The following is a 57671-nucleotide window of genomic DNA, read 5'->3' as shown; positions in this document are numbered from 1 at the left end:
CAAAATACATGTTTTTCTCAGCGACAATTCCTGGTAACTTACTCGAAGATATTGAAACCCTCATTCGATCAACAGTTACCCTCGTTTCCAGTGATGAAAAATTAGAAACTGAAAAAGTAGAGCACGCATTTTTAAAGTGTGAGGATCGTGAACGTATTGATGTCGCAAGAAGGCTAGTACATAGTTTAAATATTAAACGAGGTATTATCTTTGTTAACCATTTAGATAAAGTGGCTGAAACAACAGAGAAATTTCAATTTAAGGGGATGAAGGTTGCTGCGTTATCAAGTGATAGCGATAAACACGAACGGGCAAAAGTATTACAGCAGCTACAAACAGGAGAAATAGAAATTGTTGTTGCTTCAGATGTCGCGGCAAGAGGACTTGATGTTGATGACGTCACACATATTATCAACATACACCCACCTGTCAACGAAGACGCCTATGTTCATCGTGCTGGAAGAACAGGAAGGATGGGGAAAAAAGGAGTAGTCATTACTCTCGTGACCCATAAAGAATTTTTCATCATTGATAAATTTCAAAAGAAATTGCGAATTAAAATGAATGAAAAAGAACTTGCATTTGGGAAGTTTACGGATAAGTAACGAACACAATATCAAAAAATGGTGCTAACCAAATGTTAGCACCATTTTTTTGATGAATGAAAAAATTCCTAAAGCATGTAAAAAAACAAAAATGATCGCAACGGGTGTTACATATCGAATTAAAAAATACCAAAGTTTAAACAATTGATAGGGAACCGACGATCCTTGGGAGATTTCTTTATAAAGTATTTCTTTTGGTATTTTATTTCCCACGAATAGCGCGATCAATAGTGCGCCTAGTGGTAGAAATATATTGCTTACTAAAAAATCCATAAGGGAAAAAAATGTTAGTCCAAATATCAGCGAGTTTTCTAATAAACCAAATGAAAGTGCTGAAGGAATTCCTAACGTAAAGATGATAATACCTGATGTCCAAGCCATTTTCCTACGGGTATCATTACTTCCCTTCGTAAGTGAGGCAACAATGATCTCTAATAATGAGATTGCTGATGTGATCGTGGCAAACAATAGTAAAGCTAAAAACAACACGAGAAAGAGAGTACCGAATGCCATTTCATTAAAAACTGCTGGTAATACTGTGAAGATCAAACTTGGGCCTTCAGTTGGTTCGAAGCCCAAAGCAAAAACGGCTGGGAAGATCGCGAGGCCGGCCAAAATTGAAATTAAAATGGTTAACCCAACGACTGAAAACATTGATCGCGGTAGACTTTCACCTTTTTGTAAATAGGAACTATATGTAACCATTGTTGATATACCTAGACTTAATGCAAAAAATGCTTGTCCTAAAGCAAATAATATCGTTTCAGAACTAACAGCAGAAAAATCTGGCTTCAAAAAGAAGCTAACACCTTCAAATGCTCCTTCTAATGTTAATGAGCGAGTAACTAAAATGATAAACAAGATAAAAAGCGAAGGCATCATGAAACGACTTACACGCTCAATGCCTTTTTGGACACCACCTTGAACAATAAGCACTGTCAGAATGATAAATAGTAAATGTGCACCGATTGCCTGAAATGGGTTGGAAATTATTGTTCCAAATAGCTGTTGATAATCTACCAATTCGAGTTTACTTAGACTACCGGTAAGACTCCGTAATAAATAATTAACAATCCAACCACCGACAACACTGTAAAACGAAAGTAATACTATCGATGTACCAACACCTAATATCCCTACAAAATGCCAGGATGAGTTAGGAGCTATGCTTTTGTAGGCAGAGATGGCCTCCTTTTGCGTACTTCTACCAATGATAAACTCTGAAATTAGTAGTGGTGCCCCTAAAAAAACTGTAAACAATAAATAAATGAGGAAAAATGCTCCGCCACCGCTAGTTCCAGCAACATATGGAAGCTTCCAGATTGCGCCTAATCCTATCGCAGACCCTGCTGCAGCTAAAATAAAACCAAGTTTTGATGACCACTGATTGTGTTTTGTCATGATTATATAACGCCCTTCATCTAAAAAGTAATGTAAGTTACTATAAGTGGATTGCATTACATTGTCAACTATAAAGTGAAAATAGTATGAAATTCGCCTAACTTATTTGAAATAGAAATAGTAGAAAATAAATAGCAGCTCTAATGAATGAGTTTAAATATTAAGTAAAAAATAACAAGGTATATTTAGAATTGAAAACGTATCTTTGTTTATTATTGTGATTTGTGCTATACTTAATAAGTTAAAAAATAGTTAGGAGTTGTTTTCATGTCAGATCATTTAGAAGTAGGAAGTGTAGTTGAAGGGAAAGTTACAGGAATTAAGCCTTTTGGAGCGTTTGTAGCTATTGATGGAGAAAAACAGGGCTTAGTTCATATTTCTCAAGTTGCTCACGGATTTGTTAAAGATATTAACGAACACCTTTCAGTAGGTGATGAAGTTAAAGTAAAGGTTATGTCTATTGATGGAGACACAGGGAAAATTTCACTTTCAATTCGTGAAACTGTAGCTGCGCCAGAAAAGCCAGCTAGACCAGCAAAGCCTCGCACTGAAAGACCGAGAAAAGTTGAAGTTGCTCAAGAAAAGAGCCAAGGTTTCAATACTCTTGAAGAAAAGTTAAAAGGTTGGTTAAAACAATCAAACGAAATTCAAGCAGACCTTAACAAGCGTACGAAAAAATAAATGTGAAATTGCAATCGATCTATATAGTCGGTTGCTTTTTTATATTATTTTTAAAGCGGGTGTTGTCGAAACAAATCACTATAAGGTTGATATCTCCCATAACTGACAAATTATTCCCTAGGAAATGAGAAAAGAGGCTGACTTTGTAAATGTCAGTCGTCCTTTAGATAACGATTACATCTACAAGCCAGCCTCAATAGAAAGAAGGCTTATCTTTCAGTTTGTGGGCTTCTTTCTAGTTCTGCATCAGGTTTGAAAAGGATGGAGATACAATATAACCCTGCAAGTCCGACTAAAGCATAAATAAATCTTGAAAATCCAGCAGCTTGACCACCAAAGATCGCAGCAACTAAATCGAAGCGAAAGAACCCAATTAAGCCCCAGTTAATCGCACCAATAATTGCAAGTACTAAAGCAAAGCGTTGAATTCCGCTCATTCCTCTCACCTCCTTAAACGGGGGATTCGTAAGTAACTAGAAGAGCCTGCTCGCCACCGCTAGTGACAAGTCAAGTTTTTCTTACACTACCTGAATCGATAATATAAGAAGCTAACCTTCTACTGTTAGAATGACAAAGTAACTACAATTTTATACATTTTGGGAATTGAAATCTAAAATTAAAATGTGTTTAAAAACAATTTTGTGATAACCGTCTGGCAATTTCTTTAAAAAGTTTACATTTTTAATAGTTATTCCTTTACGTAAAAAAGGACATTCGTACATAATAGTAATTGAATAGAAAGGTTGGTGTTAAAGATGGATAATTTCAGTTTTCACAATCCGACAAAACTAATTTTTGGTCAAAATCAACTCGAACAGCTACAAAAAGAGGTACCACAGTATGGGAATAAAGTGCTCCTAGTATATGGTGGCGGTAGTATTAAACGAAGTGGATTGTATGATGCCGTTTTAAATCAATTAAGTGAAATTGGTGCAGAGGTTTTTGAATTAGCAGGAGTCGAGCCAAACCCACGTCTTACGACAGTCCATAAAGGTGTAGAAATATGTAAAAAGGAAAAAATTGAATTTATTTTAGCAGTAGGTGGCGGTAGTGTTCTTGATTGTACAAAGGCAATAGCTGCTGGTGCACATTTCGAAGGCGATGTTTGGGATATTGTAACTAAAAAACATCTTCCAACTTCAGCGGTACCATTTGGTACGGTACTAACCCTTGCTGCAACTGGATCAGAAATGAACTCAGGGTCAGTTATTACGAATTGGGAAACGAAAGAAAAGTATGGTTGGGGTAGCCCGCATGTATACCCGAAGTTCTCAATTTTAGAACCCGTTAACACGTTTACAGTTCCAAAGGATCACACAGTTTATGGAATTGTTGATATGATGACTCATGTCTTCGAACAATACTTTCATCCAACATCGAATACCCCACTGCAGGAACGAATGTGTGAAGCTGTTTTATTAACTGTTATTGAAGCAGCTCCAAAGCTGTTAGACGACCTCGAAAATTACGAGCTAAGAGAGACGATTTTATATTCTGGTACAATCGCATTAAATGGTTTTTTACAGATGGGAGCTAGAGGAGATTGGGCCTCTCATAATATTGAGCACTCAATTTCAGCAATTTATGATATTCCTCATGCAGGGGGATTAGCGATTATCTATCCTCAGTGGTTGCGACATGTTAAGAAACTAGGTTTAAGAAAACTAAACCAACTGGCTGTTCGCGTATGGTCTGTAGATCCAAATAATAAGACAGAGGAAGAAATTGCCGAAGAAGGGATCCAAAAGCTTGAACAATTTTGGCAAAGCTTAGGTGCACCTAGTCGATTAAGCGATTACGATATTGATGATACTAATCTTGATTTAATGGCTGATAAAGCGATGGTTTATGGTCCTTTTGGAAACTTTAAAAAGTTAATGAAAGAGGATGTAGTGGAGATTTTAAGTAAATCACTATAATAATGAAGAGTGTTGGGCTTTTTTTGTCCCAATGTTCTTTTTTTTGTAATATATTTTAGAATGTTTGCGCTTACATAAAAAAGGGAACTTGATTTGTTTCGTTTCTTTTAATAAAGTGAATGTGAGAGTTTCTGTATCAAGATTCGACTTAATTTCACTATTTTTTTCGGCCTAGTTATGTCGATGTTGACATATACTATAGCTATGCCCAAAAAGAATAACAATGAGGAGTGTTTATTTATGAGTGAGAAATTACATTTTGACTACTCGAAAGCATTAGATTTTATTCAAGAGCACGAAGTTACTTATTTACAAGACGCAGTTACAGCTGCCCATACTGCCTTACATAACAAAACTGGTGCAGGAAACGAGTATGTTGGTTGGGTGGATTTACCAGAGAATTATGATCGCGAAGAGTTTTACCGCATTAAGAAAGCGGCTGAAAAAATTAAAAACGACTCTGATGTATTACTAGTAGTAGGAATTGGTGGTTCATATTTAGGAGCTCGCGCTGCTATTGAAGCATTAAACCACACATTCTATAACGTCCTTTCAAAAGAAGCTCGCAAAACGCCACAAGTGATTTTTGTAGGACATAACATTAGCTCTACATATGTTCGTGATCTATTTGATGTCCTAGAAGGAAGAGATGTATCTGTTAATGTTATTTCTAAATCAGGAACGACTACTGAGCCAGCCATTGCTTTCCGTATTTTCCGTGACTACTTAGAGAAAAAATATGGTGTTGAAGAGGCCCGTACACGTATTTTTGCAACAACGGACAAAGCACGTGGCGCGTTAAAAACATTAGCTACAGAAGAAGGATACGAGTCATTTGTTGTACCTGATGATGTAGGTGGACGTTTCTCTGTTCTAACTGCTGTAGGACTTTTACCGATTGCGGTTAGTGGTGTTGATATTGACGCAATGATGGAAGGTGCTCTTGATGCGCAAAAAGACCTTGATAACCCAGACTTGAATACAAACAATGCTTATCAATATGCTGCTGTTCGTAATGCTCTTTACAATAAAGGGAAAACAATTGAACTAATGGTCAATTATGAGCCTGCACTTCACTTTGTTGCAGAATGGTGGAAGCAGCTCTACGGGGAAAGCGAAGGAAAAGATCAAAAAGGAATTTTTCCAGCTTCAGTAGACTTCTCAACAGACCTTCACTCAATGGGCCAATATGTTCAAGACGGACGTCGTGACTTATTTGAAACAGTCTTACAAGTAGAAAAAGTTGAAAAAGAAATCGTTATCGAAGAAGCATCAAGTGATTTAGATGGCTTAAATTACTTAGCTGGAAAGACGATGGATTTCGTAAATAAAAAAGCTTTCCAAGGGACAATGCTTGCTCATACTGATGGTGGCGTTCCAAACTTAATCGTTTCTATTCCAGAACTTACACCATATCATTTTGGATACTTGGTATACTTCTTTGAGAAAGCATGTGCAATTAGTGGCTACTTACTTGGCGTTAACCCATTTGACCAACCGGGTGTAGAAGCATATAAGAAAAATATGTTTGCTCTACTTGGTAAGCCAGGATTTGAAGAAGAAAAAGCAAAATTAGAAGCACGTTTAAAATAAAGAAAACTAGCTCCTTAATTGAGAGTGTATTGAAAAAATAATTTCGATCAAGATGGTGGTGGAAAAGTTCCGTCACCATCTTTTTCGTATTTTTTCAACAATAATAGCCAGTCTTACATTTTATTTCTTCAATCGGACAATCTATAAGTAGGATTGTTGTCTTGAGGAGGAAAACCAATGATTGAAATGCCATCCGAAATTGAAAATAAGCAATACAAACTGATTGATCTAGAAAAAAAGTTAAAACCACTTGGCTATGATATTGGTGGTAACTGGGATTATGACCATGGATACTTCGATTACAAAATGGATGACGAGGTTAGTTACCTGTTTTTACGTGTTCCGTTTGTAGCAATTGATGGTGAATTAGATCAAAGGGGCGTTGTTGTTCAGCTCGGAAGACCGTTTTTATTAGCACATAAATACAATAAGGGTTTAGATGATCACGTTGCTGATCCAAATCCGTGGGTAAACCAATTCTCAGAACCCGTCGACAGTGACGCACAGTTCCCGCAAAATTGGGTGAAAACAGGCCAAGATTTGGTAAAAGAGTTAGAAGCAATATTGCTTTATAGCTAACCTAGACTGGTTAGCTTTTTCTTTTGAAAAAATAAATCAAAAAAAATTGATTAAACCCCTTGCTAAATTTTGGGATAGAAAGTATAATTTCCTTAGATCAAAAAAAGTTGATTTAATAAAGTTAATACATCAAAAATAATTGATTTATAATAGGAGGAAAATAAAAATGACAAACAATTATTATTTAGTAAAGACTGAAGTGGATTACCGTCAGCAGCAAGTGAAAAGTGAAATGACGAAAGTCGCTAAAATGAAAGGTGAATTCAGACTAAACCTTTTTAAAGGGCTCTTTGAAAGACAACCAAAGTCTTGCTGCCCAAGCGTTTGCTGCATTGTATAGGTGGTATAAGTGGAAGAATTAAAGATTTTAAACTCGAACCCCTCAATTTGTTTTAAAGAATACGAAATGAAATTCAAAGCATTAGCAGATGAAAAACGTCTACAAATTATGCATGAGCTATGTGTCCGGAAAAAAATCTGTGTTTGTGATTTATGCGAAATTATGGATATGAAACAATCAAAATTATCGTACCACTTAAAGATCCTATTAGATGCCGATTTCATAAGCAAGGAAACAGAAGGAACTTGGAGTTACTATCAGTTAAATGAAGTTGAAGTAAATAAAATTTTATCAAACCAGCTCTGTTGTATTTTTACCACTTAGCAAAAAAAGAGGTAATCAGGCATTTTGCCGATTACCTCTTTTTAATTTGATTTTAAAAAATTAGAGTTATGATCTTTCTTCTTGGCTTTATACATCGCAATATCAGCAAGGTTAATAATTTCGTCAATCGTTGTAGCGTCCGTAGGGTATTGGGCAATTCCAATACTGAAGCTAATCGCTAACTCACTTTGTAATATTCGAATCGGAAATGTTGCATACTGGTTAATGCGACTAATCGTATCTTCAATAGATGCCTGATCAATAGTTTCAATTGTAATAATAAACTCGTCACCAGATTGACGATAGACAGTACCTACGTCTTTAGTAGCTTCATTTAATAGGCGTGAGATAGTTTGTAACATTTTGTCGCCGTAGTGGTGCCCGAGTGTATCGTTAATTTCTTTGAATTTATTCACATCGATAAATATTAATGTAAACGGCTTAGTTTCCTCTATTAACCCTTTGAGTTTTTCATGAAGAGCACGACGATTAGGGAGTCCAGTTAAGTCATCATGCAACGCCATATAATTAATTTTATCAAGAGCTATTTTGAGATCTTCATTCTTTCTAGAGAGCTGATGTGTCCGATCAACTACTTTTTGCTCTAAGTCAGCTTTCATCTCAGACAATGAAGTTAGAAGTTTATGATTTTGATAACTAGATAGAATTTGCCTTAAAAGAACTAACAGGATCATTCCAAATAAAACATATTTATATACATCATGGTAATTCCTACTAACAACCAAGTAGAGCAATGTAAGGATGCAACCGCTTTGGGTGAACATTCGGCTTACACTCCATTTATAGCTTAGTTTAACAGGGACAATTTGTTTTGATTCCTCGGTTTTATTTTCAGCTAAACTAAATATAGCTAAACCAAACAATAAAATACTTATGCTCCAAATTGGTTCTAAGAAGCTGTCATTGTGAAACATACCAAGATAGACGGCAACTGTAAATACGGTATCACCAAGAAATTGAAGGGAAATAGCTGCCATAAATAGCAACATTGTTCTTCGTTCAAATACGATATGCTGATAGACAAAACAAATGACCATTGAGATTAATAATAATAAAACAAACGAGGGGTACAAAGTCGAAACAATAATTTCTAATAAAGTAAAACCGCTCGTCGCTTCAAACATCGGAACGAAAACTTCCATTGTTAATAGGACAACAATCGTACTGTAAATAATGATTAAATCTAGTAGAAAGTTAAAATTCCTGAGGCGTTGACTATTTGTTGAAACAAGGTAAAAGAACGCAACAATAAACAAAATCGAATTGGAAAAATAAAAAATGTCACTAATGCCAGGGTAGGGAAGCTCTTCATTCGAATAAAGAAAGATCATCTGATAATTCCAGATAAGTTCAGCGATCAAATAGGAAAGTGTTCCCATTATAAATAAAAAGATAAAATTACGTCTTGGACCAGTGATCGTATTGTAGATTTGAATTTGTAATAGTAGTGAAAAAAGTGGTGCTGCTATTGCAAATAGGCCTGAAACATTACTTGCATGAAGTTCAGGAGAGAAAGTTAACCATAAAAAATAGAAGATTCCATATGATAAAATTGCTAGCATAAGTATAGGTGTTTTTCTCATATGTCACTTCTCCTTGTAGTCGTATAGGTAAATTATACTATTACATAAGTGCTTTTATCAATGAGAATATGGTTGGACAATAAAGGGAATTAAGTAGCTAATTTAATGGTAGGGGGAAGGAGACTCATAATTAGCCCAACTATTTACTACTAATTATACGTAACTAGTTCTGCTTAGCTAGTGTGTCCCCCGCTTTGAATAACAATAAATTGATCACCGTCTTCAATAACAGTAGTAGGGAGAGGATGCAAAATTACTTCATCTTTTCGGTACAATCCAATAATCAGCTTACTTTTACCCTCATAGTGTAAAAGGCAATCGCAATAAGTCTTTGTGACAAACTGTTTTTCGACCTCATCGTACAGAAGCATATGATCATTTTGATGATCTAAAAGCTGGTAAATGATTTTTGTAATCCCATGATACAATGTGCTATTTACCATCGCTAAACTAGAAAGCAATGAAGTTTCTATAATTTCATCAGCACCAGCCCGTAGGCAATTATTTTTTTGTTCAGGTGTTAATAGTTCAACGATACTATATATATTTGTGTTTAAGCCCTTGATTGCTAGAAGTGTAATGATACTTTTTGCATCGGCCTCAGCCTCGTGACCATGTAGATTTGCTGTAATGACGACTGTGTGCGCTTTTTCAATATTAGCGCGTTCTAAAGTTTTATCTTCTAAAGGGTTACCACGTATAAAATGGATCATATTGTTATTGATTGGGCATTGCTTCATCGTTTGATCAATGAGGACAATGTCAAGACGGTCATTTAACTGTTGTAGTTGGGCAATCGTATTTTTTGCTCGTTCATTCCAACCGATGACGACATAATGTCCATCTTTTTTGAAGGAAAGTTCACCATGTTTAAAGGCGTTTCTCGTTGTGATTGCAGTTGAAGCTAACGACGTAACAAAAAACGAGACAACACCAATCCCAAACAAGATTACCAAAAACGCAAGAAAACGCCCAACATTAGTGACTGGAGTATAATCACCATAACCAACCGTCGAAGCTGTAACAATAGCCCACCAAATTCCTTCAAACACAGTTGGAAATGTATCTGGCTCAATATAATGGATCGTAACACCTGCAGTGACAACCAAAAAAGCAACCATCAAAAACAATCGTAAAACAACAGGGAAACGAGCATACGTATGTGCAACTGCAGAAAAGTTCATCGAAAACCCCTCTCTTTACAAAGGAATAGCTATTGTTAACAAATTCATGTGTTGCTTAGTATAACCAATTCTTTTGAAACTATCTAAAATTGGGCGATCGCCAATGAAAAGTCGCTGTCTTTCCTTTCTCTTCGCTGTAAAATTGGATTGGATTTTTGAGGCTCGTTCAAGGGGCGAAATTTCAAATAGTTTTCATATACACCCCTGTTCATGTGGTGACGAAACGAAACCACCTGACCGAAATTTTTTCACAGAAAGTTGCGTTATGTTATGATGGATAGGTAAATGAATTAAAGGGTGTGAAACAGGTGGTTCAAGTTATCGTATTTATCATAACAATCTTTATCGGTTGGCTAATTTTCGACTTTGTGAAACATAAAAAACTTACAAAGGAAAATATCTTAACAGCGCTTATTGCAGCCGTTGTAGCAGGTGTTGCGTACTATGTGCTGTTTGGATTGTTTTAAGTAGTACGAAGTGAGTTCCTAGTGAAATATCGAAAATTGGTAAAAATTTAGATTGATCTTTCGCTCCAATTTGTCTATAATCATTTTATTGATATAAAAATGTGGGGGCTTAGCTCAGCTGGGAGAGCGTTTGGCTGGCAGCCAAAAGGTCAGCGGTTCGATCCCGCTAGTCTCCACCAACCAACGTACATAACGACTCAGTTTCTCGCTAAAGCAGGGAATTGGGTCGTTTTTTTGTTTTTCGAGATTGGAGATTGAAAAAAGAGGAGCAAACAATAAAGAAATGGTGACGATTTAATGGCGGAATAATTAATGTAACACTAATAATAGTGATAGAATTGAAAAAGTTTATATTCTTTTCCAACAAATTATCCTTTTAAATTGTTTATAACTATAGAGGAGGTGAAAAGCAATTGAAAAATGATGTGAACACGTTACTTACAGAAATTAAGGGTGCTAATGAAAGTTCCTTTGAGAAGCTATATATAAAAATGCACAAGGCTGTTTTTGCTCTTGCTTTGTCCATTATTAGAGATAAATCATTAGCAGAAGATGTTGTACAAGAAACATTTATCAGAATTAAAACCAAGTCTAATTCTTACCAAGAAGGAACTAACGGTCCGGCTTGGATTTTCCAAATTACTCGTAATTTATCTTTAAACTTACTTAAAAAAAGAAAGTGTGAAATCAACATATTTAATAATAACAACTCGATTGACGAATTAATTCTAAAACAGAATTCTAGTAAAGATAGACCACAAGAGGTTGAAATGTTTATTGAAAGATACCTTCTCCAAGAAGCGTTTACAAAACTTAATGAAAATGAACGTCAAATTGTAATCTTACATGCTGTCTCTGGTTTAAAGCACAGAGAAATCGCTGCTCTCTTAAATATTTCACAAGTAACAGAAAGATGGTACTATATCAGAGCTCTAGAAAAGTTAAGAAAAATATTATCTAACCAAATAAAATTATGAAAGAAGGGATCAGTTTTATGGATAATAAAAAGATTCTAAATTCGCTTTCAAAAGCGGTTAGTAGTATTGAGGTGGATGTTTGGGAAGATATAAAAAATAACAGCCAAAGTGGATTAGAAGAAATAAATTCTTCTTCAGTTCAAATACCTAAACGCAAGAGTGTGTTAACGAAAAGAAGACTCATTGCCGCAGCTATTGTATTTATAGTTATGGTTACTGGAATAAATTCTTTTATAAATATTGTTGGTAGGACTGCAGGCATGTCTTCAAGTTCATTTCTTTCATTTGTTGAATATGATAATAAACTATTCTTTGAAAATTTCAAAGATAGAGGAAGACTCTATAGTATGAATATAGATGGGAGTAACTTGATGAGTTTAAGCGATGAGAGTGTGTATAATTTTGTCATAGATGATAACAAAATCTACTATACCGATGACATTAATAATATAGTTATAACTGACTTAGAAGGCGCCGTAAAAAAAATATTAGAGAATACTAATGTACTTTCAATATCATTTGTATTAGATGATTGGATTTACGCGAGCAATGAGGAAGGAATATACCGAATCACTATAGATGGTATGATACGAGAAAAGCTTTCGGATGTGGTTCCCCATACACTAATAAATTATGGAGAAAGAATTTATTTTTCCAATACTGAGGCACTTTATAAAGCCGATCTTGACGGGAATAATGCTACTAAGATATTTAGTTCGAACATATCTAAGTTTTACATATATGAGAACGATGTATTCTTTTTTAATATTAATGATGGATACCGTTTATATAAGATAAATTTAGATAGTTTGATCTCACAAAAAGCTTACTTTAAAAGTAAAAGTTTATCCACTTCAACAAATGCTTTTGGAATTAGTGACAATAAGTTATATTTTATTAACGAAAGGCCTGCAAGTGAACCTTATTTGTTTGAGATTGACTTAGATGAAGAAAACTTAACAAAATTGACCGCAATCGAAGCAACTGAACTAAAAGTATTTGGAGGTAATATTTATTTATACCATCCCTCATCTGGAGGAACACTATATAAATATAGCCTTGAGGAAAATAAAGTTGAAAAAATGCTTTCTAGTAAGTAACAGTACGAGTAGAATAACACCCGCCTTCATATAAGGATGGGTGTTATTTTTTTATAAAAAATGCAACAAACTGTTCTCAAGTTCAAAAGTTCCATTTTTTTAATACTTAAAAAACTGCCTTGTTTTATCCTTAAGGACAAGTAATTAAATCTCGTCCCTTAATAACTCCTCGTTGATAATAATTCTACCTTCTTGATCTCTTTCAATTAAACTATTTGCTTCAAGTTTGTTCATAATTCTACTTACCGTTTCACGTGTAGAACCTATGATACAAGCTAACTCTTTGTTTTGAAATGGAGTTTTAATTAAAGTGGTTCCATTTGAAAGTCGGATGCCGTGTTTTTTTGCTAGTCGTAAGAGGAGTTTAATGACTTGTTCATGGACACTACATAATAGTTTTTCCTCTAAACGACATTGAAGGTCAATCATTTTTTCTCCCATTATTTTTAAAAGGATGATACTAACGTTTGGGTAGTCTGTTAGTAGTTTTCTAATGTTTTCGCTAGGAACGTATAGCAATTGAGCATCTTCTAAAACTAACGCGCTAGCTGGGTATCCAGTGTTGCCGAAGTAATAACCGAGGTGCGGAAACATCTCCCCATCATTACAAACTCCTACCAGTTGTTCTCTTCCATGGGTATCACTTCTTGATATTTTAACTCGACCACTGCATAAAAAATAAATGGAGTGAAAAGGATCACCTTGTAGAAAAATATGATTATTTTTTTTAACTTTTTTATAAGAAAAATAACAAGACATTTCCCTAAGTTCTATATCATCTATGTTTTTAAATGACGGAAACTCCCTGAGACATGTATGAACTTCATTTAAAAACACCATAATACACCCCACACAAAAAATATTTTTTGAAGCGTGATTTAAATCACGCTAATGATAATGATAATCATTTACAATCTTAATTGTAATCTAAATGAGTTTGATTATCAATAAGTGAGGGGAAATTATCATGACACAAACAAAGAAACGACTGCCTACACATTTGTTTCTAGCATCTTTAGGCAAAACGATGTTAAGACCTGGAGGAAGAGAAGCATCTAATCGAATTATTGAGGCTTGCCAAATTACAAAAGATACGAAAGTTCTTGAAGTAGCGCCAAATATGGGGACAACGGCTATCCATTTAGCAAAAACATTTGGTTGTCATGTTACAGGAATTGATATTCATAAGGAAAGTGTTGAGAAAGCGAAGGCAAATATTACTGCTCATAATCTTAACGAACTTATCGAAATACAACATGGTAATGCACTTGAACTTCCTTTTGACGATTGCACATTCGACGTTGTTATTAACGAAGCAATGTTAACGATGCTACCAAATGAACATAAGATGAAGGCTATTTCAGAATATTATCGTGTCTTAAAACCAGGTGGAAGACTTGCTACACATGATTTACTTCTTAAGCAAGACCCGAGTGACGTTAGTGTCGAGGAACGGTTAAAAGAAATGCGAAAACTACTAGTCGTAAATGCGCAACCATTAACTGAAGAAGGTTGGAAACAAGTTTTTGCAGTTTGTCCTTTTAAAGAGTTAAACAACCAACCTGGTAAAATGTGTTTACTTACATTAAAAGGTTTAATTGTAGATGAAGGCTGGGATAAACTCATTGAAATCATCGAAAATGCGAAAAAAGATCAGGATAACCTAGATTATTTATTTCAGTTAATCGAAACCTTTGATGACAATGATGATTTATATGGTCATATCACTTTTACAGCAGTAAAGTAGTAGAGCCGTAGCAATAATTGGAGTGATGGAAATGAGCTTGCTAGTTCAATTTAATGAAGTAACGAAAAAGTATAATGATCAAACGGTCGTAGATAAGTTTTCTTATCGGTTGAAAAATGGAGAAGTGATTGCATTGTTAGGTCCTTCTGGTTGTGGAAAAACAACGATTTTAAATTTAACGGCAGGATTAACAAATCATACGGCAGGAGATATTCAACGCTATACAAATGACATTGGTTACGTATTTCAAGAGCCAAGGTTAATTCCGTGGAAGACAGTTTTGGAAAATGTCCTTTTTGTTGTAAAGAGCGGAAATAAACAAGAAAAGTTGGAGAAAGCACTCTATTCATTAACAAAAGTTGGATTAGAGAAGTCTATTAAATGTTACCCAAAGCAGTTATCAGGGGGAATGAGGCAGCGTGTATCCATTGCTAGAGCATTGGTTTCAAATCCTAAGATTATTTTAATGGATGAGCCATTTTCAGCTTTAGATGTTTCATTAAAAAGGGAATTGCAAGAAGATGTCATTTCTATTATTGAAGAAAAGAATATTGGAATTGTTTATGTGACACATGATCCGGAAGAAGCTGTAAGAATGGCAGACCGTATCATTATGTTAGAAGATAAACGGTGTAAAGTAAAAAGAGAGATCTCTTTAGATAGAGTACGAAAAAAGAGGGATCAACATTATATCCAGAAAATGAAATGTGAACTAAGCGAATGTATAATTGGAGGTCAAAGTAGATATGTTGAAACCGTTTAATAGACTAGTATTTTTAAGTGTTTTTATCCTCTTACTAGCAATAGTGGTAGGTTGTTCTACACAAGACAAAACAAGTATTGATAGCAATCAAAAAGATATGAGTGATGAAACTATAGTTGTAGAAGAGGCACCGGCACTCTCGAACTTAACCATTCAAGCTCCGATGGGAATTTCAATTGCTGCACCTATTTACAAAGTGTTAGAAGATAATGAGTTGCATAGCCTTGTAGATGAAGTTACATTTCTTCCTTGGAAAAATCCCGATGAATTACGATCAAGAATTGTAAGTGGTCAAGCGCAAATATCAGCAGTTCCTACGAATGTTGCTGCAAATTTATACAATAAAGGAATGGATGTGCAATTAATTAACACTCTTGTTTGGGGTATGCTCTATATGATTGGCCCAGACGGTGATGAGACAACTTTTGAAGACATAAAAGGAAAGACGATTCATGTTCCGTTTAGAGGGGATATGCCTGACTTAGTCTTCCAATATTTATTACAAAAAAATAATCTAGATATTACAAAGGATGTAACAATTGAATATGTTGCGACACCACAAGAGGTTGTCCAATTATTAGCATCAGGTAAAGCTGAGTATGCGATTTTACCAGAGCATACAGCTTCACTTGCCGTAGCAAAAGCAAAAAAGGAAGGGCAAAACGTAAAGAAAACGATGAACTTACAAGCAGAATGGGCAAAGGTAACTGGTAAGGAGCCAAGAATTCCTCAAGCAGGTATTATTGTTACTGGAGAACTTGTGAGGGATTACCCAGAAGTAATCGAAGAACTTCAAAATCAATTAGCCCAGTCAGTTCAATTTTTAAATGAACAACCAAGTGAGGCAGCTGAGTTATTAGCTAAGTATCAAGATGGTCTTGAAGCACCATTTATTGAAAAGCTAATTCCAGCCATTAACTTACAATTTGTATCGGCACAGGATGCTAGAGAAGAACTTGAATTTTTCTTTACTGAATTATCAACGATTTCGCTAGACATTATTGGAGGTAAACTCCCAGATGAAGGTTTCTACTACCAAAAATAAACAAAACTATATTATACAAAGTTGTTCAATACTATTTTTACTTTGTGTTTGGTTCTTCTTGTCCCTTCATTTTCCTAGTATTTTAATTGCCTCCCCAATGGAAACACTTCTAGCCTTAAAAGGAATGGTGGAAAGTGGGGAGTTACAAAACCAATTAGTTCTTTCAGCTACACGGATGATGATAGGATTTATGATTGGGATGTCAATTGCGATTATTTTTGGATTACTTGCGGGAAGATTTTCAGTAGTTTATGAAGCTTTTAGACCGATTATATCGTTAATTTTAGGCATTCCCCCAATCATCATAGTCGTTCTTACTATGGTTTGGTTTGGAACTGGGGCACTGGTACCAATTGTTGTTATTGCTGTTCTTGTTTTTCCTACTTTTTTTCTAAATACGGCAGAAGGTTGGCGAAATATAGACCAACAATTACTTGAAATGGCAACCGTTTATAATAGCAGTCCATTTCATACGCTAAAAAATATTATTTTACCTGGACTAACAGTACCTATTTTTACAGCTATTTCATTAGCTGTGGGAGCCGCAGTACGAGTTGGAATTATGGCTGAATTACTAGGGTCTGACAGTGGTATTGGGTTTTCATTAGCGTTAGCTCGAATAAATATAGATACTGCAAAAGTATTTGCTTGGACGATTGTTAGCATTTTGATCATCATTGCCATTGATCACCTAGTTATTAGTCCAATGAAAAAAGTTGTCTTAAAATGGGATATAAAGGAAGGTTAGTGTGGGATAGCGGAAATTTGTCGCCAACTAACAATAATACAATTCAACCAAAATAAAAAATTAAATAGTGATAAGGAATTACCACAATATGAGGAGGAAATAAGATGCAAGAATTAATTAAGAACATCGAAATATCGAAAAGTATTGATTTTAATAGTTTAGTAAGTCCAAAAGAAGGTCAAATTGAAACAGTGACATTAGCACAGAAAAAAGGTGTAGGTGTTACCTTATTAGCCTTTGGAAAAGGTGAAGGTGTTGGACCTCATGCAGCAAAGGGAGATGCACTTATTTACATTCATGAAGGTGTTGCAACTGTTAAAATTGGTGAAGAAGTAATGGAAGCAACAAAGGGGCAAATGGTTGTTATGCCGGCAAATATCCCTCATCAAGTTACTGCAAAGGAAGATATGTCATTTCTTTTAGTAGTAGTTAAAGAGGATTAACATGAAATATTTAAAAAACATAGAACCTTATTTGCCATTAGCAGCAACAGAAGTTGTTGCACATACAGGTAAAAAGATCGCGAGTAAAGCGATTATTGATAGTGAACATACGGAAATTAGATTTTTTTCCTTTGCCAATGGTGAAAGTATTGATAAAGAATACTATGAAATGGAAACGATCTTTCACATTATAGAGGGGAAAGTAAAAATTTCCTATAATGAAGTCGATGAAATCATTTTAAAAGCTGGTGAGATTTTAGCACTTGAAGCAGATATAAATTATGGTGTAGAAGCCTTAACCGATGCTAAGTATGTTAATATTCTTGTAAAAACATAGATTGAATAGCTGGTGTTGCCCATAAAAGACTAATAAATTAATCCTTATCTGAAAACTCTCACTGTGAAGTGACCTTACAGTAAGGGTTTTTTTATCCTTAAACCCTCAGAGGTCGCAAAAAGCCCCCCTCAAGGAGGGGGGCTGACCATGACCGATGAGGAAATCGCATCGAACATGTATTAGTTTTTATTTAAGAGTACATTCTCAATCTATTATGATACCTTCCGATCGGTACCACATAAGGAGTGCCTGATACAGGATCTTTTATGACAGTGCTATGAAGTCCAAAAATTTCTTCGATCAATTTGCTTGTAATAACCTTTGATGGCGGGCCTTCTGTAACAAGCTTTCCTTTTTCAAGAGCAAAAATATAATCTGCATAACGTGCCGACAAATTGATATCATGAAGAACCATGACAATTGTTGTTCCACGTTTTCGGTTTAGATCTGTTAGTAAATCAAGAATTTCAACTTGATAGGTAATATCTAAATAAGTTGTAGGTTCATCAAGAAACAAAATATCTGTTTGTTGTGCAAGAGCCATTGCAATCCAGACACGCTGTCTTTGTCCGCCTGAAAGCTCGTCGATATTACGATCGGCAAATTCAGTAATATTCATTATTTCCATTGCTTCTGCAACAGCTTCATAGTCTTTTTTTGTCCAACCACTTAAAAACGTTTGATGCGGGTATCTCCCTCGCCCAACTAAATCTGCCACCGTTATTCCCTCAGGAACAATCGGTGATTGAGGCAAAAGCCCTAGCACACGCGCCAATTGTTTTGGTGGCATTTTGTGAATTTGTTTTCCGTCTAAGCTAACGTGACCTGCAGTAGGTTTAATAAGCTTAGCCATTGTTTTAAGGAGTGTAGATTTACCACAACCGTTAGCACCAATTATGATGCTTATTTTATTACTTGGAATAGTAATACTAACGTCTTCTAAAATTGTTTTATTATCGTATCCAGCAGTTATTTTTTCAGATTGAAAAAGATGTGTAGGTCTCATTATAAATCACCCTTTCGATTGATTCGGATTAGCAAGTAAATCAAGTAAGGCGCTCCAAGAATGCCCGTGATTACACCTACTGGATATCTAGCAACGAATGCAAATTGTCCAATAAGATCTGATGCTAAAACTAAAATGATCCCAACAAGACCTGCTGGAATAATACTTGAAAATCCAACACCAACTAATCTTTTTGCAATTGGCCCAGCAAGAAAAGCGACAAATGCGATTGGTCCTGTTGTAGCAGTAGCTAACGCAATAATAAGAACCGAACAAATAACAAGAACAATTCTTGTTTTATTCGTATCAATTCCAAGTGAAGTCGCTGCTTGCTCTCCAAGTTCTAACATGTCTAATCGTTTTCCAAGTGCGATAATAATCGGTGCAAGAATGACCACAGTTATCATTAGTGGATATAGGTTTTCCATTTTAGCCCCATTTAGACTACCACTAAGCCATCTCATTGCAGTTGGAATATCATGAGTCTTACCAATAAGTAATAAATAGGAGATAACAGCGTTCAACATCGCTTGAATTCCAATTCCTACTAAAATTAATCTACCTATTGAAAAAGACGTTCCTTTTGATAGTAGGAAAATAATGAATACAGTAGCAAGGCCGCCAAAAATTGAAGCAATCGAAACTACGATATTACTTGCTTGAAGAACAATGATACAAAAAACAGCGGCAGCACTTGAACCAGCTGTTATTCCAATGACATTTGGGTTTGCTAGCGGATTACGCAACATTGTCTGAAAAATATAGCCGCCAACACCGAAAGCAAATCCTGAAAAAACACCAGCAAGCATCCTTGGTAAACGGATTGTTCCTACTGCAAAAGAAGCTCCTTTTACATCTTCGCCTAGTAAAACACGAACAACGTCCCAAGCAGGATAAATCGTATTTCCAAGCATAAGCATCGTGCAACTTAATGCAAACGTAATAAGTACAAGTATGGAAGTCATAAAAATAAAACGCCGACGTCTCTTTAGTCTACCTTCTATAATATAATTCATAGATTCATTTATCATAACGCACGCATTTTCGCTTTCATAGTTAGTAAGATTAATATAGGAGCTCCGATAAACGCTGTAACAATACCTACTTCTAGCTCACCGGGACTTCCGATCAGCCTACCAGATATATCTGATACCGTTAAAATAAGCGCTCCTGTTAAAGCTGACATCGGGATGACATAACGTAAATCAGGCCCAATAACGAGACGAATTACGTGGGTAGCTAATAAGCCGATAAAACCAATAGGACCTGATAAGGCTGTTGCTGCACCACACAATAAAACACCGCCAAAAGCAGCAAAAAGTCTAAGGGTACCCGTTCGTACTCCTAAACCTTTAGCAACTTCATCACCTAATGCTAATGCATTCAATCCTGGAGCCGTGAAAATCGCAATTAAAATTCCGACAACAAGAAAAGGAACAAATGTAGAGATCGTACTCCAATTTCCTACTCCAACACTTCCTACTTGCCAAAATCTAAATTGATCCATAACGTTTGTACGGGGAATCATAATTGCGACAACTAAAGACGACAATGCTGCGCTAGTTGCAGCACCTGCTAAAACGAGTTTAAGGGGCGTGGCACCGCCGCTCCCCATAGACCCAATTCCGAACACAAAAATGGCAGTTATGATTGCTCCCGCTAGTGCAAACCAAATGAATTGACTAGCAGTACTAATATTTAAAAAGGAAATCCCACAAACTACGAATAAAGCGGCTCCTGTGTTTACTCCTAATATGCTAGGATCTGCGATAGGATTACGAGTAACTGATTGCATAAGAGCACCAGAAACACCTAATGCAGCACCACACATTAAACTAAATACAGTTCTAACAATCCTTTGTCTGACAACCATTGCTTCGTGAGACTGTATATCTGGGTGGAACAAAGCATTCATTAGTTCGGTCCACCCAATTGCACGAGAACCAAAAGCAAGTGAAGCCAATATACATACACCAAGTAAAACGATAAGGAGTAATAGAACTCTTATGAAGTTTTTCGGCATAAGTAACTGCTTATTTTCTGAAACGGATGTGTTAATCATTTTACTTTAACTTGCTTGCAGCTTCTGAGATTAAGTTTAAATACTCATCAAGTGTATATTTAATTGAAAGTGGACTTGGAGTACCAGCTGCAGCTAGTGGCGTATTATCTCCAACAATTACTACAGATCCTCTTTCAATCGCTGGAACTTTTCCAAGAATCGGATCAGCTTGTAGCGTTTTTAATGTATTTTCATCTCCATATGAAATAATAATATCAGCATCATTTAACGCATCAGCATTTTCAGCACTTAATTCAATATAAAAGCTACTTTGATCTGTGATTTGACTATTTAGACTTTCAGGGAATACCATACCTAACTCACCAAGAAACTCTCCACGAGGATCTTTTGGAGTATAAATATAAAATTTAGACAGATCTGATACTATAAACATACCAAATGTCGCTTTTTTACCTTTAATTTCAGGGTGTTCACTTGCTTTATCTTGGATAAATTTCTCTAAATCAGCTAGAAGTTGTAAACCTTCTTTTTCCATTCCCATACCTTTAGAGTTTAATTTAATTTGGTCTCTCCATGAAGTTACCCAAGGACCAGTTTCATATGCTACAACTGGTGCGATTTGACTTAACGTGTCATAATCTTCTTGTGTAATTCCTGAATATGCTGCAAGAATAACGTCTGGAGCAGCATCTGCAATTGCTTCAAAATCTAAACCGTCAGTATCTTGAAAAAGATTTGGTTGTACTACGCCTAATTCTTTTAATTTTTCGGCAGTCCAAGGTAACATTCCACTATCATCTTGCACTCCGTAGTTTGCAGATGAGAACCCTACAGGCACAACTTCAAGAGCAAGAACAACATCTTGGTTTGCCCATGAAATCGTAACAATACGCTCAGGTTTTTCTTCGATTACTGTTTCACCAAAAGCATGATTAATTACGATTGGGTATTCAGATGTTGCTTCTTCGGATATAGCAGTTTCCGTTTTAGGAGCCTCAGTCGGTGCTGGATCAGTACTTATTTGCTGACCTGAACAACCGACCAGTGCAAGCGTCAGCATAGCAGTCAATAGTGTTGTAATTATTGATAGTTTTCGTTTAGTATTCATTTGTGTACACTTCCTTATGGTGTTTTATTTTGATGATAATAATTATCAGTATCAACAATATATAATCTCTTAGGCGGAGTGTCAATACATTTTTAGTACAACGTTCAAAGGTATATGTTGTCAAAAACGAGGATCTTTAAACTATAAACGAAGTATCTCAATTTTCACAGACAGGTTTTTCCTTTTTTAAGGCTTCAACTTTAAGGTAGATCATATCCCAAAAGTATAACTTTCCCTAGTACTAGTTGAATTTTAAGTGTTTAGCCCAGATTACATCACGCAAAAAAGCCGCTTTACTACTTGTCTAAGTAGCAAAGCGGCTTTTAAATCTTAATTCCGGATTAGATAATCGAATGCACCTAATGCTGCATTTGCTCCTGAACCCATCGAAATAATGATTTGCTTATATGGACTATTTGTACAATCTCCCGCAGCAAACAATCCAGGTACGTTTGTAGCACCATGATTATCGACAACAATCTCACCGAAGCGAGTACGGTCAACTGTTTCCCCTAACCAATCGGTATTTGGTACAAGTCCGATTTGGACAAACACACCTTGTAATTCAATATGTTTCACTTCTTCGGTATCACGTTCAATGTATGATATACCGTTTACTTTGTCTGTACCGGTAATCTCTTTTGTTTGAACGTTCTTTAAGACCGTTACATTAGGAAGACTGTATAGACGTTTTTGTAGAACGGCGTCAGCTTTCAGTTCTGGCATAAACTCAAGAACTGTTACATGATTGACAATTCCAGCGAGATCAATGGCAGCCTCAACACCTGAGTTGCCTCCACCTATAACCGCTACGTCTTTTCCTTCAAACAATGGACCGTCACAATGTGGGCAATAGGCTACACCTTTGTTTTTAAACTCTTGTTCACCAGGCACGCCGACATTACGCCAACGAGCACCCGTTGAAATGATGACACTTTTACTCTTAAGAACAGCACCGTTTTCTAGTTCCAGCTCGAAAAGGTCTTTCTTTTCAATGCGCTTTGCACGCTGTAAGTTCATCACATCAATATTGTACTCTTTCACATGCTCTTCAAGGCTTGCCACAAGTTTAGGACCTTCTGTTTGTTTCATACTAATAAAGTTCTCAATGCTCATCGTGTCTAGAACTTGACCGCCAAAGCGTTCTGCAACAATCCCGGTGCGGATCCCTTTACGTGCTGCATAAATCGCGGCACTTGCACCAGCAGGACCGCCTCCGACAACAAGTACATCGTATGGATCTTTATCAGCAAACTCTGAAGCATCTGGGCCATTCCCCATCTTAGCTAGAATCTCTTCAAGTGTCATTCGCCCACCACCAAAGAATTCCCCATTTAAGAAAATCGATGGAACGTTCATGATATTTCTAGTGTCAACTTCGTGCTTGAACGCTGCACCATCAATCATCGTGTGGGTAATACCAGGGTTGAGAACACTCATCATGTTTAAGGCTTGGACAACATCAGGGCAGTTATGGCAGCTTAAACTGACGTAAGTTTCAAACTCATATTCACCGCTAATATTTTTTACTTGTTCAATGATCTTCTGATCAACCTTTGGTGCTCTTCCGCTTACTTGTAAGAGAGCTAGCACTAAAGAAGTAAATTCGTGCCCTAAAGGGATACCAGCAAAGGTAACTCCAGTATCTTCGCCAACACGATTCACACTAAAGCTAGGTGTTCGATATAATTCTGTGTGTTCAACTGAAATTCTTGATGACATAGAAGCAATCTCATCAACAAGAGCTTTCATTTTCGTAGAGATGTCATCGGATCCTGCGCTAACTTTGAGGACTACATCGCCCTCCATTAGTTGAAGGTATTGATTTAGTTGTGCTTTTATTTCAGTTTCAAGAACCATTTATAGCACTCCTTAAATTTTCCCTACAAGATCTAAGCTTGGTTTAAGTGTTTCAGAACCTTCTTGCCATTTAGCTGGGCAAACCTCACCAGGATTATTACGAACATATTGCGCTGCCTTAATTTTGTTAACAAGGATACTTGCATCACGGCCAATGCCGCCAGCGCTAATTTCAACAGTTTGGATAACGCCGTCTGGATCGATGATAAACGTTCCGCGATCAGCAAGACCGTCTTCTTCATTTAGGACCTCGAAGTTACGAGAGATTTTTTGTGATGGGTCACCAATCATCGCATATGTAATTTTGCCAATCGTTGGTGAACTATCATGCCATCCTTTATGTGTAAAATGAGTGTCCGTAGAAACAGAGTAAACTTCAACTCCAAGTTCTTTTAATGTAGCATACTCGTTTTGTAGGTCTTCAAGCTCTGTTGGACAAACAAATGTAAAATCTGCTGGATAAAAGCAAAAGATACTCCATTGACCTTTAAGGCTTTGTTCAGTCACATCGATGAACTCACCGTTTTTGTAAGCTTTTGCTGAGAATGGTAATACTTCTTTTCCAATTAAAGACATTATAATTTTCCTCCTAGTATGTTTTTTGTGAATTAAAATAGAATGAGTAACTCGTTTTCTATAATAATTCTAATTCAGTATATATTATTATATAGGACTGATTTCTTTGTCAACTAATACAACTTGCATGTTTCTTTTTTTAAAAAAGAATGAATCCACTAGCATCACCAGATATTATCACGATGGGTCAAGCTGTTTTGTTAAACCAATCGAAACTGCAGCACACGCTAACACAACACTAATAAAAAGTAATTGCGAGAAGCTCCCCAAATGAAACCTATGGCTCTAACTACCTCGGCCGGCCAATTTTCCATCCAAGTCATTAGTCGCTCAGGGTGGAATGGTTTTTGTCTTCGAAATACAAACGAAGTTATTCCATACTCCTCTGTTTCAGGAACATGGTCCTCATTTAGTTCTTTAATCCATCCAGCTGACTGGCTCACTTTATCGAAGTCAAATTTGCCTGTATTTAACACTTTATTTAGATCAACATTGCTGCAAGATGTCTCGATAATCTCAGCATTCCCATTTAGCTTCTTCATAAAAGAAATTAACTCAATTTTATCGATTTCCTTTAACATTTCCATTTTGTTAAGAATAATGACATCAGCAATTTCAATTTGATCTACTAGAAGGTCAGAAATCTCACGTGTATCTTTTTCATCAGTACCTTCCTAACGATCAAGAAGCGTTTCACCAGAAGCGTAATTTTCCCAGAAAATTATTAGCGCCGTTTTGTAATTCTACTAATTTTTCTTCTGTTTTTCTAAAACCATTGTTTTTTACTAGCATAGCATCAATATTGACTTCACTCATATCGTTGACACTGACAGTGACTCTTAGTCCGTCGTTATTTTTCAATATAAAAGCAGAAATAAGACTTTTAAATAGTAATCTTTCTGTTTTAGTTTGTATCCTTATTTTTAAATATTATCAAGGATGAACGCTCGGTTGAATGAGGATCAAATGGTCTGTCCAAAATCCAAATAAATAACCAGTAGACTTGTAAAAGTAGGACCCTGAGTCCGCTATTTGTCCTTTAAAGGGCTTTTTTTCAAGTTAGTAGGACCCTGGTTCCCTTATTTAAGCAAAAATGGGGTGTATTACACTGATTTAAGGCAAATAAGTGCATCTGTGTCCTCCAAACTGCTGAAATGATGAAAACAAACACAAATAAGGGAACAGGTGTCCTCGTTCTAATAGAAACCCTCATAAGACCTTCAAAAGGCAACCGATAACCACTGTCCATGTTTAAACAATTAATTTGCAAGTTTAATGATGTTTTAATAAAAAATAAGAGAGAATAACAAAGTTAAAGGGGGATTATATTCTGAGTGAGTAACTGCGAGCTCGTTCTTTTCCGCTTGCAACGGTTAGGATCTTCAAGTCAACTAATTTATACAAAATTCGTCTTGTGTGGCGGTCGCTAATTCTAAGGTGACTAGCGAGTTCAAGTGGGGTAAAAGGGCGTAGAAGGCGATGTGAAAATCTGATAACTTCAGCTTCGAGCCAAGTTAATTGAGATGGTACATCAATTGAGCTGAATTTACCAATGAAAGATAGGACGAGTTGCTGACATTGTTTTTGCTCATCTTTAATGGACAGATATGCTATTGGTAATAATGTCCAACCATCGAGTGCAAGTAGCGAATGTCTCCAACACAAATCTTTAAATCGCCTAACATCTAAATCTCTTGCATGTGGACCATACCCTTGAATTTCAATCCCTCCTTTGACGCCACCTGGCATATAGGCTAGATCTAAATAACGAAAACCATTGTTGAAATCCCTTACTTCCCATTCAGGGTGTAAATGATCAAAGTTACCAACTGCAGGAAACCAAACTGAACGCAGAAATTCAATTGTTCCATGTCCTAGTCCCTTTTCAAGTATTTCTTGCCTTCTACGATTTTTTTCAGTATCAACACATTCTTCATACCAAGCTTTAAACTTTTGTTCAAATAGTGTCATTTCATAGTTTTCCTTTCCTCGTAATATGGTTTGGATATACAACTTCAAAGCAAGTATAACGAGAACTAATTCAGTCTTCAACTATTGAAATTGAAATAAATTAGTAGACTTGTAAAAGTAGGACCCTGAGTCCGCTATTTGTCTTTTAAAGGGTTTTTGTAAGAGTATACCCACTTATATGGTTGATGTATCTAAAATCACTGAAATTAATTTTTTGTAGGTTGAAAAAATCTTTATTGAAAAATGAAAGGAAATCACATACAATTAGAGAAGGAAACTTGTACGTACAAATAATAGAGTATTATTTATAAGTGATTACTTTTTAACATTACTGATAAATGGCGAATTTTGAGGGGTGACATCCGTACAACGATGAAAAAATATTCTTTGTAGTTCAATATGTTTAACTGTCAATAGTTGTAGAAAGTAGGGGTCATGTGGCCATTTATTTTAATAAGTTGAGTAAAGAATTTCACTTGCAAACAGAAAAGACAAGTTACATTTTTACGATATTAAAAAATAATCAGTTAGGTCAACTTTATTATGGGAAAAAAATAACTCATCGTAGTTCCTTTGCACACTTGTTTACAATCGGGCCGAGAGCAACGATGCCGAATGTATATGAGGGGGATTATAGCTTTTCTTTAGAAATCATAAAGCAGGAGTACCCTTCCTATGGTACAACAGACTTTAGAGAGCCCGCTTTTCAAATACTACAAAATAATGGTAGTAGGATTACGAACTTTGAATATTGTCACCATCAAATTTATCAAGGGAAACCAATACTTGATGGCTTGCCCGCAACTTATGTGGAAAATGAGGATGAAGCTACAACATTGGAAATTTCGTTATATGACAAGGAGATCGATGTTGAAATTATCTTAAGTTACTCGGTTATGGAACATTTAAATGCAATAACACGTACCTCCAAGTTTATTAATCATGGGAGCGAGAGTGTTAACCTTAAACGTGCAATGAGTGCTAGTGTTGATTTAGTTGATTCTGATTTTACTTTGCTTCATTTGTCTGGGGCGTGGGGAAGAGAACGTTATGTTAAAGAAAGAACACTACAACCGGGGGTTCAAAGCATCTCAAGCACGAGAGGTACAAGTAGTAGTCAGCATAATCCTTTTATTGCATTAAAGCGACCTTCCACTACAGAAGGTCATGGTGAAGTATACGGGTTTAGTTTTGTATACAGTGGAAATTTTTTAGCACAGGTAGAAGTAGATCATTTTGATGTGTCTCGAGTTTTGATGGGGATTAACCCGTTTGACTTTAATTGGCTACTAGAAAGTGGTGAGAATTTTCAAACGCCTGAAGTTGTCATGGTTTATTCTGAAGAAGGATTGAATGGGATGAGCCAAACTTATCACAGGTTATATAGAACGAGACTAGCTAAAGGTAAATGGCGTGATTTAGAAAGGCCAATTCTAATCAACAATTGGGAAGGTACTTACTTTAATTTTAATGAAGAGAAAATACTAGCTATGGCTAAAGAAGCAAAACAACTCGGAGTGGAACTATTTGTTCTTGATGATGGCTGGTTTGGTCAACGAGATGATGATCGAACTTCACTTGGAGACTGGTTTGTTCATGAAAAGAAACTTCCTAATGGCATTGTTGGATTATCCCAAAAAATAAATGATCTAGGTATGAAGTTCGGTCTCTGGTTTGAGCCGGAAATGGTATCGAAAGTTAGTCAGTTATACGAAGCTCATCCAGATTGGATTATTCATGTACCAAACAGATGTCAATCACAAAGTAGAAATCAATTCGTGCTAGATTACTCTAGAAAGGAAGTTGTTGATGCTATTTATGAAATGATGGCAACAGTTTTACGTGAAGCATCAATTTCATACGTGAAATGGGACATGAATCGGTATATGACAGAGATAGGGTCTACTCAGTTACCTGCGAACCGACAACAAGAAGTTTCTCATCGTTACATTTTGGGAGTTTATGATCTTTATAATCGTTTGACAAGTGAATTTCCAGACATCCTCTTTGAATCGTGTGCTAGTGGTGGATGCCGATTTGATCCTGGAATATTATATTATGCACCACAAGGCTGGACTAGCGATGATACTGACTCAGTGGAACGATTAAAGATACAGTATGGTACTTCGATTGTGTATCCGATTAGTTCAATGGGCGCACATGTATCAGCTGTTCCGAATCATCAAGTCGGCAGAGTGACTAGTTTAGAGACAAGGGCAAATGTTGCCTATTTTGGTGCCTTTGGCTATGAACTTGATGTTACACAGATGAGCAATGAGGACAAAGAAACGATGAAAAATCAAATTGCCTTTTACAAAGAAGTTCGTGAACTCATTCAAATGGGAACCTTTTATCGAATTGAGAGCCCATTTGAAAGGGCTGGTAATATCACGAGTTGGATAGTAGTATCAGAAGATAAAACAGAAGCGGTAGTGGGGCGTTTTCAAGTGCTAGAAATACCTAACTCAGGCTATAGTCGTTTGTTGTTAAAAGGTCTAAGAAGTGATCTTGAATATGAAATAGAAGGGGTTGCTGGGACTTTTTATGGTGATGAACTAATGAGTGTCGGTCTTCATCTGAGTAATCCACGAATTACAGGGGGAAAGCATTGGAACCCTAGCGATTTTAAATCGAATTTATTTAGAGTAAAGAGTATAAAAGTATAAGATCTTTCCGGAAAGTTAGGGTAGACTTCAAGATATATAGCTACCAATTGATAAACAAAAGTTTTTTTGCTTGTAGATATAGTAATAAAAACCAATATGTTATTAATAAAAATATTAATTTAATATTTTTATTAATAATTAAGACAAACGTTCACTTTTCCACTCAAAAAGCAGTTGACAGCGCTTTCTATACTGTATATACTTTACATATAGTTTAATCACTCGTCTGTTTTATTGAGTTTAGATTAATATTTATATTAACTATCGGTTGGGGGGATCTTATTGATTTACATAAAGGTTAAGAAAATAACGTTAAGTGCCATTATCTTTATTTTACTATTCTCTCAAATTCCGCTTCATACGAAAGTTGAAGGTTCGGGTGAACAAAGTTCAAATAAGAGTAGTGTCAATCTTTTGAATGCCGCCTCTATTTTACAGGACAAATATAGTACGTATTTAGATGAGATAAATATAGCTCAGTACGACGGGAATGACATTATATTCAATCAAGTGGATAAGTTGGTTACTGATCAGTCCTATATTGATAAGTTTGCTGGGCAAACCGTTGTAAGAATTGAGCAAAATGAAGAGGTTACATTGAAGGTTGATGCACCTGAAAAGGCTCTTTACTATATTGGTCTGACGTATTTAAGTGATGGGCAAAATGTATTGCCTACACAAATGGAAATGAAAGTGAATAATGAGTTTCCTTTTTATGAACTAAGAAATTTAGTATTTGAAAGTAGATGGAAATCTCCTGATACAAACCCTAAGGATAAGTATGGCAATGAAATAGTGCCGCAGCCGATTAAAGTAGTTGATTGGCAAAAAAAGTTCATAGGGGATTCAAGTTATCGAACAAGTGAACCTTTTCTTATCTACCTAGATAAAGGGGAAAATGAAATTAAGTTTAAAATGATTGAAGGAAATATACTATTTAAGTATTTAGAATTGTCATCGCCTCAAAAACTACCAAACTATCAAAGTACAGAAGTAGAAGGTAGCGGATTTGTTCTTGTCCAAGGCCAAGATATTGTGTATCGAAATGATTCTTCCATACGTGCTGGGGCATTGTTTAATGTCGACCTTACTCCATACAGTGCAGATAACCGTGTATTGAACTATTTGGACAATAACTCTTTTAAACGACCTGGTCATAAGGTTGAATATGAGTTTGAAATCGGTCAATCAGGTTATTATTTTTTAGGTTTAGACTATCGCCAAAATGTGAAAGCAGACTTTCCGGTTTTTCTAAATATAGCGATTAATAATGAAGTTCCGTTTCAAGAATTAAGAAACTATCCGTTTAATTATGTATCAAAATTCACCAATGTCACAGTGCATGATCTTGAAACAAAAGAAAATATCCCTATTTTTCTTGAAGCTGGGAAACATACGATTAGTTTTGCAATAAGTCTAGATTACATTAAATCAACAATTGAGGCAGTAGAACGTCTAATTAATGAAATTCAAGCGTTGTCATTAGAAATGACAAATTTAGCCGGTCCGAATGTCGACCGGTACCGTGATATTAATGTAGAAGAGTTTATTCCCGGCGTAACAGCACAGTTATTTTCATGGGCAGATGAAATGGCGCAATTATATGGAAATATGAGCGCGTTTAATCCGACAGTTGATGATATTGGAGCGTTTACTTCGCTGAAAATAGCCGAAAAACAATTGAGAAGCCTTGCCAGTGAAGTTGATAAGCTTCTTGTTAGAAAAAATGAATTAGCGACTGGTACAAATTCTATTACTGCATATTTAGGTAATTTAATGCAGGAAATTAATAACAACGGTTTTGCTTTAAATCAATTTTACTTTTACCAAGATCCGGCTGATATACCTGAACGGATAGGGTTCTTCCATAAACAGTTTTCGAAAGTTGAACGATTGTTTAAGTCATTTGGTAATCAAGATTATGCAGTTGATAATATAAATCCAGATCATTTGCAAGTTTGGGTTAACCGTCCTAGACAGTATATTGAGATCATTCAACAATTAATTGATGAACAATTTACACCAAACACTGGTTTAAAGGTTGATTTATCAATCATGCCAGACCAAAATAAATTAATTTTGGCGAATGCAGCTAATGAAGCCCCTGATGTAGCTGTTGGTGTTAACTACGCACTTCCTTTTGAGATTGCGATCAGGGGAGCGTTGCAAGATTTAACTGAATTTGAAGATTTTGATGAAGTGAGGGCGAGGTTCCCAGAAGGTTTGCATGTTCCTGCAACAGTTAAAGACGGGGTTTTTGCTTTGCCAGACACAATGAATTTCTGGGTTTTATTTTACCGTAAAGATATTTTAGACTCACTTGATCTACCAGTCCCGGAAACGATTGATCAAGTAAGAACGTATCTTCCTGAACTACAAAGAAGAGGAATGAACTTCTTTTATCCTACAGCGGGAATGCCTGGACTTAAAATATTTGCTGGTACGATGCCGATTATCTATCAGAATGGTGGACGATTTTATAATGAAACAATTGGTCGAACTGCGCTAAATGAAAATAATGCTATTGAGGGAATGAGGCAGTTAACAGAACTATTCACTATTTATAACATTCCTTATGATGTGCCTAGCTTTTATCAGCAATTTAGGGATGGTTCTCTACCAATCGGAATATCTGATTACTTCATGTACAACCTTATCTTAAATGCGGCGCCGGAAATAGCGAACTCTTGGGATATTGCCTTAATGCCAGGTGTTGAAAATGCGACTGGAGAAGTAGAAAGATGGTCTGCTGGTGGAGCTGAAAGTAACCTGATTTTCAAAGATACAAATAAAAGTGAAGAAGCTTGGCAATTTTTAAAGTGGTGGTCTAGTACCGAAGTACAAATAGCCTTTGGGAACATTCTGCAAACTACTTACGGTGAAGAGTATATTTGGAATACTGCAAATATGGAGGCTTATGCAGGTTTGCCGTGGATCACTGCTCACAAAAATGTCATTATAGAGCAAACTGAATGGTTAACTGAAGTGCCAAGAGTACCTGGAAGCTATATGCTTGAGAGGGAAATTAGTAACGCTTATAACTCGATCATTCTAGACGGACAGAACTTAAGAACAGCGATCGACTTAGCAAGTAAACGTATTAATCGTGAGACTTCACGAAAGTTAGAGGAATTTGGCTATATCAGAAATGGAGAAATAATAAAACATTATCCTAATCCAGAGTTTACTAATGATTAAACGGGGGGCATTTTATGCAAAAGGTAGATAATTTGGGCGTTGCGATTGACGAGGCGAAAATCGGCAATCCAAAGCTTCAAAATAATTTGCAAAAAGCCAAAAGGATCAATAAGACCCCTTACCTCTTTTTGCTTCCATATATGGCGCTGTTTTCACTTTTTATCATAATACCAATCATTATGGCAATCTATCTATCGTTTACTAACTTCAATACGATAGAGCGTCCGGATTTTGTTGGATTTTTAAATTATATTAATCTATTAACACAAGATGAGATCTTTATGCAATACGTATTACCGAATACTGTCTTATTTGCAATTGTAGTAGGACCAGGAGGCTATATTTTAGCCTTCCTTCTAGCTTGGTGTTTAGCCCAGCTAACAACTGTTCCACGAATGATCTTAGCGTTAATTTTCTATTCACCATCTATGACGTCTGGAGTAGCGATGGCGGTTGTTTGGACCATTATTTTTAGTGGGAATCAAGCTGGTTATGCCAACAGCCTGCTAATTCGCTGGGGTATTATTACGGAACCTCTCATATTTCTCCAGGATACAAGATTTATTTTATTAATTATGATTGTTGTTGCATTATGGAGCAGTATGGGAGTTGGATTTCTAGCGATGCTCGCCGGTGTATTAAATGTCGATGAAACGCTTTATGAAGCCGGTGCTATTGATGGAATTCGAAATCGCTTCCAGGAGCTAATTTACATAACTATTCCTTCGATGAAACCACAAATGTTATTTGGAGCAGTTATGGCAATCGTAAACACATTTGCTACAGGTATAATAGGCGTTCAGCTTACCGGGTCCAACCCTACACCAAATTATGCCGGTCAATTAATTGTTAACCACATTGAAGATTATGGATTTATTCGGTTTGAAATGGGTTATGCTGCAGCGCTCTCTGTTGTTTTATTATTAATTATCTATGTATTCGCACACATTTCGAAAAAGCTATTTAGCGAAGCATAAGAAGGGAAAGATGTTATGGCTCTGAAAACAAGCGGTGCAAACCCAAAAAGGTTTCATAAAAGTCAATTGAAATTCTATATCTTCTTAATTCCATTTGCAATCTTTATGTTACTGCCTATCGTCTTTATCATTAATCATGCTTTTAAACCACTTGATGAACTATATGCTTTTCCGCCTAGATTTTTTGTTTACAAACCGACATTTGATAACTTTACAAATCTGTTTGAATTAGCAAATGCCTCTGGGATCCCGATGAGTAGATATGTATTAAACAGTGTAATTGTAACTGTATCAGTTGTGTTTTTGTCTGTATTTATATCTACGTTGGCAGGCTATGTGCTATCTAAAAAGAATTTTAAAGGGAAATTTACTATTTTTGAAATTAATAACGCTGCCTTGATGTTTGTTCCAATCGCCGTTATAATTCCAAGATTTCTGACTGTTTCGTACTTAGGAATTGAAGATACTTTTTTTGCACATATTCTTCCCCTACTTGCGATGCCAGTTGGTTTGTTTTTATTGAAGCAGTTTATTGATCAAATTCCAGACTCCTTAATTGAAGCTGCAGTAATTGACGGAGCAAGTGAGTTTAAAATCTACTTAAAGATAATCTTGCCATTAATTAAACCAGCAATTGCAACAGCTGCAATATTAGCGTTCCAATTAGTATGGAATAATCTAGAAACCTCAATTTTGTTTACGACGAGTGAAAATATGAGAACACTTGCTTTCTTTATGAATACACTTGTGGCCAATACAAATGTAGTTGTTGGTCAAGGGATGGCGGCTGTAGCCTCATTAATTATGTTTATTCCGAATTTAATTTTATTTGTTATTCTGCAAAGCATGGTCATGAACACGATGTCGCATTCTGGGTTAAAGTAGGTGTGAAAATGCTTAAGAAATTTAAATTAAGAACACTTGTAATATGTTTAATGATTTTTTTCTTTGTCAATCCGATTCATAGTTTTGCCAATACAGCTTATAAAACATTTACTGAAGATGGCTATGGAAACTATGTTGAAACCCAGACGGCTTATACAGTTAGGGATACAATTGTAAAATTTGGAGATGAATTGTTTCGACAAGCCTCCGATTTGAAGATTGATAAAAACGGGCTGTTGTATGTCTCGGATACTGGTAATAAACGCATTCTAGTTGGTAATAAGAATGGTGAGCTAGTACGAATTATTGGTGAAGGCGTGTTATCTAGCCCAAATGGCATTTTCTTATCGGAAGATGATAAGTTGTATGTTGCTGATGAAGTAGCTGCGAAAGTATTCGTGTTTTCATTAAATGGTGAATTACTGGCTGAATATGGCAGACCTGATAGTATCTTATTTGGGAAAACATCAACATTTGTGCCTGAAAAAGTTGCTGTCGATCGTCGTGAAAACATCTATATCATCTCTCGTGGGAATTCAAACGGGATTATACAAATTAATGCAAATAGTGGACAATTTATTGGCTACTTTTCGCCGAACAGAACAACCGTAACTCCGTTAACAGTATTTAGAAAAGCAATCTTTACTGATGAACAACTTAGTAGAATGATCAGCATGGTGCCACCTAATGCTCATAATCTTAATATCGATAAACGAGGTCTTGTTTTTACAGTAACTCAAGGTGAAAGGATTTTATCGGTAAAAAAGTTAAATATGGCAGGATTAAACATTCTTGATATGAACGTCTATGACCCTTTTCCGTCATCTATTGATATCGGATCATTAGATAATATCTTTGTTTCTGGTGAAAATGGATTTATTTATGAATATACCAGTGAGGGGAATTTATTATTTGTTTTTGGTGGTAGAGATGACGGTAGACAGCGAGTTGGACTGTTTAGCAAAATTTCAGCTATCGCCTTAGATGAAAATGACAATATCTACGCACTTGATCCTGAAAAAAGACAAATTCAAGTCTTTCAACCGACGGAATTTGCAAATTTGGTCCATGACGCATTAGTTCTTTATCAAAATGGAGATTATCGGGAGAGTAAGGAGCCATGGCAAGAGGTTATTAGGCAAAATAGTTTGTTCGACTTTGCCAATTTAGGATTAGGTGAAGCCTATTTTAAAGAAGAAAATTATCAAGATGCTTTAAACTCATTTCGGGCAGCCAAATATAAGTCAGGTTATTCTGATGCTTTTTGGGAAAATCGAAATATCTGGATGCGAGAAAATATTATTAATCTTCTTTATATCATCATTGCGTTAGTTATCTTGAAAAAAGTAATAAGTAGATTTGAAAGAAAGTATCGCTTCTGGTGCACATTTAAAACAAGAATGAATGATAAATATAATTTGAAATTAGTAAAGGACCTTGTTTTCTTAAAAAATTTGATCCGTCATCCTATTGATAGTTTTTATAGTATTAAATATGAAAATAAAACAAGTTACCTTTCTTCAACTATATTAATGTTTGTGTTTTTCATTCTTTTTATCTTAGAAAAGTACTATTCAGGTTTTATTTTTAGAACGGTTGAAGACGGTGAATTTGCAATTGGTTCAGATTTTGCTTTTGTGGCTGTTGCCTTTCTTTTAGTGATTATATCAAATTATTTAATTTGTACAATCAATGATGGGGAAGGGAAATTCCAGCACATTTATAGTGGCTTTATCTATTCGTTCGCCCCATATTTTATGATTAAACCTTTTGTAATAGTCTTTAGCAATTTTTTAACCTTTAATGAAGTTTATTTGCTTAACTTCACAAATTTTTTCACTTACTCATGGGTAGCAATTTTGATCTTCATAATGGTTAAAGAGATTAATGATTATTCAGTAAAAGAAACGATTAAAATACTCTTTTTGACATTGTTTACGATCCTTATTGGAGTATTGTTAATCTTTATTGTATACGTATTAATTTCCCAAATGCTTCAATTCTTCATTTCTATTTTTAACGAGGGGGTGTATCGATTTGAAAATCGTTAAAATAAAAACGGCGATAAAGATTATCCTTTTTATTGCAATTGTCGGTAGTCTCCTTACGTTTGTATTTACTAGAGACGACTCGGACACTGCAGTGAACGTCCCGAACACTCCAACTATACCAGAGCCATCACAGCCTAATTCTGGTGAAGCTGAACCAGATGAGGAACAACCTGCTGCAGAAATTCCTGTTCCAGAGCAAATAGGTATGGATGATGATGGACTTGAAAATAGAGTGAAAATTATTAACTCGAAGCAACAACAAATCGATGGCCATAAGTATGTAACAGAGAATACACAATATGAAATGTATGTTAAAGAAGAAAATCTCTCTATCATTATGAGAGAAAAGAATACTGGAGCAGTGTTGTACTCTACAATTGATAAGCCTGTAAAAAGTAATGAAGCATGGACAAATTTTATGAAGTCCTCGATCATTATGGAGTATTTAGTAGGAACGAATATTGTTACATATAGAGCTGACATGTATTCGAAAAGTCCGGAAAAAGAAGTGACATACACAGAAAACGGCTTTAACGCAACAATTTATTATCCTGAGCTTGAAATCTCTTATGAATTAGAGGTTACGTTAACTGATTCTGGGTTTGTAGCGGAAATCCCTAAAGAGAAAATCCAAGAAAATAATGATCGGTATCGAGTATCTGGCTTTTATGTTTACCCGTTTTTAGGCTATTCAAAATTGGGAGAGCGTGAGGGGTATATGTTTATCCCAGATGGGTCAGGAGCTTTAATACAACTGAAAGATAATGATGGGAAATATCGACAACCGTATTCGGAAATGGTCTACGGTAATAATGTTGGTATCGATGATCCTTTTGTTTTGTCGCTGTTTAATGGGAGGAACCCATTCAATGACCCTGAAAAAATTCTAGCACCTGTTTTTGGAATGGTTCAAACCGATTCAGAAATCGGTTTTCTTGGAATAATAGAAGAAGGTCAGTATAGTGCAAAAATCGAAGCGTATCCAAGTGGAGCTATTCTTCCATATAATTGGATCACATCAAAGTTTATTTATCGTCAAGTCTATAATCAACCAACAAGTCAACAATCGGGAACGATGGTAGTTCGTCAGAGAAATATGAATGACTTTAATATCAGAGTTCGCTATGAATTGGTGTCCAAGGAGCAAGCCACATATTTTGGTTTAGCTGAGAAATATCGTACTTATTTAATTGATAACGATTTAATTAGTAAAACGGAAGATGACTTCAAGGTAAGAGTCGATTTGTTTGGAGCAGATGTTGAAAATGGCTTGATCTTTAAAAAAGATGTTGCTATGACAACATTTGGTCAGGCAAGCGATATCTATGAAGATTTGCAACAAAACGGTGTAGAGCAAATTTTATCGATTTATAAAGGGTGGCAAAATAAAGGATACTATGGTGGCTTGCCAATTCGTTCGTTTAAGCCTGAATCAACACTAGATGATCGTAAAAGTCTACAAGATTTACTGAAGGAAAGTAATCAACGCAATATTGATCTGTTTTTGTATCACGATGGACTGAGAATTAATTTAGATGAATACCGAAATCCAACCTATAAAGTGATGAGAAAATTAAATAAACGACAATATAGTGAAGATGTTTACGGTAATGTGTATCGTTCCTTTAATTATTTAAATCCGAAATCATCGGTTGATGTTTTGGAAAAGATGAATAAGAGCTACACAAAAAATGGAGTTCAAAACGTCTTACTTGCAGGTATCTCAAATGAGTTATTTTCTTACAGTGAAAGCAATAAGGAATATGATCGAATCACGACAAAAGGATACTATGAATCAATTATTTCTAACTACGATCAGCAGTTTAATTTATTGCTTGAACAACCGTTTTCATATTTATGGAAGTATACAAATGCGATTATTGATCTTCCAGCAAGCTCTTCAAATTACGTTTTTACAAGTGAAGATATCCCTTTTATTGCGTTAACTTTAAAAGGAGTTGTTCCGATGTACTCTGAGTATGTAAACTTCCAAGCGAACCAAAAAGAGTTCTTCTTACAGTTAGTGGAACAAGGGTTAAACCCTTCATTTTTAATTACGCACGAAGATCCATCGGACTTGTTATATACGAATTCTTCACATATATACAGTTCAAAGTACGAGCGTTATCAAGAAGTCATTCAGCAATATTATGAGGAATTAAAAGAGATCCACGTAGCGACCAAAAACTCAGTCATTACAAATTATGAACGGTCAAATGGTTTGACAACCGTCACATATGATAACGGAATTGTTATTTATGTAAACTATCAAGAGCATGGTGTTACGATCGCGGGACAAACAATAGATGCGTTGTCTTATAAGGTGGTGCAAGGCCATTGAAAATTAATAGAAAAAGCTTATATGGATATTTATTTATCTCACCTTGGTTAATTGGTTTTATACTTCTTGTATTATGGCCGTTAGGTCAATCATTCTACTTTAGTTTGAACAATATGAGAATTACACCTGTAGGCCTGCAATTTAAATATGTTGGTTTCAATAACTATTTGGATGTTTGGTTGAAGGATATGTTTTTTATTCAGGAACTGCTTCAATTTGTGCTTCATATCGCACTTCGAGTGCCGGTTATTGTGGTCTTTGCCTTGATTATTGCGATGTTATTAAATGAAAAAGTGAAATTCCAAGGAGCGTTTCGGACCATTTTCTTCTTACCAGTTATTGTTGCAAGCGGTCCGGTCATAGATCAGCTAATTAGCCAAGGTGCAACGACAGTGCCAATGGTAAATCAAGGTGTAATCATAGGAGTACTCATTCAATTTTTCCCTATGTGGTTTGCCGTAGTAATTGGAGAGTTATTCAATCAAATTATTATTATCTTATGGTATTCAGGTGTACAAATTTTAATTTTCCTTGCGGTATTACAGAAGATTGATCCTGCATTATATGAAGCGGCAAAAATCGATGGAGCTTCAGGTTGGGAATGTTTTTGGAAAATTACCTTGCCATCGATTAAACCGATCATTTTAATTAATTTTGTATACACGCTTGTATTTTTAGCAAATAGCAGTCAAAACACGATTATTAATCTTATTTACGCGAATATGTTCTCAGCCACTAGGGGCTATGGATTCGCATCTGCAATGGCCTGGATGTATGCAGTAATTATCTCGATATTGCTTGTCGTCATTTTCTTGGTTTTCCGAGAAAAAGAAACCAAAAGAGTTCTATAGAAAGGTGGAGGACCATGGCAGTTCTTAAAACAAAAGAATTTTATACTCTGCTAAGAAATGATCAGGTAAGCAAAAAAGAAAAATATAGAATTGCAAAAGCAAAGATTGCTCGCCTTTTATTCGGGTTTAATGACCGTAGAGGCCTATTATTAAAACTTATAATTTATACAATGTTGGTATCGATTGGTTTTGTCTATTTGTATCCAGTGCTTTATATGTTTATTACTAGTATGCAATCCTTAGAAGATTTGTTAGACTCGGCGGTAAAATGGATACCTTCCACTTTTTATACAGAAAATTATTCACGAGCCTATTCGGTTATGAATATCAAAGATTCTCTTTCTGGTAGTTTACTAATTGCTACAGTCCCTACCATTTTTCAAGTGGCGGTTGCTTCAATAGTAGGGTTTGGTTTTGCACGATATAACTTTAGGTTTAAAAAACTCTTTTTTGCATTAATGATTTTTAGTTTTATAGTACCTCCACAAATTCTAATGATGCCAACATACCGGTTATTTAGCACCTTTGAATTAACAGGTTCACTAAATGCTTTTATTGTTCCGGCAGCCTTAGGACAAGGGTTAAATAGTACCATTTTCATCTTGATTTTCTATCAATTTTTCAAACAGACACCGCAGTCATTATATGAGGCTGCTGAAGTCGATGGCGCAAATCAATTCACATGTTTCTTCCGGATTGCTGTGCCAATGGCAGTACCTGCTTTTATCATCGCATTCTTATTCTCGTTTGTATGGTACTGGAATGAAACCTATTTAACTAGTTTATATTTAACGAGCAGATCGAATGATCTAACAACAATATTACTTCAGCTACAGCAGTTTGAACAAACGTATGAGGCGATGTATCCGGTTACTGAAAATAGTCCCAATAGAATAAATGAAGGAATTAAAATGGCTGGCACGATCATAAGTATTTTACCTTTATTGCTCATTTACTTTTTTCTACAAAGGTACTTTGTAGAAAGTGTTGACAGAACTGGTATTGCCGGTGAGTAATCACCGTAATATAAAAAAATCGAAACGGGGGAAAGTTATATGGCTAGGAAGTCTTTATTAGGTATCGTTTTTTCGGTTTTATTAATGCTTTTATTGGTTGTTGGTTGTTCTAATGAAACAGGTGTAGATGAAGGAGGCAAACCTTCTGAAGGTACGAAAGAAAATCAACCTACGGATGAAAAGAATGTGGAAGAGAGTCTGGAGCCGATGACAACGGATGAAATCACGCTTACGTATGCTTCGTGGTCAAATCCAGTACTAAATCAGTTTTTAGCTGAGAAATTTATGGATAAGTATCCGAATATTAAAGTTGAAATTGTAAACCTAGAATTTGATGGCTGGAATGATCATTTAACAAACCTAGCAAGTACAGGCGATTTACCTGATGTATATTGGTACCTAGGAAATGTAGACGTTCCGATTAGAAATGGCTGGTTAGGAGATATGACTGAGTACTTTAATAATGATCCTGAAAGTGATAACGTTTTATCGACGATGAAAGGTATGGGTTATTTTGACGGAGAGCGAAAACTTGCAGCTCCTGCGCAATATCTACCATTCACAATCTATTTAGATGAAAATTTATTTGATAAATTAAACGTTCCAATGCCTTCGCCAGATTGGACATATAGTGAAATGATTGACTTAATGCAGGAAATGACAGTTCCAGAACAAGGGATTTTTGGCTACAACTCATTTACTCAACTTTTAACGATGGCGCCAATTGTTAATCAAGATGCGTTCGGCGAATTCGGTTGGGATGGAGAGAAATATGACCTAACTAAAGATTGGGCAGACGCTATGACTCAACATGCTCAGTTTGTAAGAAGTGGTGTACATGCACCGTTCTTTGATACAGATGAAGCAGAAGCGGCTTTTGGTGATCGGTTATTATGGGCTGCTAGTACTGGTCGTATTGCAATGCAATTAGATGCATGGTGGACGATGGGTTTATTTTCACAGCCTGAATTTGTAGACAAGGGTATTAAATGGGTACCTTACGTAGTTCCTCGTGGAGATAATGCAAGTGCATTACACAAACCTGCATTTACGGATTTTGCTGCGATGTCTTCTGCAACAAAGCACCCACGCGAAGCTTATGAGTTAATGAAGTTTTTCGGTTGGGGTAAAGAAGGTTGGTTAGCGAAACTAGAAGCGTTTGAAACATTAAAACATGACGATGGCTCACTTGTGTTCACATTCCCAGATGGTGGTCTTCCATTAATCGACGATGCAGAAATCTGGAATGGTCTTAAGAAGCTTCTTCCGCAAACTGAGTATGTAAGTAACTTCTTAGAAAGAGCGAAGGAACCAATTCCACTTGGTGGTGCTTCTCAACCAGGCTTTCAAACATTTTTAGATGAAGTTTATTTTGGTGGAGAATACGGAGATGTTCAAGCGGCGATTATTGATGGATCGGTTAATGCGCATGACATCTCTCAAAATCTAACAGAGATGATTAATAAATATCGTGAAGAGGCAATGGAAGAATTGTTCTGGTAAATTGAAAAGCATAAGCGCGTGTTAAGCCTCGACAAGCAAATGTTTTGACAGTAAAAAATTTAGTTTTTGACTTTTTTACTGGAAAGTTTTTTGACCTCGAGGAGCTAGGCACTTAAGTTAGAGAAAAGCTAAAGTTCATTTCTTTAGTAATATACTAGGCTGACTCATATGTGTCAGCCTAGTATTATTAAAAACTAGAATATGCAATAAACTGGAAGGGTGAATGAGATGAGTTCATTACAAAAAGCTAGAATGATCGTAGATAAAGACTTCCGTGTATCTGAGGTTGATGAGCGTATTTATGGATCTTTTATTGAACATTTAGGTCGTGCTGTTTATGGTGGCGTTTATGAGCCAGACCATCCAGAGGCAGATGAAAATGGTTTCCGTAAGGATGTTATTGAACTAGTGAAAGAGTTAAATGTTCCAATCGTACGCTACCCAGGTGGAAATATGGTTTCTGCTTACAATTGGGAGGATGGAGTAGGTCCGAGAGAAACTAGACCAAGACGGTTAGAGTTAGCTTGGAGAACGATCGAAACAAATGAAATAGGGACAAATGAATTTGTGAATTGGGCAAAACTTATAAACTCTCAAGTTATGATGGCTGTAAACTTAGGAACACGAGGTATAGATGCAGCTCGTAATTTTATTGAGTATTGTAATCATCCTGGCGGTACATATTATAGTGATCTTCGAAAAAAACATGGGTTTAATAAACCGCATAACATTAAAACATGGTGCTTAGGTAATGAAATGGATGGTCCGTGGCAAATTGGTCATAAAACGGCAGAAGAATACGGCAGATTAGCATTAGAGACAGCTAAGGCAATGAGATTAGTAGATCCTACAATCGAACTTGTTGCTTGTGGTAGTTCGCATACAGGGATGCCAACATTCCCACAATACGAAGCGACGACACTAGAGCATACGTATGATGCGATTGATTATATTTCTTTGCATCAGTATTATGGCAATCCAGATAATGATACGGCTAATTACTTGGCGAAATCAATGGATATGGAACATTTTATTAAGACTATCATTTCTACTTGTGATTACATTAAAGCAAAAAAACGCAGTAAAAAAACAATCAACTTAAGTTTTGATGAATGGAATGTCTGGTATCACTCCCACGGACAGGATAGACAGATTGAGCCTTGGACAATAGCTCCTCCTCAATTAGAGGATGTATATAATTTTGAGGATGCTCTATTAGTTGGCTCAATGTTAATGACCTTTTTACGCAACTCTGATCGAGTGAAAATTGCATGTATGGCTCAGCTCGTGAATGTTATTGCACCAATCATGACTCAAAATGGTGGCAAAGCATGGAAGCAAACGATTTTCTATCCGTATGCACATGTTTCTGCATATGGACGGGGCGTTGCATTACAGCCTGTTGTATCCTCACCTAAATATGATAGCAAAGATTTTACTGATGTGCCTTATCTTGACACTGCAGCAGTGTATAACGAGGAAAGAGCAGAGGTTACTATTTTTGCAGTCAATCGTCATTTAGAAGAATCGCTTACTCTTTCTTGTGATGTTCGTAGCTTTGAAGGGTACGAAATTATTGAACATATTGTATTAGAAAATGATGACTTAAAAGCGGTGAATACTGCAGAAGTTCAAAATGTCCAACCACATACAAATGGGTTATCATCTCTTAACGATGGCATGATTGAAGCATGTATAGCCAAAGCTTCTTGGAACGTAATTCGCTTAAAAAAGAGATAATTTAGACCAAAGATATAGAACACAAAAAAATAGTTGAGACTCTCTCAATTATTTTTTTGTGCTATGTTCATTCTTTAATAAAATGACGTTTCTATACTCTTGATGATAAGAGTTTCTCTATTGGAGGTACTAAGATGAAAAAAGTAATTTTAGTTTTTGTAATCTCAATATTAATTTTTTCCTTAAGTCCAATGAGTATCTATGCAGGAAATCCAGTTATTAAGGATAGGTTTAGTGCTGATCCTGCTGCCCTCGTTCACGATGGTAAAATATATTTGTATGTGGGACGTGATCAAGCGGGGTACCCAGGAGAAATTAAACATTTTTATGTTTTGAAGGAATGGAATGTCTACTCCTCAAGTGACATGATAACTTGGGAGTTGGAGGGTGCTTTGCCAAGAACTGAATTTAAATGGGCAAGGGGTGACTCCGCGTGGGCGGCCCAAGCAATTGAAAAAGACGGAAAATTTTATTGGTATGTAACTGTATTAAATCAAGACCCGACCCCCAAAAAAAATGGCTATGCAATCGGTGTTGCTGTTAGTGATCATCCAGCTAGTGGATTTAAGGATGCAATCGGTGGTCCACTAATCTCAAGTGATATGACAGAAGCACCAATGTTTATGGATCCTAACCAAACATGGGACAATATCGACCCGACTGTATTTATTGATGATGATGGGCAAGCGTTCTTGTACTGGGGAAACACTCATTTGTATTATGCAAAACTAAAGGAAAATATGATTGAGCTTGATGGCGAAATTCAACAAATTACCATCGAAAATATGCCTGGGACATTTACTGAGGCACCTTATCTTCACAAATACAAAGATACATACTATTTGTCATTTGCTATGAATTTCCCTGAAATGACAGCTTACGCTACGAGCAATAGTCCTATGGGCCCTTGGGAATATCGCGGCATTCTATTAGATGCAATGGATGATACCGAAACAAGTCATCAAGCGATCGTCGAATTTGAAGGGGACTGGTATCTTATTTATCATACTGGAGCCTTACCAGGTGGCGGGAACTTCAGGAGATCGACATCAATTGAGAGAATGGAATATAACGAAGATGGGACGATTAATAAAGTCATCCCGTCTGCATCGGGTTTAGTTTTTAATAGCCATTCTATTCGAAACTACAATCAATCAAATTTAGCGATTCGTCATTCGCGCGGAGCGATCAGGGTGAGTCCATATAAAGAAGACTCTTATGATTTTCAATGGCATATTGTTCCTGGATTAGCTATGGAGGGGGATAATTATATCTCTTTTCAAGCTGAAAATAAAGCGGGATATTACTTGAGACATGGTGGAGAATTTACGTCTTTGGTAAAGCATGATGGCACGGAGTCATTCAAATTCGGTGCTACATTTAAAGTAATAAAAGGGTTAGGAAATGATGGAGGAGTCTCATTTCAAGCTTATCATGACGAAGACTTTTATTTGATCCATTATGATAATAACACGATTCGATTAGGGAAGGCAGAATCAGATGAAGAGAAGAATTTAGCTACGTTTATAGTGGTCGACAGTGTTGGGAGTACAAAAGAATTTTCCTTGGTGGAAGAACCAGCTGAACAAATTGGAGATCTAAAGTACGTGATACTAATAGGAGTAAGTTTTATACTAATCATCCTAGGAACGATCCTTGCTAGAATGAGGTCGTTGAAAAAGCTGGTGTAACATCAAAAAAGAAGGGAGCTTCAAATGAAGTCTAAAAAACAAATGATTATTTTATTCCTTATTGGTTTAGTAGGTGCTATTTTATTTTACAGTTTAAAAAGTGATTTTGATGAAGAAGGCAGCAAAAATAAAAGCTCTGATAAAGAAAACGCAGCTAATGAAATTAAAAATGGTGTACAGCCCGAATTTACCGATGCTTCTGTACATGACCCTTCTGTGATTAGAGTCAATGACACATTTTATGTATTTGGCTCTCATTTAGCTTCTGCTAAAACAACCGACCTTATGAATTGGCAGCAGATTTCAACTAGTGTGAACGAAAGCAATCCCCTGATACCAAATGTATTTGAAGAGTTGAAGGAGACTTTTGAATGGGCTCAATCAAATACACTGTGGGCCCCAGATGTCATTCAGTTGGAAGATGGACGTTTTTATATGTATTACAATGCTTGCGAGGGGAGTTCACCTAGATCAGCACTTGGCGTAGCGGTAGCTGACGATATTGAAGGACCTTATCAAGACTTAGGGATCTTTTTGAAATCTGGGATGTGGGGACAACCTAGTGAGAATGGACCAATATATGATCCGACAAAACATCCCAATGTTGTCGATCCGCATACTTTTTTCGATGAAGCTGGCAAGCTGTGGATGGTGTATGGGTCTTATTCTGGAGGGATTTTTATAGTGGAAATGGATTCGAAAACTGGTTTTCCACTCGATGACCAAGGCTATGGGAAAAGGTTAATCGGAGGCAATCATAGTAGAATTGAAGGAGCCTATATACTTTTCAGTCCTGAAACAAACTACTATTATATGTACCTATCATTTGGAGGACTTGATGCAGTCGGCGGATATAATATTCGGGTTGTTCGTTCTGAGAATCCAGATGGTCCATATTACGATGCAGAAGGAAATGAGATGGTAAATGTAAAATCTAATCCGAGCAAGCCCCTTTTTGATGATGTGACGATTAGTCCTTTTGGAGTTAAGTTAATGGGAAATTTTGAATTCATTAAAAGAAGTGAAGATGGTTTCTCAAGACGCCATGGATATGTATCTCCTGGTCATAATTCGGCTTATTATGATAAAGAAATGAATAAAAACTATCTAATATTCCATACTCGTTTTCCAAGAAGAGGAGAACTACACCAAATTAGGGTCCATCAAATGTTTATGAATAGTGAAGGATGGCCGGTTGTGGCACCTCATCGGTACGCTGGTGAAACAATTGACAAAGTTACCAAATCCAATATAGTCGGAGATTATCAATTTGTAAATCATGGAAAAGATATTTCTGCCGACATCAAAAACTCAGTCTTAATCCAACTAAATTCTGATCATACCATATCAGGAGAAGTGACTGGAGAATGGTCGCTAGTTAGTGACAATCAAGCAAAGTTAACTGTAGATGGTGTTGTTTATTACGGCTTTTTCCTGACGCAATGGGATGAGTCTTCCAATAGTAATGTGATGACTTTCAGTGCGTTGTCTAACCAAGGAGTTTCTATTTGGGGGTCTCAACAATAGAGAATTTATTTACCTTCTAATTCATTTTAAAAATGCAATCATAGTTTATAAATATAAAGGAGTGGACCTTTAGTGAATGTTAGATTACTAGATGGAACTTTTAAAGAGTCAGAGCAAAAAGGTAAAGAGTACCTACTCTATCTTGATGTTGATCGACTGATTGCCCCTTGCTATGAAGCCATTTCACAATTACCTAAAAAACCTCGATATGGTGGATGGGAAACAACAGGTATCAGTGGACATTCAATTGGTCATTGGCTTTCGGCAGTCGCGCAAATGTATTCGGTTACGAATGATGAAGAACTAAAGAAAAAAATGGACTATGCAATTGATGAACTTGCTCAACTTCAAAGTCTTGATCAGGAAGGTTATGTAAGTGGTTTTCCTAGATTATGTTTTGATAAAGTTTTTACAGGCACGTTTGAGGTCGAGCATTTTAGTCTCGCTGGTCAATGGGTGCCTTGGTATAGCATTCATAAAATTTTTGCAGGGCTTATCGATGCGTATAAACTCCTTAACCATGAAAAAGCTCTTGAAGTTGTTATCAAACTTGCAAATTGGGCGAAAAAAGGAACCGACAATCTCGATGATGCAAAGTTTGAAAAGATGTTAATTTGTGAACACGGTGGTATGAATGAGACCTTTGCAGATTTATACACGATTACTGGTAACCTAGATTATTTAGGTTTAGCAATCCGATTTTCTCATAAGGCAATCCTTGAGCCGCTAGCAGAGGGTATAGACAATCTTGAGGGGAAACACGCCAATACACAAATTCCGAAAGTCATTGGTGCAGCAAAACTATATGACATAACAGGAGAAACAAAATATCGGGATATGGCGGTTTTCTTTTGGAATGAAGTAACAAAACACCGTTCTTATATTATTGGAGGAAATAGTATCAATGAACATTTTGGACCGCTAAACAGTGAAAAGCTTGGCGTTCAAACGACGGAAACTTGTAACACGTATAATATGCTAAAGCTTACCGAATTTTTGTTTCGCTGGTCCCAAAAAGTAGAATATATCGACTACTTTGAAAAAGCACTTTACAACCATATTCTTGCGTCTCAAGACCCAGACTCCGGCATGAAAACATACTTTGTTTCCACAGAACCTGGACACTTTAAAGTGTACTGTTCACCGGAAGATTCTTTCTGGTGTTGTACTGGAACCGGGATGGAAAACCCAGCACGTTATTCAAGAGGAATATATTATCAAAATAAGGAAGACCTGTATGTCAATTTATTTGTTGCTTCGGAATTAAACATTGCTGATAAAAAACTCAAACTTAGGCAAATAACCGATTTTCCTAAGTCAAACAAAACGAGACTCTCCTTTGAAGAGGCAGATTGTACATTCCTCAATCTTCGAATCCGTGTACCGTATTGGATTTCGGGGAATGTCACAGTGGTTGTAAACGGCATAGAAACATATTCGAGTTCAGAAAACGGCTACTTAACAATTAGTAGGAACTGGGAAACGAGCGATACGATTGACATTGAGCTTCCAATGGGACTTCATACATATACAGCAAAAGATAATTCATTAAAAAGTGGAATTATGTATGGCCCGATTGTTTTAGCTGGTGCGTTAGGGAAAGAAAATTTTCCGGAAACGGATATTCTAGGAGACCATTTAAAATTGAACAACCACCCATTAATAAATGTACCAAGTCTCATTGCTAGTAAAGAAAATTTAAATGAATGGATTAAACCAGTTCCAGGTATGCCACTGACATTTGAAACGGATGCAGTCGGTCAACCAGGAAATGTGAAAGTTAAACTTATTCCATTTCATGAATTGCATCATCAACGGTATACGTTATATTGGAATTTAATGAGTGAGGACGCTTACCAGGAATTTGTGGATCGAGAACAATTGGAACTCGAAAGAATGAGATTGATTACAGTTGACGAAGTTCAACCAAATGAACAACAGCCTGAGGTAGAACATAAAATCAACAAACGAAATTCAAACTCAGGGTATTTGAATATCGTCCAAAGAGGCTGGCGTGATAGTCGTGATGATGGGTATTTTAGTTATGTAATGACAGTAGAACCTACAAAACAAATGTACTTACTAGTAACCTATTTAGGTGGAGATCGAACAATTTACGCTGATGGAAAAAGATACGAACGTGAGTTTGAAATTCTAATTGATGGTACTGTGATTGCAAACCAAAAATTAGAATCGAATGATCAACATGATGCCACTTTTGATGTATGTTATGAGATTCCAACGTCATTAACTGATGGTAAACAAAAAGTAGAAGTTAAGTTTGCATCTACAGAAGGAAAGATCGCTGGTGGGGTTTATGGAGTAAGGATAGTAAATCAGAAAATCTGATTGATTAGTAATGTGGGATTACATTGTCTTAGTTAAGCAGATACTTTGTTTTAGAAGTAGAATCGTACTGTGAAGATATAACTAGAAGGACGATTCCTAAGGAAGTTTCTTAGGAATCGTCTATTGTTTTGTGAATTTAAAATTAATATTTTTATTAATGTATTACTTAATCTGATATTGGTGATAAATATCAAATGAAACTTTGCTATACATGAAAAAAATAGAATTTTATTGTAATATATTAAAGTTAATAAGAATAAAAAAAATAAATAAAAATATTAATTATAAAGAAGGATTTTGAACTTGTAGGTAGAAATTATTAATCTAACATGTCGATATTATAGAAGAACGGTCCAACTCCTATATAGGGGGGATAACTTAGTGCTATATAAAACTAGCTTATTGAGAAATCCGTCTTTCTATTAATATTTAAATGTAAACGGTTTCTTCGAAAAAAAGGAGGGATGCTACTTTATCTTGACTACTAACACAAAAATAGGTGGTAAAAAATTAATGATTATCGATGTTCATTTTTTTATTGAGAGGAGAAGAGATAAGTATGAGTAAAAGGGTATCAAAAAGACTACTTTTATTTTTGTTAATGTTTGCATTAATTATACCGACTTCTGTTTTGGCGAAAGGGAAAATACTAGACACCCCAGCTGCTAACGTAAAAAAGGAAACTACTAGTCAGCCAAATAAAAACAGTAATAGACCACATCTCGATTACCAAGGAAACGCGCCTACTTTTCAAAATGCATCTGTCCATGACCCTTCGATTATAAAAGTTGATGATACGTATTATGTATTTGGCTCTCATATTGATGCTGCCAAATCAACTGATTTAAAATCATGGACTCGATTTACTAATGGCTATACAACTCCTAATAATGTTATATTTGGTGATTTATCACAAAATTTAGCGGGATCTTTCGCTTGGGCGGGAGAAAATGATTCCGATAGTAAAGGCGGTTTTTCCGTTTGGGCACCAGAGATTATTTGGAATGAACATTATCTCAATGAGGACGGCTCAAACGGTGCCTTTATGATGTACTATAGTGCATCTTCTACTTATATTCGCTCGGCAATTGGTTATGCGGTCTCCAAAAATATTGAAGGACCATATACTTATGTCGATACAATCATCTACTCAGGGTTTACTAGAAATGACGCTTATGATGCCAACAGTATCATAAATAAGAAGTGGAGTAATACAAATATTAAAGATTTAATTGAAGATGGGACTTTACAAGCTGAACGCTCAGGCTGGTTTAATAATAATGGAAGCTATAATAATAGTAACTTCCCAAATGCGATCGATGCCAATTTGTTCTTTGATGAGGATGGAAAGCTGTGGATGACCTACGGTTCATGGTCTGGTGGTATTTTTATCCTTGAAATCGATAAAACCACAGGTAAGGCAATTTATCCAGGAAAAGATGGTACAACAGAAGATGGCAGATTAGTAGATCGCTATTTCGGGACAAAAATTTCAGGTGGTTTTGGAAAATCAGGTGAAGGTCCCTATGTAGTCTATGATAAAGAAACTAACTATTATTACTTGTATGTAACATATGGTTGGTTAGCGGCTGACGGTGGTTATCATATGAGATTATTTAGGGCGACAAGTCCAGAGGGGCCATATTTAGATGCCCTAGGGCAAAATGCAGTTTTACCACGTAATACTGATCATGCTCCATATGGTATTAAATTGATGGGGAATTTCTTATTTGAAAGAAAAGTAGGTGATCCTGGGAGCGGTATAGGGTATGGTTATGTTTCTCCTGGTCATAATTCTTTCTATACTGATCCAGAAACTGGTCAACGATTTATAGTTTTTCATACTCGGTTCCCGCAAACGGGGGAAATGCACGAAGTTCGAGTTCATCAGATGTTTATGAATAAAGAGGGCTGGCCAGTGGTTGCCCCATATCGCTATTCAGGTGAAAAGCTAGAGAAAGTTAATAGACAGGATCTAATTGGAGACTATAAATTCATTAACCATGGGAAAGATAATTCTGCTACTCTCAAAAAATCTACATCCATTCGTTTAAATAAAGATAATACAATTTCAGGAGATATGGATGGAACGTGGAAAACAACAGGTCATAACTACGTTGAATTAACTGTAAATGAAATTACGTATAATGGAGTTTTCGTGCGACAATGGGAACCTTCCTCAAAAAGGTATGTTATGACGTTTACAGCGATGTCAGATCAAGGAGTAACTTTCTGGGGCAGTAAGTTGATTGACAAAACAGATGCTGAAATTGTAGCAGATGTTTTAGAAGATCTCACACTTGGTAATACAGAAAGAGTTGTTTCTAATTTGACACTCCCTACAGAAGGGACTCGTAACACGGTAATTTCCTGGGATACTTCAAACGATAAGGTTGTCACAAATAAAGGAGAGGTTACAAGACCGTCATTTGGTTCTGAAGACGTCAATGTGACTCTAACTGCAACTATCGAAAAAGGAGATTTAATAGCGACAAAAAGCTTTACATTAACAGTGTTAGCGTTGAAAGAAGCTTCATTAGTTGCTCATTATGAGTTTGAAGGTAATTTAAATGATAGTACGGGTAATTTACAAGCTGGAACTGTCACTGGTGACCGAATTGATAATACAGGTGGCTCAATTACTTACACTGAAGGAAGAGTTGGGAGTGCAGCAGTATTTGATGGCGCTTCTGGTGTTCGTTTACCAAACGGGCTTCTCTCAAGTAATACGTACTCAGTATCCCTTTGGGTAAATCCAGAACAAATAACTCAATTTACAACAACTTTCTTTGGTGCAAAGGATGGTGAGAACTGGGTAAGTTTACTTCCTAATGGTCCTGTAAATGGAAACACAATGGTGTGGTCTGGAAGTGGCGCTTGGTATGATGCTGTCACGGGTATGACCATCCCTTCAAAACAGTGGTCGCATTTGGCTTTCACCGTAGATAACGGGAAGATAATTGTTTATGTTGACGGAGAGGTAAAATATCAAGGTACAAACTTCCCTAATGTATTTACTACAAATAATGCTAGTTTTAGCCTAGGAGTAAATTGGTGGGATTTACCATTCAGAGGCTTAATGGATGATTTACGTATTTATGAAGGAGCATTAACAGCCTCAGCAGTTGTTGAATTAGCAAAGAGAGAAACTGAAGAAGCTCAGCTAGTTGCGCATTATGCTTTCGAAGAAAACTTAAGTGATCGTATTGAAAACTTTGATGTTGGTACTGTTACCGGTAACCGCATTGATAATACAGGCGGAACAATCTCGTACACAGATGGTCAACTTGGAAAAGCGGCAGTATTTAATGGTTCTTCAGGTGTGCGTTTACCTGATGGGCTTATTAAAGGTAACTCCTATTCAGTCTCGCTATGGTTACACCCGGAACAATTAACTCAATTTACAACAACCTTTTTTGGTGCGAGAGATGTGAATAACTGGATAAGCCTTGTTCCGAATGGTCCGGGTGGAGGGGATACGATGGTTTGGTCAGGCACTACATGGTATGATGCTACCACTGGATTAACTATCAGTCCGAACCAATGGACTCACTTGGCCTTCACTGTGGATAAGGGTAACATTCTTGTTTATGTTAACGGGGTAGTGAAATATAACGGAACAAACTTCCCAAATGTTTTTACGACTAACAATGCTAGCTTCAGTTTAGGAGTGAACTGGTGGGATACTCCATATAAAGGTTTGATAGATGAATTACGTATCTATAAAGGTATCTTAACCTCAACACAAGTTTCGGAATTAGCAAAGACAAACGAGTAAAGATCATAACATAACAAAAAATCGTACTGAATTATGTACGGTTTTTTTGTTATGTTAAAATCTATTTCTAATTAATGAAAATATTAATTTAAATATAAAGATATTATTAATTCGGTTTTTTAAAGCTGAAATTCGACAAAATAATTAAAAGAAAAATTAATTCATCGGCGAAAATAATAATTGACAGCGCTTATAACAATTAATATACTTAGTATAGTTAACTTAAATGTTTATATAAACTATTTTTATTAACTATTCTTATCAGGGGGTTGCCAAGAGGCTTTTGCTTGGACAGTTGCAAAAGGGTTAAAACATAAAAGATAGATGGACCTAATGCAATTGATCCGAATTTGATAACAGACCTTAACGGAACACCTTATTTAATCTACGGCTCATTCTGGTTTCTCCCAAACGGTATGCCAGTGAAAAGATCGAAGCTATTAGTGAAGATTTATCTTTGGTAAAAAGATCAGTTCATAGATACCAAGATGCAAGCAACTCAATTTTTAATAAATAATTAACAAATAAATATGACTTAACTAGTGAAGGGGAATGGATATAATGGGTGTTGAACAACAGTATAAAAATCCTATCGTGGAGCAACGAGCAGATCCTTGGGTGTATAAACATAAGGATGGGTATTACTATTTTACCGGTTCTGTACCAGAATACGATAGAATCGAACTTCGTAGATCAAAAACAATTCAAGGATTAGGGGAAGCGACTCCGGTAACTGTTTGGTGGAAATATGACCAAGGTCCAATGAGTGCAAATATTTGGGCTCCTGAAATTCATTTCATTGATGGGAAATGGTACATCTATTTCGCTGCAGCCAGAACCGCAGAAACGAGGGAAGGTTTATTTGACCATCGTATGTTCGTTCTTGAAACAGATGCTGAAAATCCGTTGGAAGGACCTTGGATTGAAAAGGGTCAAATTAAAACACAATGGGAAACGTTTTCCTTAGATGCAACGACATTTGAACACGATGGTGTAAGATATTTGGTTTGGCCGCAAAAAGATCCGGATATTGTGGGGAACTCAAATTTATATATTGCTAAAATGGAAAACCCTTGGACCATAACTGGCGAACAAGTCATGATTACAACGCCAGAGTATGATTGGGAAAAAATAGGTTTTTTAGTCAATGAAGGCCCAGCTGTACTGAAAAAGAATGGGAAGATATTCCTTGCTTATTCAGCTAGTGCAACGAACCATCATTATTGTATCGGGTTATTGGTGGCAGACGAAGGTAGTGATTTATTAAAGCAGTCCTCTTGGGTTAAACATCCTGTTCCTGTTTTTACAACAAATGCTGCAACTGGGCAATATGGTCCAGGACATAATAGCTTCACTGTTTCGGAGGATGGAACGAAAGACATATTAATTTACCATGCAAGAAATTACAAAGAAATTGATGGCGACCCTCTTTATGATCCTAATCGTCATACGAGAGCACAAGAGATTACATGGGATCTAGATGGAATGCCAATTTTTGGTGTACCAGTACCCGATGCAAAACCAGTAAAAAACTAATCTTAGATCGTGATTAATAATAAAAGAGCGCAAGGATTTATTATCCTCGCGCTCTTTTAATTTTCTTAATGGCTATCCGATATTTTTGCATCTTTCGTATAGAATAGCCTAAAAACAATATCTTGGTTATAGTTACCAAAACCAGTACCGAAAATTGTTACCCCGCCAATATGGTCAGCATCATCTTGGACAGCTATCCGAAACGTCCACAGCTTATCACGAATATTAATTTCGTTAATTGTAATATCGGAAATCCTATTCCCATCGATGAATGTACCATTTGTTGTAACGCGAATAAACTTTAGTAGGCCGTATTGATTAACTACCTTTGGCCACCATTCTGGAGTATATTTCCCTAAACGATCACCAAAATCACCAGGACTCGTCCATGATCCTAATTTCACATGATTTAAGTAAAAGGTTATATCTGAAGGCCAGTTTTCATTTGTAAAAGGCGCCTCTGATGATATTTCCAACGAAATGTCAAGTTCTTGTGGGGTTTGACTTGATAGTAAGAAATTTGGAACTTTATATTCTAGATAGCCTTTACTAAACCAGATAATTTTGGCGTTAACCCGTTCTGGTGCCAAAAGATATCTTGGTTCATCAAATTCACCAACAATATTTTCAATTGTCGCTAAACCACATGTTGGTTCGACCAGGAAGTCTGTATAATGACCAACGGACAACTCTGTTTGATGGTACTCAGTCAAGGTGGCTTCATAGGTAGGGAAGTTAACTTCTAACCGGTCAACGTTAAGAATACATAGTTTTTGAATACCGGCTTTTCCTGGGATCATTTCGGTCCGAATGATACCGCTTTTTTCTAGTTTCTTAATATGCATTGTCATAATTGCACTACTTAGACCATTTGCGTTAGCTAATTCGCGAATATTCATAGGTTGAATTGTTAAATGCTTGATAATTGATAATCGAACATGACTTGCAAGAGCCTCATAGACTGGAAGAGATTTAGTAGAGATATCTAAAATCATTATGGTCCTCCATATAATATTGATAGGTTTTAATAGTAGAATTAATAAAGCTTTATTAATTTTGAGCCATGAGGTGGTAGTGTGTATTCAATGTTTTCCTGGACAAAGCCCATGTCTTCTTGTTTCCAAAGGTCTCTTGCTTGAATTTTTCCAAACAAACCTATTTGGGATAATGAGGTATTGATGAAAGCTTCGTTTTCACTAATGTTAAAGATAGCTAGATATGTTTCTCCTTGACATCCTCTAGCAGTCCAAACCACTAGGTCTCCTTTTCGGGATACGAGCCGATTGCTATGACTATATTGATTAACTTGTAAAACTTCCTTATTTGTTAGTAAGGATAACGTCCATGGGTCATTATCACGAAGTTCGCCACCGAACATTAGTGGAGAGCGAAATATACTCCATAAAGTCATCATTGTCACTTGCTCGTCTTTTGTGAAACGTGTCCAGCGATCTCCGCCAGGACCATCGACAGACCGAATGCCTAAGTGACCGAGTGGGAGCATATCACAATCTGGCCAAAGGCCTGGTTCGACATGTTTTTCCCATTTTTCGCAACGCTCGAACATGTTATAAAGAAGGTTCCATTGATCCCAGAAATCATCAGTGATTCTCCACATATTTGCATTTTTCTTGAAATCTTCAGCAAATTCTAGTGGTGCAGGTCCTGGAGATAAACTCAATACCATCTCTCTTCCGCAGTGATCGATTGCATTCCTGATTAATTCGATTTCACTAAGATGGGTGTTGTAAAGCCTAGAAGCTGCAATATCATCAACCTTCACAAAGTCGACACCCCAGCTAGCATATAACTCAAATAACGAATTATAGTATTGTTGTGCTCCCTCTTTAGTAGCGTCAACTCCATACATATCAGTATTCCATGGGCAAATAGAATTTGTGTGAGCGATGTCTCTTGCTGTAAAATCCCCCCCTAAAATACCAGAATTACTGTGAACAGCTTGGCGAGGTATTCCTCTCATGATATGAATACCAAATTTTAAACCTAAATTATGAATATAATCACCTAGTGGCTTAAATCCTTGTCCGTTCTTTGCAGATGGAAATCTGTTTACCGAAGGAAGTAAACGAGAGTATCTATCCATTGTTAACGGAGTAAAAGGATGATAGAACGAAGAGTTTGCAGTCGGTTCGAACCACTGAATGTCGACGACGACATAAGTCCAACCGTATTGTTTTAAATTTGTTGCGATGTAATCGGCATTCCCTTTTACTTCTGCTTCGGTAACGCTTGCTCCGTAACAATCCCAACTATTCCAGCCCATTGGAGGGGTTGGTGCAATTTTAATATGCTTCATAAAAAAACGCCTACCTTTCTATCAAAATACAATTAATTAACTTATAATATATTTAGTAATATATTAACATTTCTATTATTGAATATAAAGACTTAATTAAAGCGTTTTATTATTTATTTAACGCTAGTTATAATAGATATGGAACTAGATTTATTTATTTGTTAATATTAAATGTATATATTAATAATTTGTCTTGAATTTTAGATTGTAATTGGAATAATAAAAAGGGAATTGTTAACCTAAGTCCGATGATGTGTTGTTTGTGAGTTAAATAAATATGAAGATGGGAAAGGGAGATTAGTATGAACAAATTTTCCGTAATGGATAGTGAATGTGCATGTGGACAAAAACATTTTGATATCAATGTCGAAAAGATTGTGATTGAAAGTGGTGCATTGAATGGAGTTGTTGAATTTTTAAGAGAAAAGGCACTTTCTCACATTCTTCTGGTTGTTGATGAAAATACGTACAAAGCGGCAGGGCGAGCACTTTGTAATTTACTTAGTAATAGTATCTACAATGTGGATATTTGTTTGCTTAAACCTGATGATTTAAATGATGTTGTTGCTAATGAGAGTTCGATTGTGCAACTTTTACTCGCTGCCCCACAGAACGTTGACGTTTTGTTAGCGGTAGGCTCTGGGACAATTCATGATATTACTAGAATTGTCAGTTTTAAAATGTCTAAACCGTTTATCTCAGTTCCTACAGCCCCTTCCGTAGATGGATTTAGCTCGATGGGGGCCCCGTTGGTGATAAGAGGCGTGAAAACAACTTATCAAACGCAGGCACCTATTGCTGTGTTTGCGGATTTAGAAGTTCTAGTAAAAGCACCTAAAAAAAT

The 57671-nt window shown here is 36.1% G+C and carries 46 protein-coding genes, 1 tRNA gene and 1 pseudogene (2 of these 48 cut by a window edge); 33 read left to right on the top strand and 15 right to left on the bottom strand.

From position 1 onward, the window contains the following. On the top strand, positions 1–605 hold the 3' portion of the coding sequence (locus tag ACK4M9_RS16365; RefSeq protein WP_409852860.1) for a DEAD/DEAH box helicase. It extends 535 nt beyond the left edge of the window; 605 of the gene's 1140 nt are visible here — the last part of the coding sequence; the start codon falls outside the window, past its left edge; the stop codon is at positions 603–605. Positions 606–629: 24 nt separating this feature from the next. Here ACK4M9_RS16365 and ACK4M9_RS16360 read toward each other — a convergent pair whose 3' ends face one another. Beyond that, positions 630–2006, bottom strand: coding sequence for a sodium-dependent transporter (locus ACK4M9_RS16360; protein ID WP_409852858.1), 1377 nt, complete (start codon positions 2004–2006; stop codon positions 630–632). Between the two features lie 267 nt (positions 2007–2273). On the opposite strand from ACK4M9_RS16360, the gene yugI reads away from it, so the two are divergent. Beyond that, positions 2274–2687: a S1 domain-containing post-transcriptional regulator GSP13 gene (gene yugI, locus ACK4M9_RS16355; RefSeq protein ID WP_409852855.1), complete on the top strand. Its 414-nt coding sequence runs from the start codon at positions 2274–2276 to the stop codon at positions 2685–2687. A 209-nt stretch (positions 2688–2896) separates the two neighbouring features. On the opposite strand, the gene ACK4M9_RS16350 is transcribed toward yugI, so the two are convergent. Continuing rightward, the gene (locus ACK4M9_RS16350; protein ID WP_409852852.1) at positions 2897–3124 is read right to left on the bottom strand and encodes a DUF378 domain-containing protein; all 228 of its coding nucleotides are present in this window, start codon (positions 3122–3124) and stop codon (positions 2897–2899) included. A gap of 318 nt (positions 3125–3442) precedes the next feature. Between ACK4M9_RS16350 and ACK4M9_RS16345 the strand changes: the two genes are divergently transcribed. The 5 genes from ACK4M9_RS16345 to ACK4M9_RS16325 all read left to right on the top strand — a co-directional run bounded on the left by ACK4M9_RS16345 (position 3443) and on the right by ACK4M9_RS16325 (position 7442). Continuing rightward, positions 3443–4606: an iron-containing alcohol dehydrogenase gene (locus ACK4M9_RS16345; RefSeq protein WP_409852849.1), complete on the top strand. Its 1164-nt coding sequence runs from the start codon at positions 3443–3445 to the stop codon at positions 4604–4606. A gap of 240 nt (positions 4607–4846) precedes the next feature. Further along, a complete protein-coding gene (locus ACK4M9_RS16340; protein ID WP_409852846.1) occupies positions 4847–6199 on the top strand; it encodes a glucose-6-phosphate isomerase in 1353 nt (450 codons plus the stop codon). A 177-nt stretch (positions 6200–6376) separates the two neighbouring features. After that, on the top strand, positions 6377–6778 hold the full coding sequence (locus tag ACK4M9_RS16335; protein ID WP_409852844.1) for a YugN-like family protein: 402 nt from the start codon (positions 6377–6379) through the stop codon (positions 6776–6778). Positions 6779–6944: 166 nt separating this feature from the next. Beyond that, positions 6945–7118: a hypothetical protein gene (locus ACK4M9_RS16330; protein WP_409852842.1), complete on the top strand. Its 174-nt coding sequence runs from the start codon at positions 6945–6947 to the stop codon at positions 7116–7118. Positions 7119–7184: 66 nt separating this feature from the next. After that, complete coding sequence (locus ACK4M9_RS16325; protein ID WP_409852907.1) at positions 7185–7442, top strand: ArsR/SmtB family transcription factor; 258 nt, start codon at positions 7185–7187, stop codon at positions 7440–7442. Between the two features lie 41 nt (positions 7443–7483). Here the strand turns inward: ACK4M9_RS16325 and ACK4M9_RS16320 are convergent, their stop codons facing one another. Together ACK4M9_RS16320 and ACK4M9_RS16315 are read right to left on the bottom strand one after the other, a co-directional pair. Then, positions 7484–9046 (bottom strand): GGDEF domain-containing protein, encoded by a 1563-nt coding sequence (locus ACK4M9_RS16320; protein ID WP_409852839.1) that lies wholly within the window; start codon positions 9044–9046, stop codon positions 7484–7486. Positions 9047–9219: 173 nt separating this feature from the next. Further along, entirely contained in the window at positions 9220–10230 is a 1011-nt protein-coding gene (locus tag ACK4M9_RS16315; RefSeq protein WP_409852837.1) for a potassium channel family protein, read from the bottom strand. A 308-nt stretch (positions 10231–10538) separates the two neighbouring features. Between ACK4M9_RS16315 and ACK4M9_RS16310 the strand changes: the two genes are divergently transcribed. The 4 genes from ACK4M9_RS16310 to ACK4M9_RS16295 all read left to right on the top strand — a co-directional run bounded on the left by ACK4M9_RS16310 (position 10539) and on the right by ACK4M9_RS16295 (position 12774). Next, complete coding sequence (locus ACK4M9_RS16310; RefSeq protein ID WP_409852835.1) at positions 10539–10697, top strand: hypothetical protein; 159 nt, start codon at positions 10539–10541, stop codon at positions 10695–10697. Between the two features lie 103 nt (positions 10698–10800). Continuing rightward, positions 10801–10876, top strand: a tRNA-Ala gene (locus ACK4M9_RS16305). Between the two features lie 234 nt (positions 10877–11110). Then, on the top strand, positions 11111–11674 hold the full coding sequence (locus tag ACK4M9_RS16300; RefSeq protein ID WP_409852832.1) for an RNA polymerase sigma factor: 564 nt from the start codon (positions 11111–11113) through the stop codon (positions 11672–11674). 17 nt (positions 11675–11691) lie between these two features. After that, complete coding sequence (locus tag ACK4M9_RS16295) at positions 11692–12774, top strand: DUF5050 domain-containing protein (RefSeq protein WP_409852829.1); 1083 nt, start codon at positions 11692–11694, stop codon at positions 12772–12774. Between the two features lie 144 nt (positions 12775–12918). On the opposite strand, the gene ACK4M9_RS16290 is transcribed toward ACK4M9_RS16295, so the two are convergent. Further along, positions 12919–13614: a Crp/Fnr family transcriptional regulator gene (locus tag ACK4M9_RS16290; RefSeq protein ID WP_409852826.1), complete on the bottom strand. Its 696-nt coding sequence runs from the start codon at positions 13612–13614 to the stop codon at positions 12919–12921. A 127-nt stretch (positions 13615–13741) separates the two neighbouring features. Between ACK4M9_RS16290 and ACK4M9_RS16285 the strand changes: the two genes are divergently transcribed. The 6 genes from ACK4M9_RS16285 to ACK4M9_RS16260 all read left to right on the top strand — a co-directional run bounded on the left by ACK4M9_RS16285 (position 13742) and on the right by ACK4M9_RS16260 (position 17857). Then, positions 13742–14521 (top strand): class I SAM-dependent methyltransferase, encoded by a 780-nt coding sequence (locus ACK4M9_RS16285; protein WP_409852823.1) that lies wholly within the window; start codon positions 13742–13744, stop codon positions 14519–14521. Positions 14522–14552: 31 nt separating this feature from the next. Continuing rightward, positions 14553–15284, top strand: a complete 732-nt coding sequence (locus tag ACK4M9_RS16280; RefSeq protein WP_409852820.1) for an ABC transporter ATP-binding protein — start codon at positions 14553–14555, stop codon at positions 15282–15284. Further along, positions 15268–16329: an ABC transporter substrate-binding protein gene (locus ACK4M9_RS16275; RefSeq protein ID WP_409852817.1), complete on the top strand. Its 1062-nt coding sequence runs from the start codon at positions 15268–15270 to the stop codon at positions 16327–16329. Before ACK4M9_RS16280 ends, ACK4M9_RS16275 begins: the two co-directional genes overlap by 17 nt. Next, positions 16304–17077, top strand: a complete 774-nt coding sequence (locus ACK4M9_RS16270; protein ID WP_409852814.1) for an ABC transporter permease — start codon at positions 16304–16306, stop codon at positions 17075–17077. Before ACK4M9_RS16275 ends, ACK4M9_RS16270 begins: the two co-directional genes overlap by 26 nt. 104 nt (positions 17078–17181) lie before the next feature. Then, entirely contained in the window at positions 17182–17520 is a 339-nt protein-coding gene (locus ACK4M9_RS16265; RefSeq protein WP_409852811.1) for a cupin domain-containing protein, read from the top strand. Between the two features lies 1 nt (position 17521). After that, positions 17522–17857 (top strand): cupin domain-containing protein, encoded by a 336-nt coding sequence (locus ACK4M9_RS16260; RefSeq protein WP_409852809.1) that lies wholly within the window; start codon positions 17522–17524, stop codon positions 17855–17857. A 190-nt stretch (positions 17858–18047) separates the two neighbouring features. On the opposite strand, the gene ACK4M9_RS16255 is transcribed toward ACK4M9_RS16260, so the two are convergent. The 8 genes and pseudogenes from ACK4M9_RS16255 to ACK4M9_RS16220 form a co-directional block, all read right to left on the bottom strand. Continuing rightward, positions 18048–18863: an ABC transporter ATP-binding protein gene (locus ACK4M9_RS16255; protein ID WP_409852806.1), complete on the bottom strand. Its 816-nt coding sequence runs from the start codon at positions 18861–18863 to the stop codon at positions 18048–18050. After that, positions 18863–19894, bottom strand: coding sequence for a FecCD family ABC transporter permease (locus ACK4M9_RS16250; protein WP_409852803.1), 1032 nt, complete (start codon positions 19892–19894; stop codon positions 18863–18865). Before ACK4M9_RS16250 ends, ACK4M9_RS16255 begins: the two co-directional genes overlap by 1 nt. Next, a complete protein-coding gene (locus ACK4M9_RS16245) occupies positions 19891–20925 on the bottom strand; it encodes a FecCD family ABC transporter permease (protein ID WP_409852800.1) in 1035 nt (344 codons plus the stop codon). Before ACK4M9_RS16245 ends, ACK4M9_RS16250 begins: the two co-directional genes overlap by 4 nt. Before the next feature lies 1 nt (position 20926). Continuing rightward, entirely contained in the window at positions 20927–21994 is a 1068-nt protein-coding gene (locus ACK4M9_RS16240) for an iron-siderophore ABC transporter substrate-binding protein (protein WP_409852798.1), read from the bottom strand. Positions 21995–22324: 330 nt separating this feature from the next. Then, positions 22325–23854, bottom strand: a complete 1530-nt coding sequence (gene ahpF, locus ACK4M9_RS16235; protein ID WP_409852796.1) for an alkyl hydroperoxide reductase subunit F — start codon at positions 23852–23854, stop codon at positions 22325–22327. Between the two features lie 12 nt (positions 23855–23866). After that, entirely contained in the window at positions 23867–24430 is a 564-nt protein-coding gene (gene ahpC / locus ACK4M9_RS16230) for an alkyl hydroperoxide reductase subunit C (protein ID WP_409852794.1), read from the bottom strand. 233 nt (positions 24431–24663) lie between these two features. Continuing rightward, positions 24664–25351, bottom strand: a pseudogene (locus tag ACK4M9_RS16225) (CobW family GTP-binding protein); the annotation flags it as partial. Between the two features lie 402 nt (positions 25352–25753). Beyond that, entirely contained in the window at positions 25754–26401 is a 648-nt protein-coding gene (locus ACK4M9_RS16220) for a transcriptional regulator (RefSeq protein WP_409852791.1), read from the bottom strand. Between the two features lie 437 nt (positions 26402–26838). On the opposite strand from ACK4M9_RS16220, the gene ACK4M9_RS16215 reads away from it, so the two are divergent. The 15 genes from ACK4M9_RS16215 (at position 26839) to ACK4M9_RS16140 (ending at position 54510) form a co-directional block, all read left to right on the top strand. Further along, on the top strand, positions 26839–29067 hold the full coding sequence (locus ACK4M9_RS16215; protein WP_409852789.1) for an alpha-galactosidase: 2229 nt from the start codon (positions 26839–26841) through the stop codon (positions 29065–29067). Positions 29068–29349: 282 nt separating this feature from the next. Then, positions 29350–32265 (top strand): extracellular solute-binding protein, encoded by a 2916-nt coding sequence (locus ACK4M9_RS16210; protein ID WP_409852786.1) that lies wholly within the window; start codon positions 29350–29352, stop codon positions 32263–32265. A 14-nt stretch (positions 32266–32279) separates the two neighbouring features. After that, positions 32280–33242 carry a carbohydrate ABC transporter permease gene (locus ACK4M9_RS16205; RefSeq protein ID WP_409852784.1) on the top strand — a complete coding sequence of 321 codons (963 nt, stop codon included), beginning with the start codon at positions 32280–32282 and terminating at the stop codon, positions 33240–33242. A 15-nt stretch (positions 33243–33257) separates the two neighbouring features. Beyond that, entirely contained in the window at positions 33258–34127 is an 870-nt protein-coding gene (locus ACK4M9_RS16200; protein WP_409852781.1) for a carbohydrate ABC transporter permease, read from the top strand. Positions 34128–34135: 8 nt separating this feature from the next. After that, positions 34136–36178 (top strand): YIP1 family protein, encoded by a 2043-nt coding sequence (locus ACK4M9_RS16195; RefSeq protein ID WP_409852778.1) that lies wholly within the window; start codon positions 34136–34138, stop codon positions 36176–36178. Next, the gene (locus ACK4M9_RS16190; RefSeq protein ID WP_409852775.1) at positions 36165–38519 is read left to right on the top strand and encodes a DUF5696 domain-containing protein; all 2355 of its coding nucleotides are present in this window, start codon (positions 36165–36167) and stop codon (positions 38517–38519) included. The genes ACK4M9_RS16195 and ACK4M9_RS16190 overlap by 14 nt, the downstream gene beginning before the upstream one ends. Continuing rightward, complete coding sequence (locus tag ACK4M9_RS16185; protein WP_409852773.1) at positions 38516–39370, top strand: carbohydrate ABC transporter permease; 855 nt, start codon at positions 38516–38518, stop codon at positions 39368–39370. Before ACK4M9_RS16190 ends, ACK4M9_RS16185 begins: the two co-directional genes overlap by 4 nt. A 14-nt stretch (positions 39371–39384) precedes the next feature. Then, positions 39385–40386 (top strand): carbohydrate ABC transporter permease, encoded by a 1002-nt coding sequence (locus ACK4M9_RS16180; RefSeq protein WP_409852771.1) that lies wholly within the window; start codon positions 39385–39387, stop codon positions 40384–40386. Between the two features lie 39 nt (positions 40387–40425). After that, positions 40426–41889, top strand: a complete 1464-nt coding sequence (locus tag ACK4M9_RS16175) for an ABC transporter substrate-binding protein (RefSeq protein WP_409852768.1) — start codon at positions 40426–40428, stop codon at positions 41887–41889. Between the two features lie 228 nt (positions 41890–42117). After that, positions 42118–43629: an arabinosylfuranosidase ArfA gene (arfA, locus tag ACK4M9_RS16170; RefSeq protein WP_409852765.1), complete on the top strand. Its 1512-nt coding sequence runs from the start codon at positions 42118–42120 to the stop codon at positions 43627–43629. Positions 43630–43763: 134 nt separating this feature from the next. Beyond that, positions 43764–45320 carry a family 43 glycosylhydrolase gene (locus tag ACK4M9_RS16165; RefSeq protein WP_409852763.1) on the top strand — a complete coding sequence of 519 codons (1557 nt, stop codon included), beginning with the start codon at positions 43764–43766 and terminating at the stop codon, positions 45318–45320. Positions 45321–45344: 24 nt separating this feature from the next. Then, positions 45345–46847: an arabinan endo-1,5-alpha-L-arabinosidase AbnB gene (abnB, locus tag ACK4M9_RS16160; protein WP_409852761.1), complete on the top strand. Its 1503-nt coding sequence runs from the start codon at positions 45345–45347 to the stop codon at positions 46845–46847. Between the two features lie 72 nt (positions 46848–46919). Then, a complete protein-coding gene (locus tag ACK4M9_RS16155) occupies positions 46920–49196 on the top strand; it encodes a beta-L-arabinofuranosidase domain-containing protein (protein WP_409852758.1) in 2277 nt (758 codons plus the stop codon). A gap of 559 nt (positions 49197–49755) precedes the next feature. Then, positions 49756–52974, top strand: coding sequence for a LamG-like jellyroll fold domain-containing protein (locus ACK4M9_RS16150; protein WP_486303944.1), 3219 nt, complete (start codon positions 49756–49758; stop codon positions 52972–52974). A gap of 561 nt (positions 52975–53535) precedes the next feature. Next, complete coding sequence (locus ACK4M9_RS16140; RefSeq protein WP_409852756.1) at positions 53536–54510, top strand: glycoside hydrolase family 43 protein; 975 nt, start codon at positions 53536–53538, stop codon at positions 54508–54510. A 65-nt stretch (positions 54511–54575) separates the two neighbouring features. Here ACK4M9_RS16140 and ACK4M9_RS16135 read toward each other — a convergent pair whose 3' ends face one another. Next, positions 54576–55505, bottom strand: a complete 930-nt coding sequence (locus ACK4M9_RS16135) for an ArsR/SmtB family transcription factor (protein WP_409852753.1) — start codon at positions 55503–55505, stop codon at positions 54576–54578. A 41-nt stretch (positions 55506–55546) separates the two neighbouring features. Further along, entirely contained in the window at positions 55547–56827 is a 1281-nt protein-coding gene (locus tag ACK4M9_RS16130; protein WP_409852750.1) for a glycoside hydrolase family 27 protein, read from the bottom strand. Positions 56828–57129: 302 nt separating this feature from the next. Here ACK4M9_RS16130 and ACK4M9_RS16125 point away from each other — a divergent pair, with 302 nt between their 5' ends. Next, on the top strand, positions 57130–57671 hold the start of the coding sequence (locus ACK4M9_RS16125; RefSeq protein WP_409852748.1) for a sn-glycerol-1-phosphate dehydrogenase. It continues 652 nt past the right edge of the window; 542 of the gene's 1194 nt are visible here — the first part of the coding sequence; its start codon is at positions 57130–57132; its stop codon lies beyond the right edge, outside the window.

The sequence above is a fragment of the Anaerobacillus sp. genome (assembly GCF_046314235.1).
In the GTDB taxonomy this organism is placed as follows: Bacteria; Bacillota; Bacilli; order Bacillales; family Anaerobacillaceae; genus Anaerobacillus.
The sequence above is the reverse complement of the archived record's forward strand: the minus strand, read 5'-3'. Positions and strand labels throughout refer to the sequence as shown.

Bases quoted from the DNA above. Each gene is read 5' to 3' on its own strand.
- ACK4M9_RS16360 (WP_409852858.1), bottom strand. From the start codon at position 2,006: ATGACAAAACACAATCAGTGGTCATCAAAACTTGGTTTTATTTTAGCT.
- yugI (WP_409852855.1), top strand. From the start codon at position 2,274: ATGTCAGATCATTTAGAAGTAGGAAGTGTAGTTGAAGGGAAAGTTACA.
- ACK4M9_RS16350 (WP_409852852.1), bottom strand. From the start codon at position 3,124: ATGAGCGGAATTCAACGCTTTGCTTTAGTACTTGCAATTATTGGTGCG.
- ACK4M9_RS16345 (WP_409852849.1), top strand. From the start codon at position 3,443: ATGGATAATTTCAGTTTTCACAATCCGACAAAACTAATTTTTGGTCAA.
- ACK4M9_RS16340 (WP_409852846.1), top strand. From the start codon at position 4,847: ATGAGTGAGAAATTACATTTTGACTACTCGAAAGCATTAGATTTTATT.
- ACK4M9_RS16335 (WP_409852844.1), top strand. From the start codon at position 6,377: ATGATTGAAATGCCATCCGAAATTGAAAATAAGCAATACAAACTGATT.
- ACK4M9_RS16330 (WP_409852842.1), top strand. From the start codon at position 6,945: ATGACAAACAATTATTATTTAGTAAAGACTGAAGTGGATTACCGTCAG.
- ACK4M9_RS16325 (WP_409852907.1), top strand. From the start codon at position 7,185: ATGAAATTCAAAGCATTAGCAGATGAAAAACGTCTACAAATTATGCAT.
- ACK4M9_RS16320 (WP_409852839.1), bottom strand. From the start codon at position 9,046: ATGAGAAAAACACCTATACTTATGCTAGCAATTTTATCATATGGAATC.
- ACK4M9_RS16315 (WP_409852837.1), bottom strand. From the start codon at position 10,230: ATGAACTTTTCTGCAGTTGCACATACGTATGCTCGTTTCCCTGTTGTT.
- ACK4M9_RS16295 (WP_409852829.1), top strand. From the start codon at position 11,692: ATGGATAATAAAAAGATTCTAAATTCGCTTTCAAAAGCGGTTAGTAGT.
- ACK4M9_RS16290 (WP_409852826.1), bottom strand. From the start codon at position 13,614: ATGGTGTTTTTAAATGAAGTTCATACATGTCTCAGGGAGTTTCCGTCA.
- ACK4M9_RS16285 (WP_409852823.1), top strand. From the start codon at position 13,742: ATGACACAAACAAAGAAACGACTGCCTACACATTTGTTTCTAGCATCT.
- ACK4M9_RS16280 (WP_409852820.1), top strand. From the start codon at position 14,553: ATGAGCTTGCTAGTTCAATTTAATGAAGTAACGAAAAAGTATAATGAT.
- ACK4M9_RS16275 (WP_409852817.1), top strand. From the start codon at position 15,268: ATGTTGAAACCGTTTAATAGACTAGTATTTTTAAGTGTTTTTATCCTC.
- ACK4M9_RS16270 (WP_409852814.1), top strand. From the start codon at position 16,304: ATGAAGGTTTCTACTACCAAAAATAAACAAAACTATATTATACAAAGT.
- ACK4M9_RS16265 (WP_409852811.1), top strand. From the start codon at position 17,182: ATGCAAGAATTAATTAAGAACATCGAAATATCGAAAAGTATTGATTTT.
- ACK4M9_RS16260 (WP_409852809.1), top strand. From the start codon at position 17,522: ATGAAATATTTAAAAAACATAGAACCTTATTTGCCATTAGCAGCAACA.
- ACK4M9_RS16255 (WP_409852806.1), bottom strand. From the start codon at position 18,863: ATGAGACCTACACATCTTTTTCAATCTGAAAAAATAACTGCTGGATAC.
- ACK4M9_RS16250 (WP_409852803.1), bottom strand. From the start codon at position 19,894: ATGATAAATGAATCTATGAATTATATTATAGAAGGTAGACTAAAGAGA.
- ACK4M9_RS16245 (WP_409852800.1), bottom strand. From the start codon at position 20,925: ATGATTAACACATCCGTTTCAGAAAATAAGCAGTTACTTATGCCGAAA.
- ACK4M9_RS16240 (WP_409852798.1), bottom strand. From the start codon at position 21,994: ATGAATACTAAACGAAAACTATCAATAATTACAACACTATTGACTGCT.
- ahpF (WP_409852796.1), bottom strand. From the start codon at position 23,854: ATGGTTCTTGAAACTGAAATAAAAGCACAACTAAATCAATACCTTCAA.
- ahpC (WP_409852794.1), bottom strand. From the start codon at position 24,430: ATGTCTTTAATTGGAAAAGAAGTATTACCATTCTCAGCAAAAGCTTAC.
- ACK4M9_RS16220 (WP_409852791.1), bottom strand. From the start codon at position 26,401: ATGACACTATTTGAACAAAAGTTTAAAGCTTGGTATGAAGAATGTGTT.
- ACK4M9_RS16205 (WP_409852784.1), top strand. From the start codon at position 32,280: ATGCAAAAGGTAGATAATTTGGGCGTTGCGATTGACGAGGCGAAAATC.
- ACK4M9_RS16200 (WP_409852781.1), top strand. From the start codon at position 33,258: ATGGCTCTGAAAACAAGCGGTGCAAACCCAAAAAGGTTTCATAAAAGT.
- ACK4M9_RS16195 (WP_409852778.1), top strand. From the start codon at position 34,136: ATGCTTAAGAAATTTAAATTAAGAACACTTGTAATATGTTTAATGATT.
- ACK4M9_RS16180 (WP_409852771.1), top strand. From the start codon at position 39,385: ATGGCAGTTCTTAAAACAAAAGAATTTTATACTCTGCTAAGAAATGAT.
- ACK4M9_RS16175 (WP_409852768.1), top strand. From the start codon at position 40,426: ATGGCTAGGAAGTCTTTATTAGGTATCGTTTTTTCGGTTTTATTAATG.
- arfA (WP_409852765.1), top strand. From the start codon at position 42,118: ATGAGTTCATTACAAAAAGCTAGAATGATCGTAGATAAAGACTTCCGT.
- ACK4M9_RS16165 (WP_409852763.1), top strand. From the start codon at position 43,764: ATGAAAAAAGTAATTTTAGTTTTTGTAATCTCAATATTAATTTTTTCC.
- abnB (WP_409852761.1), top strand. From the start codon at position 45,345: ATGAAGTCTAAAAAACAAATGATTATTTTATTCCTTATTGGTTTAGTA.
- ACK4M9_RS16150 (WP_486303944.1), top strand. From the start codon at position 49,756: ATGAGTAAAAGGGTATCAAAAAGACTACTTTTATTTTTGTTAATGTTT.
- ACK4M9_RS16140 (WP_409852756.1), top strand. From the start codon at position 53,536: ATGGGTGTTGAACAACAGTATAAAAATCCTATCGTGGAGCAACGAGCA.
- ACK4M9_RS16135 (WP_409852753.1), bottom strand. From the start codon at position 55,505: ATGATTTTAGATATCTCTACTAAATCTCTTCCAGTCTATGAGGCTCTT.
- ACK4M9_RS16130 (WP_409852750.1), bottom strand. From the start codon at position 56,827: ATGAAGCATATTAAAATTGCACCAACCCCTCCAATGGGCTGGAATAGT.